Origin of the sequence: Methylobacter sp., assembly GCF_004322395.1 — a bacterium.
GTDB lineage: Bacteria > Pseudomonadota > Gammaproteobacteria > Methylococcales > Methylomonadaceae > Methylobacter_A.
In genome coordinates this window covers 1-49,291 of record NZ_SCTW01000080.1, presented here as the reverse complement: position 1 = coordinate 49,291, position 49,291 = coordinate 1, and the positions used below count along the sequence as shown (strand labels likewise).

40 protein-coding genes are annotated in these 49,291 nt (G+C 48.2%); 14 read left to right on the top strand and 26 right to left on the bottom strand.

Annotated elements, in window-relative coordinates:
• On the top strand, positions 1-234 hold a 234-nt coding region (locus EPO18_RS11770; protein WP_292433566.1), incomplete at its 5' end, for a lmo0937 family membrane protein.
• 169 nt (positions 235-403) lie between these two features.
• Here EPO18_RS11770 and rlmA read toward each other — a convergent pair.
• The 8 genes from rlmA to EPO18_RS11730 all read right to left on the bottom strand — a co-directional run bounded on the left by rlmA (position 404) and on the right by EPO18_RS11730 (position 8,021).
• On the bottom strand, positions 404-1,252 hold the full coding sequence (gene rlmA / locus EPO18_RS11765) for a 23S rRNA (guanine(745)-N(1))-methyltransferase (RefSeq protein WP_292433565.1): 849 nt from the start codon (positions 1,250-1,252) through the stop codon (positions 404-406).
• 122 nt (positions 1,253-1,374) lie between these two features.
• Positions 1,375-1,707 carry a hypothetical protein gene (locus EPO18_RS11760; protein WP_292433564.1) on the bottom strand — a complete coding sequence of 111 codons (333 nt, stop codon included), beginning with the start codon at positions 1,705-1,707 and terminating at the stop codon, positions 1,375-1,377.
• A 455-nt stretch (positions 1,708-2,162) separates the two neighbouring features.
• Positions 2,163-2,570: a ketosteroid isomerase-related protein gene (locus EPO18_RS11755; protein WP_292433563.1), complete on the bottom strand. Its 408-nt coding sequence runs from the start codon at positions 2,568-2,570 to the stop codon at positions 2,163-2,165.
• A gap of 41 nt (positions 2,571-2,611) precedes the next feature.
• Positions 2,612-4,276 (bottom strand): glutamine--tRNA ligase/YqeY domain fusion protein, encoded by a 1,665-nt coding sequence (locus EPO18_RS11750; protein WP_292433562.1) that lies wholly within the window; start codon positions 4,274-4,276, stop codon positions 2,612-2,614.
• Between the two features lie 124 nt (positions 4,277-4,400).
• Positions 4,401-5,246 carry a 23S rRNA (adenine(2030)-N(6))-methyltransferase RlmJ gene (locus EPO18_RS11745; protein ID WP_292433561.1) on the bottom strand — a complete coding sequence of 282 codons (846 nt, stop codon included), beginning with the start codon at positions 5,244-5,246 and terminating at the stop codon, positions 4,401-4,403.
• A gap of 14 nt (positions 5,247-5,260) precedes the next feature.
• A complete protein-coding gene (locus EPO18_RS11740) occupies positions 5,261-6,055 on the bottom strand; it encodes an RMD1 family protein (RefSeq protein WP_292433560.1) in 795 nt (264 codons plus the stop codon).
• Positions 6,056-6,186: 131 nt separating this feature from the next.
• Complete coding sequence (locus tag EPO18_RS11735; protein ID WP_292433559.1) at positions 6,187-6,609, bottom strand: hypothetical protein; 423 nt, start codon at positions 6,607-6,609, stop codon at positions 6,187-6,189.
• A gap of 119 nt (positions 6,610-6,728) precedes the next feature.
• Positions 6,729-8,021, bottom strand: a complete 1,293-nt coding sequence (locus EPO18_RS11730) for a flavohemoglobin expression-modulating QEGLA motif protein (protein WP_292433558.1) — start codon at positions 8,019-8,021, stop codon at positions 6,729-6,731.
• 458 nt (positions 8,022-8,479) lie between these two features.
• Between EPO18_RS11730 and mepK the strand changes: the two genes are divergently transcribed.
• Positions 8,480-9,199 (top strand): peptidoglycan L,D-endopeptidase MepK, encoded by a 720-nt coding sequence (gene mepK / locus EPO18_RS11725; RefSeq protein ID WP_292433557.1) that lies wholly within the window; start codon positions 8,480-8,482, stop codon positions 9,197-9,199.
• Positions 9,200-9,322: 123 nt separating this feature from the next.
• Here the strand turns inward: mepK and EPO18_RS11720 are convergent, their stop codons facing one another.
• Positions 9,323-11,014, bottom strand: coding sequence for a L,D-transpeptidase family protein (locus EPO18_RS11720; RefSeq protein WP_292433556.1), 1,692 nt, complete (start codon positions 11,012-11,014; stop codon positions 9,323-9,325).
• A gap of 469 nt (positions 11,015-11,483) precedes the next feature.
• Between EPO18_RS11720 and EPO18_RS11715 the strand changes: the two genes are divergently transcribed.
• From EPO18_RS11715 to rpiA, 6 genes are all read left to right on the top strand, one after another.
• On the top strand, positions 11,484-12,884 hold the full coding sequence (locus EPO18_RS11715) for an MBL fold metallo-hydrolase RNA specificity domain-containing protein (RefSeq protein WP_292433555.1): 1,401 nt from the start codon (positions 11,484-11,486) through the stop codon (positions 12,882-12,884).
• Positions 12,885-13,031: 147 nt separating this feature from the next.
• A complete protein-coding gene (locus EPO18_RS11710; protein WP_292433554.1) occupies positions 13,032-14,012 on the top strand; it encodes a DUF808 domain-containing protein in 981 nt (326 codons plus the stop codon).
• A gap of 646 nt (positions 14,013-14,658) precedes the next feature.
• Positions 14,659-19,197 carry a G8 domain-containing protein gene (locus tag EPO18_RS11705; protein ID WP_292433553.1) on the top strand — a complete coding sequence of 1,513 codons (4,539 nt, stop codon included), beginning with the start codon at positions 14,659-14,661 and terminating at the stop codon, positions 19,195-19,197.
• Positions 19,198-19,351: 154 nt separating this feature from the next.
• Entirely contained in the window at positions 19,352-20,782 is a 1,431-nt protein-coding gene (locus EPO18_RS11700) for a hypothetical protein (protein ID WP_292433552.1), read from the top strand.
• A gap of 219 nt (positions 20,783-21,001) precedes the next feature.
• The gene (locus EPO18_RS11695) at positions 21,002-21,820 is read left to right on the top strand and encodes a hypothetical protein (RefSeq protein WP_292433551.1); all 819 of its coding nucleotides are present in this window, start codon (positions 21,002-21,004) and stop codon (positions 21,818-21,820) included.
• A 158-nt stretch (positions 21,821-21,978) separates the two neighbouring features.
• Positions 21,979-22,668, top strand: coding sequence for a ribose-5-phosphate isomerase RpiA (rpiA, locus tag EPO18_RS11690; protein ID WP_292433550.1), 690 nt, complete (start codon positions 21,979-21,981; stop codon positions 22,666-22,668).
• Positions 22,669-22,719: 51 nt separating this feature from the next.
• Here rpiA and EPO18_RS11685 read toward each other — a convergent pair whose 3' ends face one another.
• From EPO18_RS11685 to EPO18_RS11655, 7 genes are all read right to left on the bottom strand, one after another.
• Positions 22,720-23,457 (bottom strand): DUF72 domain-containing protein, encoded by a 738-nt coding sequence (locus EPO18_RS11685; RefSeq protein WP_292433549.1) that lies wholly within the window; start codon positions 23,455-23,457, stop codon positions 22,720-22,722.
• A 564-nt stretch (positions 23,458-24,021) separates the two neighbouring features.
• Positions 24,022-24,654 carry a PqiC family protein gene (locus EPO18_RS11680; RefSeq protein ID WP_292433548.1) on the bottom strand — a complete coding sequence of 211 codons (633 nt, stop codon included), beginning with the start codon at positions 24,652-24,654 and terminating at the stop codon, positions 24,022-24,024.
• 12 nt (positions 24,655-24,666) lie between these two features.
• Complete coding sequence (locus tag EPO18_RS11675; protein ID WP_292433547.1) at positions 24,667-25,659, bottom strand: MlaD family protein; 993 nt, start codon at positions 25,657-25,659, stop codon at positions 24,667-24,669.
• A gap of 17 nt (positions 25,660-25,676) precedes the next feature.
• The gene (locus EPO18_RS11670) at positions 25,677-26,444 is read right to left on the bottom strand and encodes an ABC transporter ATP-binding protein (protein ID WP_292433546.1); all 768 of its coding nucleotides are present in this window, start codon (positions 26,442-26,444) and stop codon (positions 25,677-25,679) included.
• Positions 26,445-26,452: 8 nt separating this feature from the next.
• On the bottom strand, positions 26,453-27,598 hold the full coding sequence (locus EPO18_RS11665; protein ID WP_292433545.1) for an MlaE family ABC transporter permease: 1,146 nt from the start codon (positions 27,596-27,598) through the stop codon (positions 26,453-26,455).
• A 307-nt stretch (positions 27,599-27,905) separates the two neighbouring features.
• On the bottom strand, positions 27,906-29,336 hold the full coding sequence (locus EPO18_RS11660) for an RtcB family protein (RefSeq protein WP_292433544.1): 1,431 nt from the start codon (positions 29,334-29,336) through the stop codon (positions 27,906-27,908).
• A gap of 12 nt (positions 29,337-29,348) precedes the next feature.
• On the bottom strand, positions 29,349-29,783 hold the full coding sequence (locus EPO18_RS11655; RefSeq protein WP_292433543.1) for an archease: 435 nt from the start codon (positions 29,781-29,783) through the stop codon (positions 29,349-29,351).
• Positions 29,784-30,066: 283 nt separating this feature from the next.
• Between EPO18_RS11655 and EPO18_RS11650 the strand changes: the two genes are divergently transcribed.
• Positions 30,067-30,570, top strand: coding sequence for a DUF1269 domain-containing protein (locus tag EPO18_RS11650; RefSeq protein WP_292433542.1), 504 nt, complete (start codon positions 30,067-30,069; stop codon positions 30,568-30,570).
• A 122-nt stretch (positions 30,571-30,692) separates the two neighbouring features.
• On the opposite strand, the gene EPO18_RS11645 is transcribed toward EPO18_RS11650, so the two are convergent.
• Together EPO18_RS11645 and EPO18_RS11640 are read right to left on the bottom strand one after the other, a co-directional pair.
• Entirely contained in the window at positions 30,693-35,156 is a 4,464-nt protein-coding gene (locus EPO18_RS11645; RefSeq protein WP_292433541.1) for an EAL domain-containing protein, read from the bottom strand.
• A 175-nt stretch (positions 35,157-35,331) separates the two neighbouring features.
• On the bottom strand, positions 35,332-37,071 hold the full coding sequence (locus EPO18_RS11640; RefSeq protein ID WP_292433540.1) for a multicopper oxidase domain-containing protein: 1,740 nt from the start codon (positions 37,069-37,071) through the stop codon (positions 35,332-35,334).
• 218 nt (positions 37,072-37,289) lie between these two features.
• Here EPO18_RS11640 and EPO18_RS11635 point away from each other — a divergent pair, with 218 nt between their 5' ends.
• The 4 genes from EPO18_RS11635 (at position 37,290) to EPO18_RS11620 (ending at position 40,907) form a co-directional block, all read left to right on the top strand.
• Entirely contained in the window at positions 37,290-38,897 is a 1,608-nt protein-coding gene (locus EPO18_RS11635) for a protein adenylyltransferase SelO (RefSeq protein WP_292433539.1), read from the top strand.
• A gap of 219 nt (positions 38,898-39,116) precedes the next feature.
• Positions 39,117-39,446 (top strand): hypothetical protein, encoded by a 330-nt coding sequence (locus EPO18_RS11630; RefSeq protein ID WP_292433538.1) that lies wholly within the window; start codon positions 39,117-39,119, stop codon positions 39,444-39,446.
• 230 nt (positions 39,447-39,676) lie between these two features.
• Positions 39,677-40,174 carry a low molecular weight protein-tyrosine-phosphatase gene (locus EPO18_RS11625; RefSeq protein WP_292433537.1) on the top strand — a complete coding sequence of 166 codons (498 nt, stop codon included), beginning with the start codon at positions 39,677-39,679 and terminating at the stop codon, positions 40,172-40,174.
• Positions 40,175-40,187: 13 nt separating this feature from the next.
• Positions 40,188-40,907: a dienelactone hydrolase family protein gene (locus tag EPO18_RS11620; RefSeq protein ID WP_292433536.1), complete on the top strand. Its 720-nt coding sequence runs from the start codon at positions 40,188-40,190 to the stop codon at positions 40,905-40,907.
• Positions 40,908-41,175: 268 nt separating this feature from the next.
• On the opposite strand, the gene EPO18_RS11615 is transcribed toward EPO18_RS11620, so the two are convergent.
• From EPO18_RS11615 to EPO18_RS11600, 4 genes are all read right to left on the bottom strand, one after another.
• Positions 41,176-41,979, bottom strand: coding sequence for a penicillin-binding protein activator LpoB (locus tag EPO18_RS11615; RefSeq protein WP_292433535.1), 804 nt, complete (start codon positions 41,977-41,979; stop codon positions 41,176-41,178).
• Between the two features lie 11 nt (positions 41,980-41,990).
• Complete coding sequence (lpoB, locus tag EPO18_RS11610; RefSeq protein WP_292433534.1) at positions 41,991-42,599, bottom strand: penicillin-binding protein activator LpoB; 609 nt, start codon at positions 42,597-42,599, stop codon at positions 41,991-41,993.
• 153 nt (positions 42,600-42,752) lie between these two features.
• Positions 42,753-43,154, bottom strand: a complete 402-nt coding sequence (locus EPO18_RS11605) for a YcfL family putative periplasmic lipoprotein (protein WP_292433533.1) — start codon at positions 43,152-43,154, stop codon at positions 42,753-42,755.
• 3 nt (positions 43,155-43,157) lie between these two features.
• Positions 43,158-44,666, bottom strand: coding sequence for a COG3014 family protein (locus EPO18_RS11600; RefSeq protein ID WP_292433532.1), 1,509 nt, complete (start codon positions 44,664-44,666; stop codon positions 43,158-43,160).
• 294 nt (positions 44,667-44,960) lie between these two features.
• On the opposite strand from EPO18_RS11600, the gene grxD reads away from it, so the two are divergent.
• On the top strand, positions 44,961-45,284 hold the full coding sequence (gene grxD, locus EPO18_RS11595; RefSeq protein ID WP_292433531.1) for a Grx4 family monothiol glutaredoxin: 324 nt from the start codon (positions 44,961-44,963) through the stop codon (positions 45,282-45,284).
• A 141-nt stretch (positions 45,285-45,425) separates the two neighbouring features.
• Here grxD and EPO18_RS11590 read toward each other — a convergent pair whose 3' ends face one another.
• From EPO18_RS11590 to EPO18_RS11575, 4 genes are all read right to left on the bottom strand, one after another.
• Positions 45,426-47,558 carry an adenylate/guanylate cyclase domain-containing protein gene (locus EPO18_RS11590; RefSeq protein ID WP_292433530.1) on the bottom strand — a complete coding sequence of 711 codons (2,133 nt, stop codon included), beginning with the start codon at positions 47,556-47,558 and terminating at the stop codon, positions 45,426-45,428.
• 6 nt (positions 47,559-47,564) lie between these two features.
• Positions 47,565-48,350: a hypothetical protein gene (locus EPO18_RS11585; RefSeq protein ID WP_292433529.1), complete on the bottom strand. Its 786-nt coding sequence runs from the start codon at positions 48,348-48,350 to the stop codon at positions 47,565-47,567.
• A gap of 71 nt (positions 48,351-48,421) precedes the next feature.
• The gene (locus EPO18_RS11580; protein ID WP_292433528.1) at positions 48,422-49,138 is read right to left on the bottom strand and encodes a hypothetical protein; all 717 of its coding nucleotides are present in this window, start codon (positions 49,136-49,138) and stop codon (positions 48,422-48,424) included.
• Positions 49,068-49,291: hypothetical protein (locus EPO18_RS11575; protein ID WP_292433527.1), on the bottom strand; the 224-nt coding region annotated here is incomplete at its 5' end. The genes EPO18_RS11575 and EPO18_RS11580, both read right to left, overlap by 71 nt.

The following is a 49,291-nucleotide window of genomic DNA, read 5'->3' as shown; positions in this document are numbered from 1 at the left end:
TATAGGTTGATTTCGGACATACTTCATCTGTTTGTTTATGGTTTATATCGCCGTCACTTGACGGCCTCTTACGGAGAAGCCCAAATGCTAGAAACTTTTGCAATCCTCCTAATTATTCTTTGGATACTGGGTCTGGTCTCGTCGTACACATTGGGCGGGTTCATTCACATTCTGTTGGTTATTGCGATTATCGTAGTCATATTGCGCATCATTCAAGGACGAAGCGCTGTGTAGCGGCATTGTAATGGTTCTAAACAACAAGAGCATTGGCCAGAGCGATACTCGGTCCAGCCTGCTTTTTAATGTGCCCTCAAAACTCTCTACGGCATAAGCTGTTGGATTCAGCCGCCGCTGCGGAAAACCGTATTGCCGATGTGTGGGAGAAGTAGCGGGCGCAGTCCCGTTACCCTGATCCGATCAAAACCGTTTTTACCGCTAGCGTCAAAATAAAATCGGTTTCTATTTCAAGTTCAGCAACATCTTTAATGGCTTGCTGAGTGCTTTCATTGGCACGCCAAGCAAAAGGCGTCATCTGTAACAACGCGATTCTTTGTTGTGGAGTTGGTGCGATTTTATAGCTGATGCGTTGTATGTCGATACGCTCAAAGCCAAGCGGCAGTTCGCTTTCCAACGCATGTTCTTTTACCTCGGCATAGATAAATTCTTTTAACTGCCATAGATGTTTCGGTCCCGGTGTTACGGTTAGCAAAAGCCCTGACGGTTTTAGCACCCGCCCCAGTTCGTCGTCATTTGACGGGGCAAAGACTCTTAGCACAAAATCAAAATACTGGGCTGCATAAGGCAGCCGGTTTGAGCTGGCGACTATGAAACGTGCATTAGGCTGTTTTTTGGCAGCAGCAGCGACCGCAAATTTAGCAATATCGACGCCGTGCAACATCATCGGGTTGGTGCAAAAGGCTTCAATTGCCCGGCTGTAATAGCCCTCGCCACACCCCAGGTCCAGCAGATGCTTGGGTTGATTTGCATCGATCATCATCGCCACCGCTTTGGCCATCGGTTCATAATAGCCGGCTTCCAAAAACTCGCGTCTGGCCTGCATCATTTGCTTGTTATCACCGGGTTCTGATGAGTGTTTGAATTGCACCGGCAAAAGATTTAAATAGCCTTCCTTTGCAAGATCGAAATGATGGTTGTTATCGCAAACATAGCTTTTAGTTAACGGAATCAGTTGTAGCGAGGCCGAGCAAATAGGGCATAAATAACAGGAGACTGAATGCTGGATTGGGTGCATGTAAACAGGGACTTTTTCTCGGCTAGGCCGCGAAAAGTTTTCGATGGGTAAACGGTCGTTTTAAATGAAAGACAGGATCAACTTAAGTTAACCCCGTCCCAGTTAAAAGTCGGATCTAATGATTAGATTGACTTGTAAATGCTTAATGCTTTGTTTAATTCAGCAATAGCTTTTGGCTCATCTGCGCTTTTACCGATTATTTGCGCTTTAATAAGGCTGTCGAGTCCTTGTTTTACAGTAGCTTCGTTGCCTACGATTTCATCAGAAGCGCTACGTGCTGCTTTTTCATGTATATAAGCGGCATTGAAATCATGTTTGTTGATTTCAGCTATAGCTTCTTCAATATGTGCAATAACTTCATTGGCTTTTGCATCTTCAGCTAAAGCAACGGTGCTTGCACCAAAAGAGATAGCCATAGAGAAAGTGAGTACTGCTTGTTTGATTAAATTCATCATATACCTATGAGGTGTTTTGGTGTGATTTCCAGGCTATGCCTGAAAATAAATGATTGGAAAGACAATTGCTATCCAAACGCTATGATATACGATAAACATTAAATTCTTATGAAAAAGATTCATTCGACAAAGAACTGGAAGGCGATACTGAAACCCTTTACCATACGCACCTCTTGGGGCAGGGTGTCAAAGCGTTGTCCGACTTTATAACTCAACACATTATTGATATGGCCCCGCTTGCAGGATTATGTACTGAAAGGATTAAAACGTGAGCAGCAGCATTATAATTGAACATAACTCTGATGAAGCCCGTTTGAGCGAGCTGGGCGTAGCCGAATGGCCACATGGTCGAAGGAAGTTTCGGTATTTCCATTCGAGTTTGACGATCAGGAAACTGTCGGGTTATAGATTTAAGTAGGTTGGGTCGCATCTTTGCAACCCAACCTGAGGCTTAACTATTCGCTAACCTGGGCAATCCAATCTTGCAAGTTGTAATAATTGGTAATGCGGGCCACTTTGTTGTCGCGGATTTCAAAAAAGGCGCCGGCTGGCAGGCGGTATTTTTGCCCTTGTGCGGCAGGCAAACCTTCGTCGGTTTTAATATATTCACCCAATACTACAAATTCCGCTGCCGCGCGTTTGCCGTCAGCTGTCGCCATGATGACCATGTCGACCAGCTGTTCTTTGTAATTGTTGTTCATGCAGGCCATGAACTGGGTGAATGCGTCCTTGCCGATTTCGCGTCTGCCTTGGTTGATGTCGTGGATGACATCGTCGGTCAGCAAGTTAAGGAAGGTATCCATGTCACCACCGTTGAATGCGGCGTAGTATTGTTCTATCAGGTTGATGCTGTCTTGGTTCATAATGATTTCGTGGTTAATTTAAGTTAAGTAGTAAAATTTGATTAGTCTTTTTCCCAGTTATCCCGTAGCGTCACGGTGCGGTTAAACACCAGCTTGCCATCGACGCTGTCTATCGCATCAAAGCAAAAATAACCGGTGCGTTCGAATTGATAGCGGCTTTCCGGTTGCGGATTAGCCAGACTGGCCTCCACTCGGCAATCGGTCAGGACTTCCAACGAATCGGGATTTATCACATCGAGAAAGTTCTCTTCGTTGTCCGGATTGGGCACAGTGAATAAGCGATTGTACAAGCGCAGTTCGGCCGGGTGCGAGTGCTGTTCGGAAACCCAGTGGATTACGCCTTTGACTTTGCGGCCTTCGGGGTTTTTGCCCAGCGTGTCGGGATCATAGCTGCAACGCAGTTCGGTGATATTGCCGTCAGCATCCTTGATGACTTCGTTGCACTGGATTACGTAGGAACCGCGCAAACGAACTTCCCCGCCTTCTACCAAACGCTTGAATTTTGGCGGCGGTACTTCGGCAAAATCATCCTGTTCGATCAAAATGACTTTGGAAAACGGCACTATGCGTTTGCCAAGCTCAGGTTTTTGCGGATGATTGCTGACTTCCAACTGTTCTGTTTGGCCTTCAGGGTAATTGTCGATGACTACGCGCAACGGCTGTAAAACCGCCATGGCTCGTAGTGCATTTTCGTTTAAATCTTCACGGATGCAGTATTCCAGCACCCCCATTTCTATCCATGAGTTTTGTTTGGTCAGGCCGATGCGCTCGCAAAAGTCGCGTAGCGCTTTAGGTGTAAAGCCTGCGCGGCGCAAACCGGCTATAGTCGGCATCCGCGGATCGTCCCAGCCGTTGACGTGTTTTTCCATGACTAGCTGGTTGAGCTTGCGTTTACTGACGATGGTGTATTCCAACTGCAAGCGCGCAAATTCGATTTGTTGCGGATGACAGGGCGTTTTGAGCTGATCCAGAACCCAGTCGTAAAGCGGGCGGTGGTCTTCAAATTCCAGCGTACACAGTGAATGGGTGATGCCTTCCAACATATCGGAAATACAGTGGGTGTAATCGTACATCGGATAGATGCACCAGTCGTTGCCGGTGCGTTGGTGGTGTACGCGGCGAATCCGGTACAGCGCAGGGTCGCGCATGTTGATGTTCGGTGAGGCCATGTCGATTTTGGCGCGCAACACGTATTGGCCGTCGGCAAATTCGCCGGCGCGCATGCGTTTAAACAAATCGAGGTTTTCTTCTATGGATCGATTCCGGTCCGGACTTTCCTTGCCGGGTTCGGTCAACGTGCCGCGATAGGCCCTGATCTGTTCGGCGGACAAGCTGTCGACATAAGCCTGTCCTTGTTCGATCAGTTGTACGGCGTAATCGTAAAGTTGTTCGAAATAATCCGATGCGTGACGCAATTCCGACCATTCAAAACCCAGCCAGTGTACGTCGCGCTTGATTGATTCCACATATTCGTCGCTTTCTTTTTCGGGATTGGTGTCATCAAAACGCAGATTGCAGCGGCCGTTGTTTTCTGCGGCAATACCGAAATTCAGGCAGATCGATTTTGCATGACCGATATGCAGATAACCGTTAGGTTCGGGAGGAAAGCGGGTGACGACTTTGCCGTTGTTTTTGTTGTCTTTGAGATCAGTGGCAATGATCTGGCGGATAAAGTTTGACGCAGGTTGGTTATCGGTTGTGGACATTGGGTTTGTAAGTGAAGTGAATTTGTGTCAATTATACATTGAATGGCCGCTGTGGAGCTATCCGGCAACTGCTCCTGCATTGCTCTACCTCCCCCGTCCTTGGGGCCATACCTCCCGAGTTCATTCAGTCATCGGAAACCAGTGTCAGTATCCGGTAAAAGCCCTCGCCATTATCGCCCAGAACACCTGCCAACCAAGGCAAAACCAGTTTCATTTCAGCTGCTAAAGTCCACGGCGGATTAATTACGATCACGCCGCTGGCGGTCATGCCGTGTGCATTGCTGTCCGCATTTATACCCAGCTCAAATAGTTGTACATTTTTGATACCGCTTGCTTGAATAGCGTGTTCCAGCTTCTGGTTACGGCTGCGGTCAATTACCGGATACCAAAGCGCATAAGTGCCTATGGCGAAGCGTTTATACATCGCGGCGAGTGTTTCAACAACTTGTTGGTAATCGCTTTTTATTTCATAAGAAGGGTCGATTAGCACCAGCCCACGGCGTTCGGTCGGCGGCAACAGGCCCAACCAGTTTTTTAAGCCGTCGGCATGAAATACTTTGATGCGCTTATCTTTGTCAGCCACAGTTTTTAATATTTCTATTTCAGTGTTATGCAATTCGAATAAATACAAGTGATCTTTGTCGCGCAGCAACTGTTTGGCAATCAACGGTGAGCCCGGGTAACGGATTAACTTGCCGGGGCTGTTAAAGCGTTTGACAAGGCTGACATAGTGGGCAACGCATTCCGGCAAGTCACTGCGTTTTAACAGCTTAGCGATACCGCTGTCGAATTCCCGGTTTTTTAATGCATAGTCACTACTTAGGTCGTATTTCCCGGGGCCTGCATGGGTGTCGATGTAGCTGAAAGGTTTGTCTTTTCGTTTTAAGTATTCAAGGATTTGAATCAGGATAATATGTTTTAGAACGTCGGCAAAATTGCCGGCATGGAAAGAGTGTCGGTAGCTAAGCATGAAGGTTTAATTGTTTAAAGTACTTTGTCGAATATGGTCATGCCTATTTCAAAAGCAATCAGCCAGATAATGATCCATTCGAGTATTGTTGAATGTCTATGTTTTTGCTCATCTGCCAGCATTTCAAATAATTCATGGATGGTTTCCAGCTTTTTTGACAATACGCCTGTTCGTTGGGCTATTTCCAGGTATTTTGCAGTAACCCCGTAAAAAACTTCATATTCAGGATATTCCCAAAAGAAATCAGGCGTATCCAGCAAGTCGTAATTTAAAATAATATCGCTTTTGGTTAGAAATAATTGTCCACGAATTTTTGCGATTTTATTCCGGCTTAATCTGATTGTTCCGTTTTCAGCTAATGATTTTGGGATGTAGCTGGTGTTGTTGATGGTTGTTATTGCGTTGGTTTCAAAAGAGGCCAGCTTAATCGATTGCGCCATGCCTTGGGATAATGCAAAGATCAAGATGGGATCCGAAGACTCGATTTCAATATGATCTTCAATGATCCGTGTGCTTGGGCAATCGAGAGCAAAAGTGAAGTTGTCTTCTTCCGGTGAAGCCAGCGGATTTTCTGCGTGTTCCAATAATAAAAGATGCAGCTTAGACTGTTGTTCTAAATTGACATTCCAATGCACAACAGCTCCATAAGCAAAGACTATCGACCAGGATTGGTTATCCTCAAGCAGTAATGCGCCTTTAATGATCCGTATCAGTGTTGAGGCTGACATTAGTCCGGCCAATGCACTGATATCAAAACTTTGAGCCAAACAATAAGCTACACATTTTTTAATAGACTGATCTTCAGACATAAAGTGCCCTCAAGAGTTAATAGCTGCCATAGCGCTGGAATATTGATGAGCTTTTATTCTACTCCTCACAATTGATGTATCGACAGGGTGCTGTCGGATATGTGCCCGTTACAACTGAAAAAAAACAGCTGCTATTGTTCTGCAATCTTCACCAGCCAGCCATTTTCACCGTTACATCTTGGAATTTTGGCATTAACCTTGATGTTGATTCTCGCGGTTGTGTTAACTAAATCGGCAGGTAATTTTCCTTTTACCACAAAAAAAGACTCCTTATTTTCCGCAGTTACTTCAACAGGAATTGTTTTTACGGTGACTTTAATTTGCTCAGGTTTTTCCACATTAAAAGCATAAAAAGAAAACGCCGATCCCGGTGCAACCGTTGCCAAATTGGCTGGTAAAAATTTGGTTAGCTGCGGTTTCAAACAGGCATTCTCGCCACCGCCGCCACCGCCGCTTGCCATATTATGTCCGCTATGGTGTTCTGTGGCATTGACTAGGCTGGCATTAAAACAAGAAACCATAAAAAGAATGCCGAGTAATCTTGGTGTTTTCATGTATTTACCTTTTGATTATTTTTGTCGTGATCGGTATAAAGCGGACTCCCATTACGCTTTATTAAAGTAGGGTTAAAGCTGGAAAGTCTGCCGGCATTATATTCATAAATAACGTTTCATCATAAAACATTGGCATAATCCTGTTCCAGTTGCCGAAAGTTCATTGTCGACATAAAGCGGCTGAAACTCAGCCAGGAAGAAAGCCCCATCAGGTCTTTGAACTGCGGCGGCAGAAAGCGTGGCGCTATTACGGTGCCTTCTTCAACAAGATCGACTAATACTTTCATATCTTCGATCATGGTTTTACCGCAAAACAGCAATGGGATACGATCAGGCTTACCTTTGTTGACCGCCAAACGCATGAAATTATAAGTCAGTACAAAGCCTTTGATATAGGTTAGGTCTTTGGTGAACGGCATGCCGTCGGAACTGCTGCCCCTAAATACCCGGCTGCTAAGGGTATAGCTTTCTTCCTTATCCAATCCTTTATCCCTAAAGAAATCGAATATGTCCAAGAAATCCGCGCCTTCTTCGGCCAGCGTGATCGCGCGCACCCGGTTGATCAGGCGCATCAGCCTGTTCGGCGTGGAGCTGAAGGTCAATATTTCCATCAAAACCGCCAACCCTTCCTGAGTGACGGTTGCAGACGGCGGCCCTTTGCCGAGAAAAGTGCAATATGGTTGGGCTAAGCCGTTCAGGGTAGTGCCTAGATGCACCCATATCTCGTGAACTTCAAGCACACGCAGATCGCGCATATTGAACAATGCATCGGCGCGCAATTTGATGTAGTCGGTGCCGGCAGCTGCGTCGGCGACGATACCATCGCTGAGCATGGCGCGTAGGCCTTCACCGGGAAGCACGGCTTGAATTTTTTCGTTTAAGATGGCTACAGCATCCTTAGCATTGATGGTTTTAGGTTCTTCGACCAGGAAATCCAGCTTCAGCAGCTGCGATAGGGTTGCTTCCATCATGCTGCCCAAATTGGCAATGGTCGGATCGCCGACATGGAAAACATCCTGGGATGAGCCGTATAACTCCTGGGAAATATTGGCGAAGGTCGGTTTGCCCCTGGCTTCCAGCATACGCACTACATCCAGATACTCCTTGCAAATTCGACGCATGATCACACTGAGCGGGTTGAGCTGGCCTAACTTGCGCATTAAATCCCGCTCAATTTGGTAAAACTCGTGTTTTTTTTCGTTCGGATCAAAGCCTAATGGGCGTTTTTGGTAATAATCCGGCGTGACTATCGGCGGATTTTTGCAGTTGCCCTCAAAAAAAGCCTGCTTAATTTGATCATCCCATTTAATCGCGTCGAGTATGCGGATTGGCTGTTGCGCTTTGACGATCCGATCCGATAATGCTTTGACTTCGGTCAGATAAGCGGAAGGCTTAAGGGCTTTTTTGCGCATATGTGTCGTTTATTAGCGGTACAAGGTTTAAAGGGAAAATCAGTTAGCCGTATCAGCAGCGAAACCACGCCCAGTATAACAACAGATTGACAGGCCCCAAGAAAATCCAATCAGGGCGGGCTCAAAAATATCTATAGCCTTTAACCTGCTAATCTCTCGCCGGTCATCATTATCATCGGCTATCGAAGGCCTGATACTGATAATAAAGTTGTCGATGTTACGCACGAAGAACAATGCGAGTCAAATATCTTAGTCAGCGTGAGTGCCGACCTGTTCATTTTGTCATTGAAGATGGATGAAGTCGGGTTAATTTACAGTCTAGCTGTAAGTAACTAATTAATAATTCACGTATTTACTTATAAAAAAGCATTTTATATGGAATAGTTAAAGTTAATTAAGATTAATTTAAGACTAATTGATGAGAATGACATTAAACTTAATTAATACATTTTTAGAGTATGAACGCGAGTACAACCGACATGAATGAAAGAGACATTATTTCATCGCGACGCAAGTTCTTGAAAAATATAGCTTATGGATCATTGCTGATGGGGGCGGGGATCGGGGTAGCAAATGCTAGAGTCAAACATATAGCTTCGCATACAGTGCTTACACTACACTCGTCTAGCCATAAAACACGTGTCCATGACATGCTGCATCAGCATGTGTCCTCATATAGACCTTCATCCCATTTAAATAATTATAACATATTTGATCGCAACTCACCTTCGCACAAGGTGTTGGCCTTTCATAATACTCATACCGGCGATCAGCTAAAGCTGACTTATTTTGAACAAGGCCGATATATCAAAGACGCACTTCATGAAATTAATCATTTGTTTCGTGACTATCATGATGGTAGCGTCCACCCCATTGATCCCGCATTGCTGGATCAGTTGTATGATTTAAAACATACTCTCGAAGTCAGAAAGCCTTTTCATATCGTTTCCGGTTATCGGTCACCGGCTACCAATGCTGACTTGCGCAAACACAGTGACGGGGTCGCCAAAAACAGTCTGCACATGCAGGGCAGGGCGATTGATATACGCATTGAGGGTTTAGATACCAGAAGGATTAGAAATGCAGCAATGGCCATGCAGCGCGGCGGTGTCGGCTATTACGCGAAATCCGATTTTGTGCATTTGGATACCGGTAGCGTAAGAACCTGGACCGGCTAACTTCACGTCAATTTAAAATATAAAACCTATATCCGTAGTTTCAGCAACTGTTCCATGCGTTGATTCTATCTTTATCCTGTCGTTGGCAGGTCTCTACGGTATTTTGTCAACATTAAATATCAACTATTTAATTAGTGTTTCCGGTGCAGGTGCTGCACTGATACCGACAAAAAGCGACTGATCGGACAGGTCGTCCGGTCTGCTTAGAGCTCCTATTAACACAGCGTCATGACCATAAATATCAGGGTAAAATTCTAAATTATCATTTTGGTCAAAAAAAGCTGTAATGTAAAAAAACAACACCGGTATCGGTTTTTTCAGTATGACTCGCTGTGTTTTTGGCGTGTTCATGGCGAGTTGGATGGTCTCCGGATTCCAGTTGTCCTGATCTTTAAGCGCAAACTCCGCCAATTTTTGAGGGTTTGCAACCCGCACACAGCCATGGCTGAAATCCCTGCGTGATTTGCTAAATAAGGCATTTGCCGGAGTATCATGCAGATACACGTCATTCTTATTGGGGAAAATAAATTTCACTCTACCCAAGGCGTTCTTTCCTCCTGGCCGCTGTCTGATCCTTAACTTGCCTTCTTTAAGCATATTCATTGCTTCGTTGTTAAGCGCTGTAGGTTTTTCTCCGTCGCGAAAAACAGAAACTAATTCCATATTTTCCTTATCAAGATAACCACTATTCTGAATCAACTTAGGCAGTATTTCTTTTTTTATAATGCTGTAAGGCACATTCCAGTAGGGCATGAAATCGATGAAGTGCATTTCCGCCATCAACACCGGGGTTTGGGTTTTCAGCGCATTACCGACAACGACCCTCATATTAATAATATTGGCATCGTCTTGATCGGTTGCATCAGTCGCCCATAATTGGAAAGCGGGAATATTAACGAGAACCGATGGGCCGGTGTTCAGTTCAGGTAGCCAGCGCAGTCTTTCCATCGCCAATTCGATTTGTGTTACCCGCTCGCTTAAAGGTACGTTAAGCGCGGCCACAGAACTTTTTCCGATATGACCGTCAGCAGTAAGCCCATGCCGATTTTGAAACTTTTTAACCCCGGTAACAATAGCGTCAGTATATAGAGGAAACCTTTCCGCGCTGCTAACCGTCTTATCTTCCGGCAGATCGCCTACAGTAATTAAGAATCGGCGTAGCTCGGCAATCTGCGGATGAGATTCACCTGGGCGTAAGGTCTTTTGGATGAGCAGTTTGAAAGGCGGTGCGTTTACAGCCAACTGGCGGTAATTAGCCAATGCTTGTTTTAGCTTTTGATATTGTTTTAACTTGGGCTCAATCGATAGAGGCAATTCAGCCAAAGTGCTTTGCGTCAGACTGTTTTTAACCAGCAAAGGCAAATCGATCAGCTTTTTTTCTCTTAATTTTAAGTTAAAATTTATGCCCTGCGGATTTACCCGGCCATAATGCAAATCATGCACAAAGCGCAGAATCGATATACTGAGCGCCGTATCGTATAGCGCCAATTCTTTGTATGAATCCGGCTTGAGTTTTAATGCAAGCTCAAGTTTTTGCCGTAGTGTTTCAGTATCATAATTTTTAGAATTTAAGCCGTGAACAGCCGCGTTCGACAACAGATCAAGAGCAGCGTTGATATTTTTTGCTGAATTATTGTTGCCTAGCCACAGCAACTGATGGTTCGACATCTTATAGAGAGATTCAAGATCGTCGATCCGGTTTGGAAAATTGGACAGCATCAGGTAAGGATGCTGTTTTGCCGCAATAATGGCGGAAATTTCCTGAGCTGCGCCGGGTTCCTGATTGATGGTTTCTTCTGCGAGCAGAGCCGGCATGGGCAGGCTCAAGAAAAGAAATATCAGGAATCGGGAAACGGAGTGTTTTATATATGTTTTCAATTTATTTCTTCGCAAATGTTCGTAGTATCAAGTGTGGCGGTTGGATGTTATGACAAACCTTATTAATAGGATAATCAGTTTTTTACCGGGCAACTTGGCGATAGGCAATTTTAACATTAACACATCGTTCGAGGAAATTTGGCAACTTCATCCGATGCAGGAATTACGACTCCAAGGATGGGAAGGGTCGGTACCAATGATCGAGATTAAAAGCATGGAGCAATTGCTGATAGCGCTAAAAATTGGTGTTTTTAAGCGAAGCTTCGGTTCCCTCTGTAGGCTGCGCAGGAATTATGGCCGCATGTACTCTTTCATCCTGAATAATGAAATGAAAGAGCACAAATCAAAGTTGGTCATTAGTATGGCGCATCGTATATTAAGCTCTAATTAACTGTAAGGAATTGCAATGACAAGTCTGACTTTTCTAGGCGCAACGGGGCAGGTTACCGGTTCTTGTTATTTATTGGAAACCGGTTCCAGCCGCATACTGCTTGATTGCGGGCTGTTTCAAGGTTCAACGGAAACGGAAAAACAAAATGAAGCCGACTTTCCGTTTGATCCGGCCGGCATTGACGCCGTGGTTTTGTCCCATGCCCATCTCGACCACTGTGGACGCTTGCCGAAGCTGATTAAAGGCGGCTTCAAAGGTTCTGTATTCTTAACTGAGGCCAGTTTTCCGCTATTGGAATTGATGTTGATGGACGCCGCCCATCTTCAGTTAAGGGATACCGAATGGGAAAACAAGCGTCGGGAACGTGCCGGTAAACCGCTGATTGAACCTTTATACACAGAAGCCGATGTAAAGGCGTTACTGGCATTGCGTCAGCCGATAGCCTACGGTGCGGAAACCCAAATACGTCCCGAGCTGAGCGTCTCTTTTCATGAGGCAGGGCATATACTCGGTTCATCCATCGTGCGCTTGCGTATTAAGGACAAAGATAAAACTAAGACATTGGTTTTTTCCGGGGATTTGGGTAACCCGAATTCGCCGTTACTACGCGATCCAGCTGTTTTAACCGAAGCCGATGTAGTATTGCTTGAATCCACTTACGGCGACCGTGACCACAAGCCGCTGGAAAATACCCTGGATGAATTGCGCGAAGCATTGGCGGAAGCCGCACAAAGCGGCGGAAATGTGATCATTCCGGCTTTCGCGGTAGGCAGAACCCAGGATTTGATTTATTGGCTGGGTAAAATTCAGCGCAATGGCGGACTGCCGCAACAGCAGATTTACCTGGACAGCCCGATGGCGATCAGCGCCAGCAACATCTACGCTGAGAATGCGCATTTATTCAATATCGACGATCCCGAATTTACCAAGGTCGCGCCCGACGGCTGGCAAGCCTGGTTACCGGGGCTGATCTATTCAGAGACAGCCGAAGAGTCCATGGCCGTCAACCGTATAAACGGTGGCATCATTATTATTGCCGGCAGCGGCATGTGTACCGGCGGGCGCATCCGTCATCATCTTAAATACAATTTGTGGCGGCGCAATGCACATATCATCATTGCAGGCTTTCAGGCCGAAGGTACATTAGGGCGGGCTATTGTTGAAGGTAAAAAATCGCATTTAAAAATTCTGGGCGCTGAAGTCAATGTCGCCGCCAAAGTGCATACATTGGGTGCATTAAGCGCTCATGCCGATCAAAGCCAATTGCTGCAATGGGTGGGGCATTTTAAAGAACCCAAGCCGAGAGTTTACCTGATTCATGGCGAAAAAACGGCCACGCTATCGTTACAAACCTGTTTAAAGCGGATTGGATGGAGCGCTAATATTCCTCGGGTAGGGGAAAAGATTGTTATTTAATTGTGGTTGAACCTATAAACAAAGCTTTTGAGCCGGATATCTCAGCTCATAATTAAAGGCGTAAAATAAACTAATATTTTAAATCGAGATAACTGAGCCATAAAAATCCGCTATCTCTTCTTCAACCTCTATCCCAAAGAGCCCAATATGGCCGGCACCAGCCTTTTAGTTTTACTTGACGATATCGCCTCAGTCCTGGATGACGTGGCCTTGATGACCAAAATGGCGGCGAAGAAAACAGCCGGCGTTTTGGGCGATGATTTGGCGCTGAATGCCGAGCAGGTGTCCGGTATCAGGGCGGAGCGGGAGCTGCCGGTGGTGTGGGCAGTGGCGAAAGGCTCATTAAAAAATAAACTGATCTTAGTGCCGACAGCGCTGACAATCAGCTGGCTGGCATCTTGGCTGATCACACCGTTGCTGATGCTGGGCGGCGCTTATCTGTGTTTCGAGGGTTTTGAAAAACTGGCGCACCCATGGCTGCATACGCATGCTGAAGATGAAGCCCACCGTGCCGAACTGGCTATGGCAATCGCCAATCCCGAGACCGATCTGGTGGCATTCGAACGAGATAAGATCAAGGGCGCCGTTCGTACCGACTTTGTGCTGTCGGCAGAAATCATCGTCATTACATTAGGAGCTGTCGCAACTTCGGCTTTTGCAACCAAAGTGGCCGTGATTGCCGGCATTGCACTGATTATGACTGCGGGTGTATATGGCCTAGTAGCAGTCATCGTGAAACTGGATGATGCGGGACTTTACCTGTGCCAAAAGCCGGGTCAGGGTCTGTGGACGAAAATCCAGCATCAGGTCGGCCAGGTCTTTTTGCACAGCGCGCCTTACCTAATGAAGATGCTGGCGATTGTCGGCACTGCGGCGATGTTTATGGTGGGCGGCGGGATATTGATGCACGGCATTCCTGTAGCGCACCAGTACATAGAGCACCTTGCACAAAGCGTCAACGTCGCGCCCGGCATCGGCGGCGTGCTGGAAGTGTTGGTTTCCTCATTGCTCAATGCATTGGCAGGCGTCGTTGCCGGGGCGCTTGCGTTAGCTGGTGTGACCATGGCGGGACAAGTTTATAATCGATTCAAATATCAGTATCTCAAGAAGGAAAATGTACCGCATTGACTTTATAAAGGAGCAAACCATGAACGATAAAGAACGGGTTGCCAGGCATCAAGAAAAAATAACGTGAGATATTTGAAGCGCAAAACCTCTTCCAGTCTTTGAGCTTGTTACGAATATTGGCCGGTAGATGTTTGCAATCTTGCCGAAAAGAATTTTCAACGCCTGAAACGATCCTTATCATTCATCGTAAGTCGGTTGTCCGTGTGTTAGTGTGCATTACCGTGCTGTTGCAGCGCGTTTTCCTGGATTGACTGGATTAAGCCGCAGGGTGAATGATTCATCCACGTAGGTATGCATACTAAATGGCTTGCATAACGACGATAAATCGCAGGGCGCGAAAGATTAAAGTAGATTAAAAGAAAGTGTTCTAATGTTAGAATTGCACTGTGCCCGATGACGGCCTCTACAGCCTAGTCTGCCCGGGTTCCTGTGGAGCCTGCGGAAACCAAGAAATACTTTAAGAGTCTTACCTAAGGACGCAAGGACGCGCTGATTAAATCCTTCGACGAGCTTAGAATGAACGGTAACGTATTGATTCCGTTTGTTATGCGCTTGTCAGGCCATCAGCAAAAATGACTTGTTCAGCGCTCCCCTAAAATGACTTAGGCACTCTTACCGGAATAATAATAAAAAAATGGAAATCATCATGCTAACTTCATTACGATCAACCTCGGTTTTCCTGAGCGTCTTGCTGGCTGCTACGGGGCTTCTCGTGCCGGATCGCGAGGCAAGAGCCGCGGCTCCCGTGTCGCTCTCTATGTGCACATTTGACAGCAACCGCAACGTCACCATCGGCGGCTCCGGCGGCTGTGGGCCAGACGTCTACGTCGATCAATCGTACACCGGTACCGGTGGCTTAGGCGTCATCACTATTGCATCAGGAGGCACGCTCGTTTTTGATAACAAGAACGGTAGAAGAAAGCTGGATACTTCGGGAATTGTTGTTAACGGAACGCTCAAAGCCGGTTCTTCCGCGCACCCGATCGCAAGCAATAACGCCGTCACGATTAATTTCACCGATGCGCGCGCGGTAGCAACCGTAACCAAGGGCATCACCGTCAACGCCGGCGGCAGTTTGATGCTTTTTGGCAAGACCGGCGTCGTCCCCGCGCAACCGCCAGTAGGCAGCAATCCCCAGGCGCCAAGCTGGACTTACTTGGCCGCCCCGGCCGGTCCGTCGAAGCTATACGGCACGAATCTTGGCGTCGCCAGTCCCGTGGCGGCAGGTGCAGCGACAACGCTCCAGCTCAGCGATACGGTCGATTGGCAGCCGGGCCAGTGGATTGTCGTCGCGGGTACCGATTTCTCTCCCGATAGCGCCGAGTTCGTCCGCATCTCGACGGTCAATTGCCAGAACCCCACTACGGGTGCCTGCACCGTCACTCTCGACGCCAAGACGCCGCTGGTGACTTACCACTACGGCGGCCCGGCCCCCGATAGCGGCGCTGCGGCCTTCAACGACGGCGTAACCCAGAATTACGGTGTCGACGAGCGGGCCGAGGTGGGGCTGGTGAGCCGCAACATCAAGCTTACCGCAACGATTACCGGCAGCGACACCGCCAACGGCGGCGAAATCAAAATCATGAAGGGCTTCAACGAAGTGTCGATCCAGGGGGTGGAAATCGAGAAGTTCGGCAAGGATAAAGTGGGTAGCTATCCGATACACTTCCACGAGGCCGGTACGGTGACAGCGGGGACGGTGCTGGTCGACAGCAATAGCATCCACCACAGCTACAACAAGTGCGTCACCCTGCATGCGACGAATGGCGTGACGATCTCCAACAACGTCTGCGCCCGTGCTGTCGGGCACCTGTATTTCCTGGAGATGGGCACCGAGACAAACGATGCATTCATCAATAACCTCGGCATCGGCGCGATGAGCAATGCATTCCTTATTCCCCAGATAGGCACCCCTCCAAACCTCGTTCCAAACGCCGCTGCAATCGCCGCGTTTTGGAGCGGCGACTATCTTGCGAATGACAACGGTTACAACGGTTTCAACGTGGCTTTTACCGATACAGAAGGAACCAGCCCGGTGAATGGAGCAGCAAACACGGCATCAGGCTTCTGGATCACCAATCTCGGCGGCAATACCTTTACCGGCAATTCCATCGCCGGATGCCAAGCGGTCGGACGCGGTTTTTGGATACTTCCGGGGAATAATACGCCCGCAGTGACCGCCGCCATTCCGCCCGGCGGCTTTGCCAACAACCGCGCCCACGGTTGCTACACCGGCTTCGATACCGCTTCAGATAACGGAGTAACGGGGGCGCTTAATTACACTCCGCAAGGAGCATGTCTTGCAGGAAGCGGGGCCACGGGTGCAAATTGCGATATAGTGGCCGAATTCGACGGCCTTACCGCCACCCGCAACCGTAACCGCGGCATCTGGGTACGGGCAAGCTGGTATGCCATCAAGCAAGCGCGGCTCGCGACTAACCGCGATAGCGTTTCATTGGTTTCCAGCGGCGGCACCGAAGGTTCTCCTCCGGGCGAGTGGAGCCTGCTCAAAGACGCGATCATCGTGGGGATCAGCGCCAACAACCCGTTACGCTTCGGTCCTTGCCCTTATTCCAACCAGAACAGCTTCGGCGGCAGCGCCGGTTGCTATGAGCCGGTGCAAGGCAACGGTTACCCGGCGCCAAGCTGGAATTTCGCCGGTATGATGTTCTACGATGGGCCTGCACGACTCGAAAACGTTAAATTCGTCAACTTCAACAAGGATATTACTCCTTACCTGACGGCTGCGGATCTCAGTTACCTTAATTATTACTCGTCGTCCGGCAACACAATTCCGGGGCAGCCTAACAAGCCGTTCGTATACGAGGGCGATGCCGCCATGGGTTGGTTCCAATCCAACGTTAATAGCTATCCGCCGACGCAGTACGTCAAGGAACTCAGCTACGTCAACGTCGATCTGCGCCATCAGGTATACACGCAGGATGTCGGGCCAACTGCAGCCCCGTCGGGTACGGGAAGCAACTTCCGCGACGGCGATAAATTCACGGTCATCCTTGACCGCGACCAGAGTCTCACCGGCCTCCAAGTGGTTTCGAGCGGCACAAATCCGTCTTCAGTGCCGGATGCCTATCCGATCTCGCTGAACAATCTCCCGTTCCTGGCCGGGCCGGGTACCGTTGACGAGTGTCTTTCGACCGGGCAGCAGGATCAGGCGCTTGAGGGGCGTCCGACATCGCTGATCAGCCCATACAGCTATGCCACGCTCGAGTTCTCCGCGCTGACGGCGCCTTGCAACGGTGTCGTGACACCCGGACAACCGAACTGTCAGAACAATAACGTCCTGGTTTTCACCAAGGATCAGAAGGACTACGGCGGCAACATTCAGTTCACCGATACTGCGATCGACAGCGGCAACACTATGTATGCGGTGAACTGCGGCGGAACCGCGGGCGCAAGTGACCCCGGCGTTCCCGGGCACGCTTGCGTGGCGCTTTCCGGCCGCAATGGCAATGGCATTTACGAACCCAAGGTGGTAAACGGACTCGGTTACACCGTCGGTGCATCAGCGGGTATACCCAACTTCGTCTCGTTGATGTACACCGATGCGAAGCTGCCAAATGGGATTTCTGCGACGAACCCTTTCCATACACGGGTAGGCATCTGCTATAAGAATGAGAATATGACGGCGACGCCCGATGCATCGGCGTTCAAGGTCTACAAGGGCGGCAAGTCGTTCGCTTCTCCCAACAACAATCTTAGTACTCTGTCAGCCTATTTCTCCAGCGAACTTCAGTGCGCCGGCCTGGACAACGTCATGTGTGGCAGTGGAACAACAGCAACTCCGTTCTGCTACACGACACTCTGTCCATACGCGCCAACTCTCGCGCCAACGCCTGTGCTGCCTCCCCCGCTGCCTAGCGTTTCCACAATCGCCGACCTGGACGATCCGGCGCAATGTCCGAATGGCGAGTGCTATTTCTACGACTCAACCAGCGGCCTGTTGTTTCTCAATGTCGTTCAGGAACAACCTAACGCCGGCGGGCCATATTCGTCCCCGCTTGGGAGCTGCGCCGGGACCAAGGATGCAGACGGAATCTGCGCGGATAAGAGTTTCTATTCCTGCCCTGGTCCAGGTTGCGAGCTCTACACGATCCAAGTGGACAGCAGCTACGCGCCTGGATCCCCGTCGGCATGCACGCCTTATGGCGGTAGCGGCGGTGCGGTTGATTACAAGCAACCCTATCCGAGCGATCTGAACCAATTGGCCTACAGCAATAAAACACCCATCCAGACGGCGCTCCATGGAGCCAATGGAGGTTTTCCGCACAATGAGCTCACTAAAGCACCGAAGGATTTCTGCCCCACCAATGCACCGACGCAGCCGGATTGGCCGCCAGCACCCAAAAATGGGGAAGAGGTGTTCACCTTGGCCCTCCCGGCGAACGTAACAGCCACCATTCAGGGCGTAGCGGTGATCCCAGGAACCTCTTTTGTCCTGTTAACTCCGGGTACAACATATCTGCTGTCCGCAACCAACAGCAATTCGGGCAGTTCATGCAGCCAAAATTTCACGGTTAACCAGGACGGAACAGGCTTCACCAGCACTGGCGCTAATTGGTGTCAGTTGGGGGCGAGTGGTAATACCACCATCAGTCCTGCTGCGGGCCCTTATGACGGGAGTTTTACCTTGAAGCTCCCGTCTAAGGTAACAGCCACCATCCAGGGCGTAACGATGGACTCCAGAACCCAATCGTTCCTGTTGTCTCCGGGACAAACATACACGCTGTCCGCAACCAGTAAAAAAAGCAATCCATCCAGTTCATGCAGCCAGAACTTCACGATTAATCAGGACGGAAACGGCTTTACCAGTGCTGGCAGTAATTTGTGTCAGATGGGTACGAGCGGGAACACCATCCTCAGCCCTGGGCAGGGGCCTTATCAATCCCGTTTTACCTTGAGCCTCCCGGCGAACGTAACGGCTACCATCAAGGGCGTGACGGTGAATCCCAAAACCTCGTATGTCCTGTTATCGCCGGGGCAAACGTACTTGCTGTCCGCAACCAGCACCAATCCGCCGGCCAGCTCATGCAGCCAGAAATTTACAGTCTCTGCAAACGGAATTGGTTTTACCAGCAGCAGTAATAATTGCTGTCAAATGGGGACGAGTTCCCCGACCAACAACATCGGCCCTGGGGCTGGACCCTATAGTTGTGAGGGGCCTTAGCGCCTATCGGTAAAAATAAAAAGGAGGGCAGTCTTGCCGCCCTCCAACTATCGCTTCCGTTAGTAGTTAAGCATTGGGCCGGAACGAGAAACGAGGGGATAAATAAAATCCGGCCCTAATAACTTTTTTAATTACCTTAATTCAGAGAGAAACTATGATAAAGCGTATAGACATAGCACTTTTAACCGGGGCATTATTAGTTTCTGCGGCTGTTTTCGCAGAAGACTCCGAGGCAGACAAGCAGGCCGAAACTACGGGGACGGCTCCTCAGGCGCAAAATACCAAGGAAAGCACTCCGCCCACGCCGCCGCAGATGGACTGTCCGTCAACGGTTACCGTCAGTTCCACGCTTCCCCTTTCTGTAGCGAATACCTTCCCGCAAGGTTATCAGGCATTCAATGTGCAGGATCAGCCTTGCTTCGATATGTTCTCCTGGCAGGTCTTCGCCGCTCTCAATTGGCCTGCGGATAGCAACGGAAATCCCGAATCAGGAGCTAACGTTAACATCGGCACCGATCCCGGCAATTTCCGGGTCTGGGAGTATTTTGACGACACGGCGAATGTCTTCGGTTCCTCCTCAACAGCTAAGAAAGGAAGCGCCACGGCGGAGAAATTTCCCGGCGGCGTGAAGATCATGGGCAAACTCTCGAAGGTGGACGGTTCTCCGGGAAGTCCCCTTTCGGAGTTTATCGAAGCATCGGGGCAGCCGATGGTGGATAACAATCTCAATTATCTGGTGTATGAAGTCCGGCTCAATCCTACCGAAGTCAGCTACATCATGCAGAATGGGCTGAACACCAAGAAAGGCCAGCAGACTGCGCCCGCAGTGTTTTTTCCGACCAGCGTCCTGCCGACACAAACGGCACCGGGCGCCCCCGGTTCCATGGAGATCAAGGCCGCGTGGAAAATTCTTTCGGGAAATGACCAAGTCTCACAGTTTTATACCCGTCAAGCGACGATCAATGTGGATAAAGCCCACAGCGTTTCGGGCAAGGCTTTTAGCATCAAGAACGTCACCGTCGGTCTAGTCGGCATGCACATCCTCTATAAACCCTCCAGCTTCGGCTGGATATGGTCGACCTTCGAGCAGGTAAACAACGCTCCAGACATCAACGACCTGAGCGCTAATACCAACTATGCGGGCAAGAATCTCTATAACCACGATTGCTCCTCGTCGACCTGCTTCCAGAATATCCTCAACAAGCAAAAGACCTATAAATGGTCCGCCACGGCACCGTATGCGGCAACGGCAGCCTTCAACGATGGAAAAGGCAACGCCTTCGGCACTCAGACGGTACGGATGGTTCCGATCCCCGATTATACCCAGGCGATCAACGCACTCTGGCAGTATAACCTCAGCGGAACGGTTTGGGCCAACTACCAGTTGATCGGTAGCCAGTGGCTCGGAGGGACAGAGAACACACCTGCACCGAACTCCACTTTCGGCGTCCCCCACGCGCTTTCCAATATGACCATGGAGACTTACGACCAGGCATCGGCGTCTTGTATCAGTTGTCATAATATGGCTACCACCACCGCCGGTAAACCGGCCGACTTCAGCTTCCTGTTGCAACACGCCAAATAAGCGCATTGCATTAGAAATGCCGGAAGCGCGCAGCCCCTCTTCTGCAAAGGCGGAAGAGGGAAATGCGTCAAGAAAAATGGGGCGGCTCGAATTAACGCGCTGCCGTTCAACCCTCTGTTCCGTCGGGTTAACTTCCGACGGGATAAATCAAGCCTGACCTTAGCTATTTAGAATTTCCAGCATTAGATCAAAAGCTTCAATGAACGGAGAAAATATACAATGAAAAAACAGCTTACAACCCTTCTTGTCCGTCCGGCAGCCCGCGGAGGTAAATACCTTGGCCCCGATGCGGCCAATGCGAGCCATCAGAGTGCGCTGGTGTTTCTGTTGAATCCGGTAACGGAAGAGCTGGTCGCCTATGGGGTTGCCGATGCTTCAAACCCGCTGAGTGCCGGGCCGGCGGATTTAATGAGCCCCGTGAGCCGGAGTGCGCCTTTTGCGACCGATAACAAAACAGTCCAGGTACAATTGAGCGTTGATATTTCAGAGCCGACCGATTTTAGGGTGCTGGTGTTCGGCCCTTTGAGCCATCCCGATCAAGCGCGGATAGCGCAAGCGGATATTACAGTGCTGCCGGGCGTGAACATTGGAGCTAGCCCACAGAACCCCGAAGGCTTGGTGATTGAAGTGCCGGGATTATGCATCAGCAACGTGCAGGCCGATTGGCAAAGCTCTGAGGTAAGCTGTTTTGCCAAAGTGACGATGATGTGCGGCTGCCCTATTCGCAGTGCAGTTACCAACCCCGGCTGGTTTTGGCCGGACACCGATTTTTCCGTGCAATTGGTCACCTACATGCAGAGCAAGGCTGTGTATTACTACACGTTGGATTTTGACAATACCCCCGGTGTCATCAGTTCGTTTACAGGGCAATGGCCTAATCAGGCGGCACCGAACGATAAGGTGGAGCAGGCTTGGATATACGCTTCTGAACCAAAGCTGGGTAATCAGGGCAAATACAGGATTTCCCCTTTATTTCCCCAGTTGCCGCTACGGCTGCCGCCGGATGTACAAAGAGTCATCTTGGAGGCCGGCTATTAGTGTCGACTATGCGATGAGTTTGATCAAGCGCCTTGCATAAATCGCCAACGCGGTGTCTACTTCGGCAGGCGGGAGGCATTGTTTCCGACGCGTGGAAATCGGCATTACAAGGATTGTTGTAGTATTAATTCAGTCCTGTCTACATTAAGGAGCAAACCATGAACGATAAAGAACGGGTTGCCAAACATGCAGCCAACCAAGTGACAGATGGCATGCTGGTCGGCCTGGGTACCGGTTCGACTGCAAATTGCTTTATTGAGGAACTGGCGCAGCGCAGCCGTGAGCAGGGGCTTAAAGTGACTACCGTCGCCAGCTCGGTTGTGAGTGCGATCAAGGCACAACAGCTTGGCTTGCCCGTGCTCGGTTTCGAGCAGGTCAGTCACGTTGATATGTATGTCGATGGCGCTGATGAAGTGTCGCCGGAACTAACCCTGCTTAAAGGGCAGGGGGCCGATCTGGTACGCGAAAAACTGCTGGCAGTCGCCAGCGAGCAATTTTTAGTGTTGGTTGAACCCAGCAAGTTGGTTGAGCAAATCGGTCAGAATTTTGCGATCCCTATTGAAGTGATGCCTTTTGCGTGGCAACTGATTAAAAAGCAGCTGGAAGCAAGCGGTGGGCGTGGCGATTTACGCCAAAATGCCAATAAAAACGGCTTTGCGATGAGCTCTTACGGCAGTTTAATCTTGGATATGAGCTTTGATGAACATATCGATGCTGAAACACTTAACGATATTTTAAATAGCATCCCCGGCATTGTTGAGCATGGTATTTTTTATGGGCTGGCAACGACGGTTTTGATTGGGGTTAATGGTCAGGTGCAAGAGCGGCGGGCAGGAGGTTTTCAATAATCGGTGGGCAATTACGGCACTAAGGAAGGCGGCAATCGCTCCTGAAAAGCCTTATCTTCCGTAATCTTCTACCAGAGCTTGCAAAGTATAGGCATTAAAAGGTGCGGCGCATTCGGCGGTATTGTCGAAATAAACATGTACTTCTTTGCCTTGTTGAGTCCATTGAGCAATGCGCTCGGCCCAATAGGCCAGTTCGGGTTTACTGTAGGGAGAGACATAAGTTTGTGTATGTCCATGCAAACGAATATAAACTAGGTTTGTGGTAGTACGATCCCACATCGGCCAAGCCTCTGCGTCCGACAGGCAAACAGCAATATTAGCCTCAGTCATACAATCCGCCGTTTCATCGTCAAACCAGGAATTGTGCCTGAATTCTATGCTGTGGCGCGCTTCAGGCCATTGTTGTAAGGCATCTATAAAATTTTTTAACCGGTTCAAGTCTTTTTTCAATAAGCCGGGCAGTTGCCACAATACCAAGGCCAGCTTTTCTCCGAGCGCACCGGCATGATTTTTCTCGATAAGTACCGACGGCAAGGGATCAAGTAGTTTTTTATTATGCGTTAAGTAGCGATTGCCTTTTAATGCGAATCTGAATGTGGCCGGGGTTTCGTCGAACCATTTTTTAAAAGTGTCGGGACTTTGCAAACGATAAAAAGTGCCGTTGATTTCTACCGCAGAAAAACGCTCGGCGTAGAATTTCAGCCAGCCTTTTCTGGTGACGCCGGTGTAAAAGCAGTCTTGCCAGTCTGGATAACTCCAGCCGCTAGTGCCTATGTATAGTGATTGCATATAAAGTTCATTTTAAATCTCTTCTCTTAAACCCTTTTGGCAATTGCTTATGCATTCCCCATGTCCATCCTCGTCGTTATGCACAAGTATTTAAAAGCACGTCATTCCGGCAGGGATTGCCGGAATCCAGAGCACAGGATGTGAATGCCTGATTAACTAAGCAATTCCGCGTCGCAAGGCTTGTGCCTGCTTCGGTATTGCCATCCATGGCTTCTCGGCAATTGCTCCATGCATTGCTCTACCTCCTGCATCCTTGCAGTCGTGGATTCTGGCAATCCCTGCCGGGATGACGAAAACCGTCGTGCTTCCCAGACACTTGTGTATAACGATGATACGTCCATCTGGGTTATGCAGGAGCAGTTGCCGAGAATCATCATTAAAAAGGTGAATGGCTATATAATAAAACATACTGATTTTTTTCGTGACTTCGTGCTTTTCGTGGACTGACTGCGGTTTTTAGATTGATACAAATCACCGGCTGCACAGTCGGGTAGGAATGAAAAATAAGCCCTTGGCGGAGGTAAGAGAAACAGACATCAAAATTCTCGCTTGGGAATATCCTTATTAAAATCGGCGGTCGGCTTTGTTTATGGCGGATTTGTCATCTGCCAATCTCCGTACTTCATCGGCCAAGTCGCGGCTCAAACGATTGAGACAATCGTTGAGCGCTTCCACGATAATACGGTAGTCGGAGGTCGAAGCCGGCGCACGGTACGATACTTGCCGATTCACTAATGCTCCGTCGCTGCGGGTTATCTGCCATTGTGCAGTCAAACCGGCCTGTCCTTGCGGGTCTGCATGAAACTCGAGAATATTGACGGATACCCGGAAGTTCGCCCGTTCTGCCGTAGTTGAAGTACTGGAAAACCCTACCTCCGCCGGCACCATAATCGTAAGATTTTGAGCCAACACGCGGCCGATATTGTGATCCAATGCCTCGGCCCAGCGATTGAGCTCGTTCAGTTGATAGGCGTTTTTACCGTTCGCGGTCACGATCTGGGGTCTGTCCACATAGTGTGGAATGCGGACCGGCGAAAGGATAATAACCGGTTTTTGGGTGATTCCGGTTGGGCTTTTGTGCTCAATGCCAGTGATCGGCTCCAGCATATAGAATTGTGATGAAGATGTTGTACAGGCCGCCAAAGACAGCAGCAAAACAGACAGCAGCGGAATAAAAACGAGCCGGATTATATACATGGTCAATCTCCTCTAGTTATCTTTTCCAGTAAGCACTGCTTCCGGATGGCGTTCCAGATAATCGGTCAGATTTCTGATCGAGCGAGCCGTATCTTTGAGCGCTTCCAGGGTCTCGGTTAAATCCGATTCAGGCCCGACTGCGCCGTCCAGTTTCGCCATCGAATCCCGCGATCTGTCAAGAGCAGCGGTTGCGGCTGTCAATGTCTTGTCAGTGTTGGCGACGATAGGCTTAAAATCCTTGATCAAGGCATTGGTGCTAACCATTGTATTGTTCGTATGGACCAGTAACGGTTCCAGATTATGATTGAGCGTCTTTACCGTTTTCTCCATTTCCTCAAGGGTTTTGGCTAAGGCAACTTTGGACTTTTTGACGTCTTCGGAAGCCAAAAAATTATTAATTTCGCGCAAGCTGGCCGATAAGTTCTGGACGATGTCTTCCAGCGGCAATTCGTTTATTTTTTTTACCACTTGTTCGACCGTATTGCGGATTTCGTCGACGGTTGTCGGAATGGCGGGCAGTTCAAGCAATCCCTGATATTCAAGGCCGGTAAACACCGGCGGTTTATCACGGTGCACATCGAAATCTATGTAAAGCAAACCCGTCAACAGGCTTTGCATCTCGAGGCGGGCACGGAAACCTGCGGCAACGAGACCGTCCCGGTTTGCCTCCCGCTCTTTGCGCGTCATCGCTCTGGGAAAAGGTGTGCCTTCTGAAGTGGTTAAAGTTTTGCGGTCGATCTCTATCACTACCGGTTTGTATATTTTGCTGGTTTTCGGGTCAAGCTGTAGAACGATTTTCGTGACTTCACCGACCTTGACGCCCTGCATTTTTACCGGCGCACCTATATCAAGCCCATTGAGCGAGGAATCAAAAAAGATCACGAAGCGGACTTTATCGGCACGCAAAAACTGTCCGCCGCCGAATATGAACGCCGCAACCAGCAAAAGCGCCAAGGCGCCGACCGTAAAACCGCCGATAGCGACAGGACTGATAGGTTTACTCATGGCAACATTACTCCTTTCTAAGCAGACTTATTGGCATTGCTTTCGCCTCGGGTCAGAAATTGAATGATCTTGGCATCGCTGGATTCGGCCAGCAGTTTTTTGGGCGAACCGGTCGCCAGCATGGTTTTAGTATCGGGATCGAGAAAAACCGAATTGGTGCCGATCGCGAAGATGCTCGCCAATTCGTGGGTGACGACAACAATGGTCGTGCCCAATGTGTCGCGCAGGCTGACAATCAGATCATCCAACAGCCTGGCGCTGACCGGGTCGAGCCCGGCCGACGGCTCGTCGAAGAACAGAATCTCGGGATCGAGCGCCATGGCCCTGGCCAGGCCGGCGCGTTTTTGCATGCCGCCGCTGATTTCGGATGGGTAATAATCCTCGAACCCCGCCAGACCGACCAGGGCGAGCTTGTAGGACACGATGTCGCCGATTTCACGGCCGTTCATATGGGTGAACTCGCCCAGCGGCAGGGCGATATTTTCGGCCAGCGTCAGGGAACTGAACAAAGCGCCGCTCTGGTACAGAACCCCGATGCGCCGGATGATGCGGACACGCTCCTCGTCGCTGGCATGCCAGAAGTCTTGCTGGTCGTAAAACACATCGCCTTGGGCAGGGCGCTGCAGGCCGATCAAATGCCTGAGCAACGTGCTTTTGCCGCAGCCGCTGCCGCCCATGATGATGAAGATGTCGCCATGATCGATGGTGAAATTCAAATCCCGCTGAATCAGGAAATCGCCGTAAGCCATGGTCAGGTTTGTTACGGTGATATGCGGCGTATTCATGGCGGAAGTCATATACCGAGCCGATCGCAAATTAACGTAATCACCGAGTCGGCGACCACGATGTAGACGATGCTGTTTACCACGGCTGCCGTTGCGGCATCGCCGACAGCGGAGGCACTGCGTCCGCACTGCATGCCGCGCATGCAACCCGCTGTCGCGATCAGCGCCGCAAACACCAGGCTTTTGAACAGTCCGATACCGAAATCGGTCAGGTCTACGGCTTTTTGGGTTTCATTGTAGTACTGGATCAAGGACACATCGAAGGCGCTGACTGTGACCATCGCCCCGCCCAGCATGCCCATCAAGTCGGCATAAAGACAGAGTAGCGGCATCATCAGGATCAACGCCAGCATGCGCGGCAGCACCAGGAACTGCATCGGCGATATGCCCATGGTCTTGAGCGCGTCTATCTCGCTGTTGACATTCATGGTGCCGAGTTGTGCGGCATAGGCGGCCCCGGTGCGTCCCGACATGATCACGGCTGTCATCAGCGCGCCCATCTCGCGGACTGTGCCTAGGCCGACCAGATCGGCGATATAGATTTGAGCACCGAACATGGCCAGCTGCACGGCGCCGACAAAAGCCAGAATCAATCCCACCAGCAAGCTGATCAGCGTCACGATCGGCAGGGCCGCGGGGCCTGCGTCTTGTATGCATAAAAATATATCGATGGTTCGAAAGCGCGCTTTGGCTTGAATCAACGCGATGAAAGCCAGCAAGGTTTCGCCGATAAAAGCGAGCAGCCCCTTCGCGTCCTTAAGGCCGTTCAGGACCGCCTTGCCAATTTCGGCCAGCGTGGATTTTTGTTGCGCCGTGCGGCGCGCACCGGCCCGTTCGGGCACTGCGCGCGCCAGTTTGAGCAATGCCTGTGCGCCTTCGGGCAGCCCGGACATATCGACTTCGATATGCTGGGTCTGGCAATAATTGAATATCTTGAGCAGATAAGCCGGCAACCGGCTGTCCCATCCTGCAAGATCTTGCGCTCGTAACAAAACCAACTTCAGGTTTTTAAAGGCGCTCAAATCCTCTAGCACCTGTTCGACCGGTTTGATTGAAGCTTCATTACTCCAACTGCCGGTCAACTGCATAGCCACAGTCGAACCGTCGACAGGTATGAAGCTGACTTGGCCCGATACTGTTTCGGCAACGCTCATGGCTTTTTCCTGCAAGCCTTGTTGCCAAGGTTTACAGATACGGAACACTGGATTTGTGTAATTCCTGTCTTAAACATAAACCGTTCCTCTTTAATAACAGTCCAAAAAATCTTTTTGTAAATGTTATGCCATCGAACCGATAGTCATGCGGAAGCGGCCCAACGCAAGCACGAAGACGCCGATCGTAAACTGATCGAAGAACTACGGCCGGACGAAGACGTTCGACGCCATTGCCGGAGAATCACCACAACCAGCGAATTGGTCTGTTTCCACGATACAAGTCAGTATCGTGTACCGGTCTACGGCTTTAGCCTTTGATACAAATCACCGGTTCCAGTTTGGCGACTTTTCGGGCTAATCCGGCCCGGTCTGCAACATCCACCACTATACTGACATCTTTATAAGCTTCGGGCGCTTCTTCGGCCACGCCGCGCATCGACGGGCTGCGAATGATAATGCCTCGAGCCGCCAACTGATCGACCAGCGTTCTGCCTTGCCAATGCTTAGACGCTTGAGTGCGGCTCATTGCCCGCCCCGCGCCGTGACAGGCCGAGCTGAACGAGCGTTGCTCGCTTTCTTTGGTGCCGCACAGCACATAAGAGCTGGTACCCATGGAGCCGCCGATCAGCACCGGTTGTCCGACTTCTTTGAATGCGGGCGGCAAATCGGGATGGCCGGGGCCGAAAGCGCGGGTTGCGCCTTTGCGATGCACATATAGCTCTTTTTTATGGCCATCGATCGTATGCTGTTCCACCTTGCAGGTGTTGTGCGAGACATCATAGAGCAGGCCGAGATGGATACCGGGAAATACCGTTGCAACAGCTTGCCGGGCTATATGAGTGATAATTTGCCGGTTCGCTAATGCGCAGTTAATAGCGGCCCGCATCGCTCCCAAATATTTTTTGCCTAAAGGCGAATTCAATGGCGCGCAAGCCAGTTCGCGATCCGGCAAAACGATATTATATTGAGCCGCCGACATCGCCATTTCTTTCAAAAACTCGGTGCCGATTTGATGTCCCAAGCCTCTGGAACCGCAGTGAATGGTGATCACCACATCATCAACGCGTAAGCCGAAAGTTTTGGCGGCATCCCGGTCGAAAATCTCTGCGACCCGCTGCACTTCAAGGTAATGATTGCCGGAACCCAGAGTGCCCATTTCATCTTTTTGCCGCTCACGGGCTTTAGCAGAAACGTAGTGGGGCTCAGCACCGGCCATGCAGCCGTGTTCTTCAATACGTTCCATATCCTGTTCTTCGCCAAATCCCTGTTCAAGCGCCCATTTTGCGCCCCCTATCAGCATGCCGTGCATGTTTTCATGATTCAAGTGTATTCGGCCTTTGCTGCCGACACCGGCTGGAACTGTGCGGTATAACACATCGGCAAGCGCCTGTTTATGCGGCTGCAATTGATCCATAGTAAGACCGGTATGCAAGGTGCGCACACCGCAGGAGATATCGAAACCTACACCGCCGGCCGATACAACGCCGCCTTGATCAGGATCGAAAGCAGCGACGCCGCCGATCGGAAAACCGTAGCCCCAATGTGCATCGGGCATTGCATAGGCGGCTTCAACAATACCCGGCAAGGTCGCGACATTGGTAAGCTGCTCGTAAACTTTCTGGTCCATAGCCTCCAGTAATTGCGCGTCGGCATAAATCACTGCTGGAACACGCATAGGGCCTTTAGGTTGAATTTCCCAGCACGTTTCGTCTCGTTGTATAAATTGACGGGTATCCATTGAATACCTCCTCTAAACATCGATAACACATTGGGCAACCCACGTGTCATCAGCTTGCTGATAGACACGCAGTTCGGTAAAAGTGGCGCCTTTGATTTCTACGGCAGGATGGTGTTTTTGCCGATCAACGGCTTCGCCATAGGCCATCGCCGATAACGTGTCGTCATCGATAACGACCTCAAAACGATTGAACAGCACGCCCTGCGCAGACATTTCATAAATCAATTCATTAAGCCAGCTGACCAGCAGCAGTTCAGTATCGGGCGCTTCACAATAGATGGAGATGACTTTCGATGTCGAAACCGAGTCAAGATGGGTGACTGTTGCGGTCATCGCGATAGCGGCTTGCTCGAACGCTTGCTCAAGCGTAGGTGCAATGCCGCGTATGCCGATGTCCGCTTCATGTTCAAAATGTTCCCAGCGGGGTGTTATCGATTTATTTTTCAATGGGCCTGCCTCACTTTTATTGGTGCAATAATAATATTTTGCAGAGTAACGATTCCTTATGTTGGGCAAAAATTGCGCAGACGGAAAAAGTGCTTATGTCGGAGATGTAGCTGAATAATGAGACTATACTATCAGCGGACCCAGATAAATACGTAGTTCAACTTATTGAAATATAATGAAATAGCTTTATGATGCTGTATTGATTTGTTTTTTCTGACAACCTGTAAATAACCTTTCTTTGGACTTTATCGTCAATCCGAATATCGCTAAAAAGGAGAACGCCATGAGTAGAATCTATTTTTTAGTTCCCAATATTGCTATGACCCATAAAATTGTCGACGAACTCCGATCTGAAGGAATAGAAGAAAACGATATTCATGTTCTGGCGAAAAGAGACACGCCGCTTGAAGGTCTACCTGAAGCCGGGGTAAGCATAAAAACCGATTTTATTCCCGCACTTGAGCGAGGAGTCGCATTAGGCGGCACCACCGGATTATTGGCCGGATTAGTCGGTTTGCGCCTTGCGGGATTTGCAATTGCGGGAGGGCCGCTTTTAGGGATTATTATGGCAGGCGCAACCATCGGATCCATGATGAACGGTTTAATGGGTATGAATTCAGGCAATACAAGATTAAAGCAGTTTGAAGAGGCCATCGAACAAGGCGAACTTTTGGTCCTGGTTGATATCCCTACGGAGCGTATAGAAACTATTAAGCAACTTGTAATAAAACATCATCCCGAGGCAGAGTTTGAAGGCGTCGAACCGATTTTGCCGCCCCCCTTATAATGGATTGCAGTTGCTTTCGCTTTTTTCCTGGCTCTTATTTTTCAACAGAGCATAGCTTAAACTGCTGTCCGGATTCCGGGATTCACTTTAGTTAACCGATTTTTAGGATCAACGGCTAATATTTAGACTTGCTCGCGCAGTAATCGGACAAATTCTTCGGCCGGCAGGGGTTTACTTTTAATAAAACCCTGATAAGTGTCGCAGCCTTTTTCCCGCAAAAATGCCAATTGTTCAAGCGTTTCTACGCCTTCGGCTAGCACTTTGAATCCTAAAATATGTCCCATTGCAACAATCGTCGCGGTAATTTCCATATCGTCTTGCAGCGAAGGAATATCATCAATGAAGCTCTTATCTATTTTCAGCACATCTAAAGGGAAACGCTTGAGATTGGCTAGCGACGAATAACCGGTGCCGAAGTCGTCAATAGCAAGACGGACGCCTTGAGCACGAAGATTATTGAGTACTTCGACAGTTTTTTCTTCGTTTTCCATTAAGCCGCTTTCAGTTAATTCCAGCTCTAATAGCTCAGCAGGGAAGCCGGTTTCGTGCAACACCTCGGCTACGAGAGCACTGATGTCGCTTCGACGGAACTGATGAGGAGAAACGTTGACCGCTAAAGTTAGTGGCGGCAAACCGGCATCTATCCAGCGTCGGCCTTGTAGGCAAGTCTCGCGTAGCACCCAGGCGCCAATTTCTACAATAAGGCCGGTTTCTTCGGCAATGGGGATAAAGCTGCTTGGCGAAATCAGTCCTTCGGAGGGATCTTTCCAGCGTACCAACGCTTCGGCGCCGATTATCCGGTCACTGTCGATGTCAATTTGCGCCTGGTAATAAACGCATAATTCCTGTTGTTCAGTGGCGCGCCGTAGACGGGCTTCCATTGCGATACGCTCACGAGCAATAAGGGTAAATTCCTCGGAAAAATAGGCAAAACAGCCGCGCCCTTCGTCTTTAGCCCGATAGAGCGCAATGTCAGCGTTATCCATCAGTGTTTCAGGGCTGTCGCCATGTTGCGGAAACAAGCTAATGCCTATACTGGCTCCAATTCTCACCTTTCGGCTTAATTCAGGATGAGCATTGTTGCTTTGCAGTAATTGAAAAGGCTTACTTAAGTCGGAAACAATAGCTTCTGCGACGCGCGCCGCGTCTTCCGGATGAGCGATATCTTCCAACAGCACAACAAACTCATCGCCTCCTAAACGAGCGACCATGTCAACTTCACGCAATTTTGTTTTGATACGGGCGGCAACTTGTTGAAGCAACTCGTCACCGGCCAAATGTCCCATACTGTCGTTAACTATTTTGAAACGGTCCAGGTCAAGCATCAGCAACGCCAGGTGTTTGCTGTCACGCCGCTCTAGTTCAATGCCATGTTTCAATCGCTCCCATAGTAAGCGACGATTGGGGAGTGAGGTGAGCGGGTCGTAATAAGCCAAGTTATGAATGGTTTCTTCAGCTTCCTTGTCCTTGGTAATGTCGGCAAAAGAGGCAACGTAGTTAGTAATCCGGTTATTCGAATCGGTAACCGTGGTAATGCTAAGCCATGCGGGATAGACGTCCCCGTTTTTGCGCCGGTTCCATATTTCGCCCTCCCAGTAGCCATTCTGTTTTAGGCTATGCTGCAATGCTTGGTAGAAATAGACGTTCTGCCGCCCCGACTTAAGCACAGCGTGAGTTTGTCCAATGACATCCTCCGGACTATAGCCGGTGATGCGTATGAATGCCTTGTTGACTTTCAGAATTACCTGATTGGCATCGGAGATGGACATGGCTTCCTGCGATTCGAAAGCGGTTGCGGCGATGCGAAGCTCTGCCTCGGCCAGTTTTTGCTCAGTAACGTTGCGAAAGCTCCAAACTCTACCTACTACTTTATTATTAATCATTTGTGGGATGGAATTCCGCTCAACGATTCTTCCATCCTTAAACTCAATAACATCGAAAGATTGAGCTTCCGGGGTTGCATACAATTCCTTGACTTTGCTGGAGAAAGCTTCAGCATCTTTAAGTTGATTTTTAATGTAGCTGGACTCGTACGGCAGTTTTTCAGTGCCTATTTCGTTAGCGGCGGTTTCATTAGGAATTTGCCATAAATCAAGAAACTTTTGGTTATGCAACAGCCAATTGTTGTTCATATCCACAGACAGAATGGCTTCATCGGCGGATTCTAAGGTGGCTTTCAGTATTGATAAAGATTCCGCTATTTGTATCATTGACTGATTTCGTTCAATAGCCAGTTGCGCTAGATTGGTATAGTGGTCAATCAAGCTGATTTCGGCATCCGTTGGTTGTGCCGGCTGTCGATGATAGATGGCGAAAGTCCCGAGTACGCGGCCTTGATTATTTTTAATCGGCCGCGACCAGCAGGCTTGCAGATTGGCTTGTCTGGCGAGATCGCGAAACGGTTCCCAATAAGGATGAGCTTGCACATCTTCAATGATGACACTTTCACCGAGATACGCTGCCGTGCCGCAAGATCCGACGCCATTGCCAATTGCCAGGCCATCAATGGCTTGATTGTAAAAATCGGGTAAGCTGGGAGCTGCGCCATGGCGCAGATGCTTATTGTCTTCATCCAACAATAAAATTGAGCACAACATGTTGGGATGCAGCACTTCAATTTGATGTGTTAACTCATTCAGTACGTTGGTTAGGTCGGCCCCTTGATTAATTTGTTGAAGAATTTGATTCTGTAGCGCCAGTTCATCGGTGCGGCTACGTAATTTATTTTCGACGACTTTGCGCTCGGTAATGTCTCGCCAACAGACATGGATAATAAGCTCGCCATGCACTGTCATAGGTGTTAGAGATACCTCGACAGGAAGCAGTGAGCCATTGGCCCTGACATGTAGCCATTCGAACCTGTGGTAGCCCACCCGAAGGGCAGTGGCTATCATTTCAGCCTCTTTCTCTACTGAGTTTCGTCCATCGGGTTGATGGTCAGGCGATATTTCAGCGGGTCTGCAATTGATTAGTTCCGATTTTGAGTGATAGCCGAGTTGGGTTAATGCGGCTACATTGCAATCAATGAACACACCTTGTTTGAGGAGTAAAATGGGGTCGCTGGAATCTTCAAACAGGTGTCGAAATGCGTCCTCGCTTTCACGTAGCGCAGCTTCGGCTTGTTTGCGCTCAGTAATATCCTGAATGGTACCCACTAGTTGTACGGGATTGCCGGTTTTGTCGTATTCGATATCGCCATAATCGATTACCCAGCGTATTTTGCCGTCGCTTGGACGAATAACCGCATACTCCATCGTGAAGCGTTCGCGGTTATTGATTATTTCCCGATAGTGATCAAGCACATGCTGACGGTATTCAGGATCAATCAATTTTTTCCAATTCTGAATGTTCCGTTCATAGTGAGCATCGATACCGAAAATCTGATCAAGAAGAGGTGAGCTTTCCCACTGACCGGTCGCTAAGTCGGTCACGTAGTAACCTATACCTGCCGCCTCATGCGCCAAACGTAAAAGCTTTTCGTTACGGGCGGCTATTTTATTTTTTCGTTTTAGCGACCTATAGGCAGCTAATAGAATTAAGGCAATAACGCTGGTTAATAGGGTAATAACGGCGGCAATTTTGATATATTGGCGCAGCTTGTCTTGGTCGGCTTTGGGGTTGGGATCATAGCTGAAATCTTGTAGAAGCTTATCGTTTTCAACCATACCTGCCTTGACGAACGTTTCAGCCATGTGCCGCCAGCGCCAGGGATTCATGTGCCCCAGATCGATGACATCCGGTATTATCAATGAACGGATTGCATCGGCTTCAAATTCAAGATGGTCTCTGGATTTGTTGACTTTATATTTATTGAGCAGCAGATCGATAATTTCCTGCGGATGATCCATTGCGTAATACCATCCTTCAAGACTGGCCTGACGAAACGCTTTCACGCGTTCGGGATGCTGTTTTAGTTCTTCTTCCGTGGTAAACAGAATATCGCTGTAGAAGTCGACACCATAATTGCGGGGGTTGAGCACGGTGAACTCAACGCCTTGCTGCTTTAGAAAATAAGGTTCGTTGCTTAGGTAAGAATTAAATGCGTCGACTTTGCCGTCAACTAAATCGCGAATTTCATAACTACTGGGGATGACATGAAGGCGGCTTATGTCTATGCCCTCATTATTGAACATCGCGACGAAATCAGCATCGACGGTTTTATCCAGCAACATGATTTTTTTTCCGACTAAACCGTCAGGCGAAAAAATTCCGGCATCTTTTCGGGCGATTAACACCGAAGGAGAATGCTGATATACCGCAGCCAAGGCGACGAGTGGTGCGCCGCGTAGCCGTTCCAGTAATAATTCGCTATTGGCTTCACCGTATTGGGCATGTCCTTGAAGAACTTCCTGTAGCGGCTTTTTTGCCGGACTTCCTTCGTGGATAATTACGTCGAGTCCCGCAGCTTTATAATAACCTTTTTCCAGTGCGGCATAATATCCGGCAAATTGAAACTGATGATGCCAGCGTAACTGTAAGTGGATAGGTTCCGCCAATGCCAAAAAGCATGGACATAGCAATGCCATAAAAAGCGTGGCACGGATTTGCATCATGTTTGGAGTAATCCACTTTTTACGCTTAATCATTTTTTTTGCGCAACGCATAGGCAAAATCCGGTGGCCTCTGCCTGAATGTTCGTGGATTAAGATTGGAAATAAATGTAGAAATTGCAATGCGAAGCTTTGGGATTGCTCCTGCATTTTTGCTCACTGGCCTTGCTTACATTCATGTAAGCAAGGCCTCTATTTGCGACGAGTTAAGTTATTTATTAAGCAGTTTCAGTATACGGTCATAAATCATCTGCCGGTTAATTATCAGCACATAGCTTAATAAGCCCAGTATGAAGCCGAATAATAATTTTCCAAAAGCAGAACTTTCCTGATCGGCTGCTGGCTGAGTTGTTGCCGGCGTCCATTGAGGTTGTACGTTTTGTACCGCAACTTTAGACGGTTGGTATTCCGCTTTCAGGTCAGGCAGACCTAAACTGCGCCACTCATCATAATCCTGCCAGATAGGATAATTGCGTTTCCAGAGTCCTTTGGTGAAATAGGGCGCAAGGCTCATGCCGTGTGCTTTGGGAATGCCTTTTTCATCAAGGAAGCCGTCATAGACGACCAGACTGATGTCGCCGCCTTCACCAACGCCGTTTGTGGTAAACGATTTTTCAACATGATCATGGAACATCCAGATACCTTGACCAAAGCTATGCAAGCCATCATCGACACCGCTTAATTCGAGGTCCATACGTTGTGCAGGCACCATGCCGTGTACATCACGGGTGATATAAGAGCTGGGACCGTTATCGACACCGTCATAATGAGTTATAGTCGGCTTGTGGCCATGGATATGCACAGCCATGGCTTCCGTGTGACCGTTCAGGACACGCAGTTTAACTTTTTCATCCTGCTTCATTTCAATCAACGATTCCCTTAGGGTATAAGGGAAAGAGCGACCATTCAGCATGAAATAATCGTCGGTGGCATCGGTCGTGTCGTATTCCATGTTCATATGCTTGGCAATCAGACGAGGATCATTAGCTGACCTGGCCACAAGCTCATGTAATTCTTTATCGGCCGATTGATAATGCAGGTCATATTCCCGTGCATATTTTTCAAGCACTGCCACCGATGGATGGCGTACTTGACCAGCGCCCACATTCAGAGTTTGCACCCAGTTGTTGGGGCGGTTTTCCTCAACAATAAAAATACCCTGTAAGCCCATTGGGATATGAGTGTGTGGCTGAACATGGCAATGGTAATACATAGTGCCCGGTTGACGAGGCTTAATCACATAAGTCTTGCTTTGGCCCGGCATCGTATCCATGTTGCTGGTTTGCCCAACGCCGTCATTACCGCCACCGCTATGATCCATGTACGGATGATCGATACCATGCAAATGTATCGAATGCGGCAAATAATGGGTGTTTTCCAGAACCAGCCAGACCACGTCATCCTGTTCGACGCGAATTACAGGTGACGGTAAGCGCAGCAGTGGATTAGCTATCGGCTCATAAATACTCAGCGTAGACATATCACGCGTTTTTGGCGCAAAGACCCAAAAAGTCGGCTGGATGCCCGGCGCTATATCGAAAGTGGTGGTGGGGTCTTTCATGTCCGGCGAATGACCATTGAGTTCCGCAACTTCAAGTTTGATAATAATTTTATCCGGATCGCCGTCGCCGTCGACATCGTCGGACATGGTAACGGCGTCCGCGGCAAGCTGGGTTTCCATCAGCGTTTTCATTGAGATGCCGTTAGTACCTTTCACAAAGGCGGCGACATCAGCCGGATTGTCGGGATTACATAGTCGTGAAGCCTGTATTTTTACACCATCAACAACTTGTTCTTTGCGCCATTCGGGAGAAGTGAAATCGGAACAAACTTCTTCAACCGGCCCCATATCTACCTTGGACGTAGGGGGTAAATCGCTGGCCGCTTGACTCCAAGAATGTACAAGGAGCAGAGTGGCGCCGCACATGAAGGTAAGAAAATTTTTATGCATACAACGACCTCAAAAAAATACAACTAAATAAAAACGCACAACGCCAAACCAAAGCGGAGGTTCTTTAACTTGGCTATTTTAACTGAATATCAAGGAAAATTCATTTTTAACGCTAGATTAAGCTTAAAATGTCATTTAAAGATTTTATGACTATGCGGAAGGATCATCATCAACCCAAAACAGTCAGTAATTACTTGCAAATGAAAAGAGCAGAACAGATGAATTCCCAAACAAAAATTTCCGGACTTAACAAGTTGATCTTCGATAACCGTTTTATTCGCGAGTTACCAGCCGATCCACAAACCGTCAATAGTCGTCGCCAAGTATTCGGAGCTTGTTATTCGCGAGTAATGCCGACTAAAGTTGCCAATCCGCAAATGGTCGCTTATTCCAGAGAAGTTGCTGAGCTTTTGGATTTGAGCGCCGAAGATTGTGAATCGGATTACTTTACTCAGGTATTTGTCGGCAATCGTCTGTTATCCGGCATGGATCCTTATGCAACTTGTTACGGCGGCCACCAGTTCGGTAATTGGGCGGGACAGCTTGGTGACGGTCGAGCTATTAATCTGGGCGAAGTACTCAATCGTCTAGGCGAGCATTGGACATTACAGCTGAAAGGCGCAGGCGAAACACCTTACTCAAGGACTGCTGACGGTTTGGCGGTATTGCGCTCCTCGGTGCGCGAATTTTTATGCAGCGAAGCCATGTATCATCTGGGTGTGCCGACTACGCGAGCATTGAGCCTGATACTGACCGGCGAGGAAGTTATCAGGGATATGTTTTACAATGGCAATCCCAGACCCGAGCCGGGCGCAGTGGTGTGCCGGGTTGCGCCATCGTTTACCCGTTTTGGCAATTTCCAGATCTTCACCGCCAGGGGAGAGCTTGAGCTGCTGAAAAAACTGCTGGACTACACCATTCGCACCGACTTTCCGCATTTGGGCGAGCCGTCGCTGGACGTTTATCTTAAATGGTTTGAAGAAGTCTGCCGCAGAACAGCGGAGATGATCGTGCACTGGCAGCGTGTCGGCTTTGTTCATGGAGTAATGAATACCGATAATATGTCGATACTCGGCCTTACTATAGATTACGGCCCTTACGGCTGGCTGGAAAATTACGATCCCAACTGGACGCCCAACACTACCGATGCGGCTGAGCGTCGGTATCGTTTCGGCCACCAGCCCCAAATCGCTTTTTGGAATCTGGGACAATTAGCCAATGCCATTTATCCGCTGATTGAACAGGTTGAACCTTTGCAACAAGCGATCGACGCCTACAAGGAAACTTTTGAGCGAGGCTGGCAAATTATGGTCGCCGGTAAGCTGGGACTGAGTGCTTATGATCCGTCCATTGATAACGAACTAAATACCGAGCTGTTGATCCTGTTGCAATCGGTTGAAACGGACATGACCATATTTTATCGCAAGCTTGCTAAGCTGGTTATGGACGTTGAGCTCAGCAATGAGGCTTTGATGACGCCGCTGATGGATGCTTATTATGTAACGGAGCAATTAACCGATGACTACAAAGCACGTCTTGGCAACTGGCTCAGGCTTTACATAAAGCGAGTTCAAAATTCCGGCATCACCGATGCTGAGCGGCAAAAAAGCATGAACGCTTCCAATCCCAAATACGTGCTGAGGAACTACATGGCTCAACTTGCGATAGACAAAGCAGAGCAGGGTGATTTTTCGATGGTTAATGAGTTACTGGAAGTATTGCGCCATCCTTATGATGAACAACCCGGCAAGGAAGAATTTGCCTTAAAACGTCCCGATTGGGCAAGGCAACGGCCGGGGTGTTCAATGCTATCATGTAGTTCTTGAGAGAAGACGCTGTTTAGAAACAACAAGCTTCATATGGGCTAAGCGGCTTGAGGTCGTATTTCCAAACCAATAGAAAATAAGTTTGTCTTAACACAGGGTTACACTAGAATTTTAATATTTATAACGATCTGCTTTATATGGTCAACCGTTGCCCAGCGTGCTTAATTTAATAAGTGATACAGCTACTCCATAACAATAATTAATAATTTAAGGAATAATATGAATAAGAAAACCTCAATGTTTTTAGTGGCTATATGCATCGGCTTATCAGCATGTAGTGGGGAGAAAGGTAATGGACGCAGTGTTAAATCAGCTTTCATTAACAACTGCATAAAACAGGAAAGTTCCACACGCTCAACGGAACAAGCCCAAACTTACTGTAACTGCGCAGCCGATTCGGTTTTTAGCAATAGCAGTATTTCCGATGAAACCAAAAATCTCATGCCCACCATGAGCGATAAGGACAGTAAACTATACAAACAAAATGATATAGCAAAGGTTAAGGGCTTGCTTATGTCTTGCTACACTACTAACTTTTATAAAAAATAAGCTTGATGCAGCACAGCCGGTAGAGCAATTGGCGAACGATCCGCCTCGAAAAACTCAAGCATCCATAATATGCGACACAATATCAAAGCGATTAATGATGTTACGCCGGAGATATGATTTCAGCGATCATGAAATACTTTATTCCCCAAAATAAAATCATAAGTATATGATATTAAGTGAGTTTAAAAATAAAAAAACAGGTCAAAAATTTTCAATTTAAATGGCACAAGATGTTAAAAAATAAAGATAAAATTAAGGTTCTTTTCGTTTGTATGGGCAATATTTGCCGTTCACCTACGGCTGAAGGCGTTTTTACTAAATTAGTCAAGGATCATAACCTGGAAGCGCATTTTGCGATCGATTCAGCCGGTACTCATGCCTATCATGTCGGCAATGGACCTGACTTGCGTTCACAATCGGCCGCCCGTGAACGGGGCATTGATTTATCTAATTTGCGAGCCCGGCAAGTCATTAATGGAGATTTTGAAGACTTCGATTTTTTGCTGGCGATGGATGATGAAAATTATTCGATACTAATCAATGCCTGTCCCGAGCAATACAGGTCCAAAATCAAATATTTTCTCGATTATGCGCCGCATCTCAATGAGCGTGAGGTTCCTGATCCTTATTACGGCGGCCAATACGGTTTTGAGCGGGTGCTGGATATGGTAGAAGAAGCCTCCGCCGGTTTTTTAAAAAAGCTACAAGAATCGGGCAAGATAAAATAATAAGGAGAATATTATGGCGATTGTATCTAATACCGTAACTTATCTGGATGGCGATGTATTACTGGAAGCTTTTTTTGCTTTCGATGACGAGTTTTCAGGTCGCAGGCCTGCGGTTTTAATCAACCATACCTGGGTTGGCCGGGATGACTTTGTTGCCGAAAAAGCCAAAAAACTTGCTGCCTTAGGTTATGTCGGTTTTGCAGTTGATATGTATGGCAAAGGTATTTTAGGCTCAAATCCTGAAGAAAACATGAAGCTCATGCAGCCTTTTATGGCTGATCGGGCCATGCTGCAAAAACGCATGAAAGCGGCTTTGGCGGCAGTGAAATTGATGCCTTGGGTTGACGACGGTAAAATCGCCGCGATTGGTTTTTGTTTTGGCGGCTTGTGTTCGCTTGACTTGGCCAGAACCGGCGTCGACATTAAAGGCGTGGTCAGCTTTCATGGCTTGTTGGCTGCGCCTGATAATACGCAGGGTAACACCATCAAAGCAAAAATCCTGGCTTTGCATGGACGGGATGATCCGATGGTTCCGGTTGAGCAAATGCTGGCTTTTGAGCAGGAAATGACCGAAGCGGGCGCCGATTGGCAGTTGCACACTTACGGCAATACCATGCATGCGTTCACCAATCCAGTCGCCAATGATCCGACATTCGGCACCGTCTATCAGCCCGATGCAGATCGGCGATCATGGATAGCGATGCAAAATTTTTTGACGGAAATATTCGGTTAACAATCACTTAATTTTAAAAAACGCAGTTAGTCCACGAAAAGCACAAAAAGCACGAAAAAATTCAAATAGATACCCAATTGAAGGTAGTCACCTAAAGAGTGAATAACTAAATCAATGGAACATATTGATTTCTTTCGTGTCGCCTAGAGGCGCCTACTTTTGGCTTTCGTGCTTTTCGTGGACGAACTGCGTTTTTTAGGATTAACAGGCTTAATGCTTTCGCCGTCTCTGGAATTCAGAACCTGCACAATAGGCGCAAACCGGTTTCTTACTGGCTAAAATGTATGACTTCTCCTTCCTGCATGCTACTGCCGGTTGAGGGGTCGGCATTTCGATAACTGCCGCCGCCCAGTTGTTCACTAATTTGCCTTGCTACATCTATTCCCAAGCTTTTAGACACTTCCGAAACAACTTTGCCGCGGCTCGGCACGACACGGCTTCCGCCGGTAACAACGCGCACATCTTGCCCTTCACCGGTTGCACTAAATGCGGCTTTTACTTCGTAAGTGCGTGTGTTGATCAGGCTGAATTCGGCCACCAACATCAGACTGAAGGTGTTGGACAGCGTGTCGGTGCCGATAATGGGATTAACCTCATCGCGAAAATCAAGCTCGCTGACCGTGCCGAACAGCACATAATCTGCCCCTGGATAAGCGCCTTTTTTGATGCGGCTGATTATGTCGTAGACTTTTTCGCTGCCTTTGGCGGTATAAGGTTTGGCCTGCGTTACCTGAAAGTCACCGGATCTAAGGATTTCCCCCTTAATATCGCCGACAAATTTACGCAACTCTCCATATTCGATATAGCTGTAACTGCTTTCGACTTCGGTGTAATCAGTCTTTGAGTTTTCGCTATACGATGAACGGCTCGATGCCGAAGAGCTTTCAAAACTATCACGTTCACGGTCGCTCTGGCTGCCGCGCGCCGATGACTTATTGTGATAATCAACCAGATGAAAATAACCGCTGACCCGCTCGGCATAAGCCAGGTCGGTTACCGCAATTTTGGCTGCTTGGGCAGCGAATGCCCCAAGCAACAACGACACAAGAAATAACAAACGTAATAGTTTCATTTTATTTCCTGCTAGAACATAGATCTATTAGATGTTTTGCGGATTTCTTTTTCATCCGCCCATTCCATAGTGCCGGATTCAATATCCACCAGTTGTAAGCTGAATTTGTAATACACGTCTTTAACATCGTCCGCTCGTTTTACGATGGAAGTGATAGTGCCTTCGATGCGGAAATCCGCTCCCTCCATGTTGCCCATTTTTTTAGATTTGCTTTTCTTGTACAGGCCGGTTTGGTTTTGCCGGGTCAATTCATCGACTTGGGTTTGCATCGCGCTGGTGTCTACCGCAAAGCGAACCATGCCGCTTTTTACAATTTTAGAGCGTATTGAATCGGTGATTGATTTGGTGTCTATATATTCGCTGGTTCTGTTTTTTACTTCCGCAACGGTCACTAAAGGACGCGATTTTGCAAACAGGGCAGGGGATTGCAACAGCGAGTTGGCCATCGATTCCGCTATGGTTTGCAGGTCGGTAGAACCAAACTCGTTAGTTAACGTTTCAACGGCTTTACTGTCGCCGTACTCAACATTGCCCGAACTGAGCGTTGGCGATTGCGTTGCGCAGCCGCTTAAAAGTAGCGCTACCGTCGCAGCTTTGAGGGCATTATTTGATTTATACATGGGTTTATCTCTCTTTAAGTAAATTAATGGACGACTTCAAGCCGTCTCTACAGAAAATTATTGTTTTTAGCTATCTCGGAGTGCGGGCTTCGTCTGCAAGCGCAAGCAAAGCTTGCACTCCTGTTAGTAAAATAGCCTTTTGGGGAAATCATCTTAAGGTAGTTGACCCGTGTTATCCGGGCTTTGCACAACAAGCCTGAAATCCGTAACTTGAGGCGACGGCGCAACAGCTGTTATCGTTTGTTTCTGGTAAGCATAAACAAGTACCGGCTTCCAGGCCTCTTCGTTTCCGACCACAAAACCATTGGTATCCATCCACTTAAAACGATAGTAAAGTTGTCGGTTATCCGAGTCGGGATTATTGATCTCAGCCTGTACAGTCAAAAGATGATTGCGTTTTAAGGCACGCAGGTCAGTCACCTGTAGATACGACATTTCACTCAGTTGCTCTACCTTGGCATTGATGCTGCCGGGTCGCGGTGGCGGCTTGTGGCTGGCGCAGGCGCTGAGCAGCAATAAAGCGATAGCTAACGGTATACTTTTAAAGGAAGGCATGGTTTATCCTTTTGCTTGTTGAATAGGTTTTTTGGCTTTTTTCTTTTTCGATTTTGCCGAGGCTTTCTTCTCAGGTTCGGTTATTGCCGTGTTTTCAGTATTGTGAGAGGGTTCAATCACAGCGGGGGCGGCATAAACCGGCATTTGCGGCCCATAAGCAGGTTGCGACCAATAAACCTGGTTACCCAGCAGCCGGGTAAGCACTATAGCGTGAGATCCTTGAATATCGATGGGTTGCTTGCTGCCGCCAATAGCGATGTCATGTTTGCCGGAAGGCAATGTCATACGGGCAATGCTGATGGTAGCAGGCAAGGTGCGCCAAGTGCGCTCATCCGCAGATTCAGTAACGACATTGGCGACATTTAATGCAATGCCTGCAATCGCCGCACCGCCGCCTTGATCCATCAGGGCTTTTTGAGACATGGTTTTTGCAGCGGCGCGAAGAATACCCCGAACAATAATCCCCGGCATATCATCCTTTAATGCACGCTTGGACATCGTATCAAGACTGGTGATTCCGGCTAACGGCAGCGTGTCCTTACCGTCAATGCTGATGGTGCTGGGCTGCAGAGTGCGGCTTGGGTCTGAATGCAGCACCGGAAACGAAATAGGGATAACCCCTAAATTGCTGACGATAACCGGAACTGGAATGGTGACAGAGCTTAGTGCAGGCGCAACGCCGGATTCGACTACAAATAACACATCGGTTTCCGATGGTTTACGAAGGTTGGGACGCGCTTCTAATGCAGCTAAGCCGTCTTCCAGGATTTTTATATTCGGCTGTAGTTCAATCGCTTGCCGATAACCTGGAGAGGCAAGCCCCTGTTCATTTAGGGCTTCGTATACAAAACCGGCCAAATAATGACTGAAAGCGCTTTGGTAACCATTTTTTAGCGTAGTGACTTCGGCCGAGTTTAGCGTTTCGACCGGATAACCGTTCAGGTCTTTAAAGGTCGTGGTGATGCCTTTTTCTTTACTCTCCTGTTCCAGCGCCTCGGTATCTTTCGCATTAATCTCCGCGATAATGGCTTCCCGCTCGTGAGTTTTCTTAATCTCGGTTCTGGCGGCGTTCCAGTCTCCGGACAATAAGTGATCAAGTGCCAGTCGGGTAGACAGCATGACTTTTTCATAATCATGACCATCGTAGCGGCGGGTTTTATCATTTAAAACCACCGCGCCTGCGTTTTCCAAAATGGCGCCGGCTCTGATTTTAGCTTCATTTTCCCATTCATTGACCTTTTGATCAGCCAAAAGCCATGCGCCTGCGCTGTCTTTGTATTGGCTTTTCAAACGTAATAATTCGCCTTTTTCCAGGTAGTAAAGCAAATCATAATCGCCGCCGGTATTGTTGGATTCGTGTTGAGTTATAGCTTGGTCCAGCTGGCCTTGCCCGGCCAGATCGATGGTTTGTTTGAGTTCATCATCGTAGCTGCGCATTACGGAGCAGCCGGACAGGGTTATGGTTAATACAAAAGGCAGTGCAAGGCTGCTGGGACGGATAAATAGGGACATGATAATTCCTTGTTTTATTATTTTTATTATTTAGTTATATCCGGCGGCTTAGGCATCATCCGTAACCAAGCAACCGATATAGGAAAAAGTATAAATGTTTTTTATAGCTAATGGTTTGTTATTTTGGGGGGATTAGAAGGAGATAAAAATAATGTTATTGATCTAACCGGATGTATTTAAATGATGCATGTAGGGCAGCAACTTACATTCTCGACCTTAGATTGCAAGATTTTCTTTTTTAATAAATATAAAGTTGATAAAATTACTTGGTTTTTTATTATTGGGTGAACCGTCATGAGCGTTATCGAAAGAATTAAAGACCAGATTGAAAATAATCAGGTTGTTTTGTATATGAAAGGATCGCCGGATTTTCCTCAATGTGGCTTTTCCGGAAAAACGGTACAGATATTGGATGCCTGTCATGCCGAATATGCGCACGTTAATATTCTTGAGGATCCTGAACTTCGTGAAGCACTTAAAGAATACTCGAACTGGCCGACTTATCCCCAGCTTTATATCGGCGGTGAGTTAGTTGGCGGTTGCGATATCGTTATTGATCTGTATGAGAAAGGCGAGCTGGCAAAGATGCTGGCTATGGTTGGCGGTGTAGAGGACTAAATAATAGCGATAAGAATGACACCGATTACTATAAATCGGTGTCATTCTTGTCTTCAACAGCCCTTTAATTCCAGCCGCTTCCAGCGCTTGACTATCATGCAAAAATTGGAAGCGGGTAAAATCAGCGAAAGCAAAAATCTCTTACTTTTCCTGTAAGTGCCATATACCTTGCTCGGTCAGCAATCCTCGTTTAAGCCAATTTTTTAGGGTTATCATGTCCTTATTATATATATCCGGGCAAGGCAAAGTGGTTTCCTGATGATTCTGCTCAACCGCAGAAAGCCAATTTTCCCAAACATTAATATTTTCGGCAGTAAAACGCTCATCCTCGCGATTGCCTAAAGCATATAGCATTGCCGGGATGTTTCGGCCTTTAACGCAGATAAAGCCTAAACGCCTGACTGGGATATCCATTTTTTTTGCGGTTTCCACAAGTTCCCCCGTGACGATAATCTGGGTGTTGAACATTCGCGTTAATCCTTCTACTCTTGAAACTAGGTTCAAAGGATCGCCGAGTATTCCGAATTTTCTTACTCCACGCTTGGGTCCCAAATCGCCCATTGCCACAAGACCGGGTGTCAGGGCGATGCCGGCATTAATGGTTTTACCTATTTCTTCAAGGACTTTCGGATCAAATTTATCGGCATACCGCAAAGGTACAGAGGCGAAAAAGTTTTGCTGTAAAATAGCCAGCTCTAATGCCGCCTGTAGGGCGTTCCGATAAGCCTGTTCCTTTTCGCTTTCGAGAAAAGGCCAGTGATAGCAGACCATATCGGCGACGTATGCTTCGAGCCAGCCGTGATATTTGTCCTGTAACATTAATGACGTTTCATTAAGATAATCGTTCATTAGATCGAGAAGACTTTCAGGTTCCTTCAAGATGCCGGTTATAGTGGTGTAGCCTTCGAGATCACTCATTAGCACCACAGTTTGGCAATTGGTGTTCTTAAAGCCTTCATTAGTTTTCAATTTTAGCAGCATGTTATGGACTGGCCGGGGCAGATATTGACTAGCCAGTTTTCCTTCTCGAAGACCTATTAACAGGTGCACGCCTGTCGTCAGCAATGCTCCTGCTGTATATGTCGCCATGATTGCGGTGACCGGCCAGAGCTGTAATACCGGATTAATAAAACATAACCCAATCATAATGGTAAGGATCAATCCACCCACAACCCATAGCATCGACTGACTTAGATAGGCACCAGTCAGAACACTGATGATTGCTATGCCAATGAGCATGATTATGTTGATAACCTTGTTGGGTCTGCGCGGATAATCATGATTTAATAAAGTTTCCACGGCATCTGCAATATACTGCGCTCCAGGCGTTAACAGCTTGGGGCCGACAAGAGCCGTAGTCATCGGCGTGATAATCGTATCGGTCGTCTCTGTGGGGGCTGTCACTTGAAATATGATGGCTTTATTTTTAACAAGAGCTGCGGTTTTGATTGCCGTATCCTGATCGCAGGATGCCAATGCGCTTAAAGGAAGGAACAGCCGTTCATTGTTGTTTTGCACGTCGTAGAGCGGTTTACTCAAACGAATGCGTTTACAGGGTAAGCCTTTATCGCAAATTTCGTTTTGGCTTTTATCATCCAGAGACGACCGCAACAGATTAGGATCGACTGATTCCGCAAGCCTCAAAACGGCGTGATTGTCGCTTAAATCGATCCAGCGTGCGACGGAGCTGCTGCGTGTCAACAAGTGATCCAATGCTTCAACAGATTGTCCGGAAATAAGCGCAGCAGCATCAAAATCAAACAGCAAAAAATCAGGTAAATCCCTTTGTTCGGTAGGAAAAGGAGCTATGCTGAATTGCGATATCGCCCGCTCTGTCATCCTTAATGGTGCATTGCCCGCTTCACTGCTCAATACTTGACACTGATTGGCGGACGTTACCGTACATTGAGGCATGGACCAGCGGGTTTCCCCATTCTTCTCTATACAGGACGCGTAAGGCATACGTCCTTCCAATTGTTTAGATACACGAGCATCCAGAAAAATGCCTTTGGTGCCCGCAGCAACCAGACGCTCTGTAGCCAAGGCAAAAAGAGGAAGTGCCTGGATACGCGACACATCCATCGGTATTTTTTCATCCAAGACAACGACCGCAACGTATTTCCATTGACTGCGAGCTTTGTTGACAACGGCCGAATCATGAATCCAATAATCAATACTGTTATCGAATGTAAAATCCAGGCTTATGCCGATCAAAGCGGCTACCCATATAAAATTCAGTAGCAGCTTGACATTAATGAGAGGCGATTTGAACATCACTCTCTAGAATTGATTCGATAGCCAAACAGCCTGGGATGATTGAGGATAGGAGAAATCCTTAATAACAGCCGTAAAGCAATCAATAACCAGTTTATCGGCATCGTTTTGCTCATCGTATTCATCGGCAGCAGGAATGACCGTATTCACATGACCATTCGTATCTACCAGCCAAGTGAGTTTAATATGCGTATCGGTCTCATTAAGGGCTCTGCATAAGCTAATGTCCGGTTGCATTGCTGAAATGACTTTTTCCTTGTCGGCTTCTGCATTGCTCTGCGAGGGCTCGTCTTTATTAGGGTCGCCTTGTATCTGCAGTGAACGCATTCTGACTGAAGTGGTTCTTTGTTCGAGTCCTTTGGGATGCGGATCGGAATTTAGAGTCGTAATGACGCAACTGAGCGCATTTAGGCCATCTTTACCATCGTCGCAATTCATCTTGTTATTCGTCCATGGACTGCAATTAGCCAAATCGCTGGGTTTTATCCAGGGCGGCTGGTCGCTGTTAACACTAATCCGAATGGGGTTTGGCGAACGATTTTGACAAATTCCCTGAGTATCGGCACTTCTCTGTGACTTGAACCATAATCGCGCACCGGGCATTAAGTTAAACTCGCTGCCCAAGGCAATATCGTCAGCAGTTTTGCAGGTGTTGCCCGATATTGTTATACCATTACTTTTGTTCACCAGATAACGTAAAACACCGCATTCATCGGCATGCAAAATACTCGTATATCCCAGAAAAAAAAGAGTGCTTATTAAAAGCGGATTTGTTTTAAATTTTAATAGCATATGCACACCTGGTTTTTTATTTACTAAAGTTTTAGAGTTTATTTTAGCCCATTTGATAGCGCTGTCATGCTTCATTGAAACACTTTCTCACTGCCTAGCTTGGTTCTCAAAATATCCGGCCATATGTCAAGCCAGCAGCAGACATGATCGTATTCCGGTAGCGGTAAATATATCGCATTTTTCTGCATTCGACTGAACGATTCGATAATTTTGGCCGGTACATTGTCATCTTTGAGACCAGTCAGGTGAATTTGCCGGACGCTTACCGGTATGTGCGCATCTTTTGCTGGGTTTAAAGAGGCGGCCGGCGCCGAATATCCATGGTGACGGCTCCAGGCTTCAATATCCAGATTAGCGGCAATGGTTATCACAACGGATGTTTTTTTCAGGCCCGAAGCCAACAAGGTCGCCAAAGCTCCACCACCGCTGTAGCCGATCAAAACCAAATTCTTAACTTTTTTTGACGACATCCATTGTTGAATCGCTGCATTCATGCTGACGACCACTTCGGCGGCGTAACGATGCGAAGTCCATAGGGATTCATTACACAAGGTCGACATATTCAGTCCATAATAACAAGGTCTGCCGAGTAACACCGCGGCTGCCGGGTCTTTCGTCATCATTTCCAGGATCAAGGGATTTCTAGGAGTGGGGTCGTCTGCTATTTTCCTGCTCGTTGTCCATGGTGTACCGTCACCGTCCAGATAGACGTGCAACTCATCGATAACATCCGAACGGCTTGCCCGAGAGTTGATAAACAGCCGGTGTTGATAGGGGGAGCCAGCCACCCATTGATTGCTTAAACCTAGTTTCGTTGCTGTGCCGATAAATTTTTCCGAGGGCGTGGCGCATCCCTGGATAAGAAAAAGCAAGCATAAAATCAATGAAAATGGCAAGTTTATCATTATGAAAATTAGGTTTGTTTTGCAAAAAAAGAAAAC

Excerpts from the sequence above, each read along its gene's own strand:
- rlmA (WP_292433565.1), bottom strand. The coding sequence starts at position 1,252 with ATGCACCCAATCCAGCATTCAGTCTCCTGTTATTTATGCCCTATTTGC.
- EPO18_RS11760 (WP_292433564.1), bottom strand. The coding sequence starts at position 1,707 with ATGATGAATTTAATCAAACAAGCAGTACTCACTTTCTCTATGGCTATC.
- EPO18_RS11755 (WP_292433563.1), bottom strand. The coding sequence starts at position 2,570 with ATGAACCAAGACAGCATCAACCTGATAGAACAATACTACGCCGCATTC.
- EPO18_RS11750 (WP_292433562.1), bottom strand. The coding sequence starts at position 4,276 with ATGTCCACAACCGATAACCAACCTGCGTCAAACTTTATCCGCCAGATC.
- EPO18_RS11745 (WP_292433561.1), bottom strand. The coding sequence starts at position 5,246 with ATGCTTAGCTACCGACACTCTTTCCATGCCGGCAATTTTGCCGACGTT.
- EPO18_RS11740 (WP_292433560.1), bottom strand. The coding sequence starts at position 6,055 with ATGTCTGAAGATCAGTCTATTAAAAAATGTGTAGCTTATTGTTTGGCT.
- EPO18_RS11735 (WP_292433559.1), bottom strand. The coding sequence starts at position 6,609 with ATGAAAACACCAAGATTACTCGGCATTCTTTTTATGGTTTCTTGTTTT.
- EPO18_RS11730 (WP_292433558.1), bottom strand. The coding sequence starts at position 8,021 with ATGCGCAAAAAAGCCCTTAAGCCTTCCGCTTATCTGACCGAAGTCAAA.
- mepK (WP_292433557.1), top strand. The coding sequence starts at position 8,480 with ATGAACGCGAGTACAACCGACATGAATGAAAGAGACATTATTTCATCG.
- EPO18_RS11720 (WP_292433556.1), bottom strand. The coding sequence starts at position 11,014 with ATGCCGGCTCTGCTCGCAGAAGAAACCATCAATCAGGAACCCGGCGCA.
- EPO18_RS11715 (WP_292433555.1), top strand. The coding sequence starts at position 11,484 with ATGACAAGTCTGACTTTTCTAGGCGCAACGGGGCAGGTTACCGGTTCT.
- EPO18_RS11710 (WP_292433554.1), top strand. The coding sequence starts at position 13,032 with ATGGCCGGCACCAGCCTTTTAGTTTTACTTGACGATATCGCCTCAGTC.
- EPO18_RS11705 (WP_292433553.1), top strand. The coding sequence starts at position 14,659 with ATGCTAACTTCATTACGATCAACCTCGGTTTTCCTGAGCGTCTTGCTG.
- EPO18_RS11700 (WP_292433552.1), top strand. The coding sequence starts at position 19,352 with ATGATAAAGCGTATAGACATAGCACTTTTAACCGGGGCATTATTAGTT.
- EPO18_RS11695 (WP_292433551.1), top strand. The coding sequence starts at position 21,002 with ATGAAAAAACAGCTTACAACCCTTCTTGTCCGTCCGGCAGCCCGCGGA.
- rpiA (WP_292433550.1), top strand. The coding sequence starts at position 21,979 with ATGAACGATAAAGAACGGGTTGCCAAACATGCAGCCAACCAAGTGACA.
- EPO18_RS11685 (WP_292433549.1), bottom strand. The coding sequence starts at position 23,457 with ATGCAATCACTATACATAGGCACTAGCGGCTGGAGTTATCCAGACTGG.
- EPO18_RS11680 (WP_292433548.1), bottom strand. The coding sequence starts at position 24,654 with ATGTATATAATCCGGCTCGTTTTTATTCCGCTGCTGTCTGTTTTGCTG.
- EPO18_RS11675 (WP_292433547.1), bottom strand. The coding sequence starts at position 25,659 with ATGAGTAAACCTATCAGTCCTGTCGCTATCGGCGGTTTTACGGTCGGC.
- EPO18_RS11670 (WP_292433546.1), bottom strand. The coding sequence starts at position 26,444 with ATGAATACGCCGCATATCACCGTAACAAACCTGACCATGGCTTACGGC.
- EPO18_RS11665 (WP_292433545.1), bottom strand. The coding sequence starts at position 27,598 with ATGAGCGTTGCCGAAACAGTATCGGGCCAAGTCAGCTTCATACCTGTC.
- EPO18_RS11660 (WP_292433544.1), bottom strand. The coding sequence starts at position 29,336 with ATGGATACCCGTCAATTTATACAACGAGACGAAACGTGCTGGGAAATT.
- EPO18_RS11650 (WP_292433542.1), top strand. The coding sequence starts at position 30,067 with ATGAGTAGAATCTATTTTTTAGTTCCCAATATTGCTATGACCCATAAA.
- EPO18_RS11645 (WP_292433541.1), bottom strand. The coding sequence starts at position 35,156 with ATGATTAAGCGTAAAAAGTGGATTACTCCAAACATGATGCAAATCCGT.
- EPO18_RS11640 (WP_292433540.1), bottom strand. The coding sequence starts at position 37,071 with ATGCATAAAAATTTTCTTACCTTCATGTGCGGCGCCACTCTGCTCCTT.
- EPO18_RS11635 (WP_292433539.1), top strand. The coding sequence starts at position 37,290 with ATGAATTCCCAAACAAAAATTTCCGGACTTAACAAGTTGATCTTCGAT.
- EPO18_RS11630 (WP_292433538.1), top strand. The coding sequence starts at position 39,117 with ATGAATAAGAAAACCTCAATGTTTTTAGTGGCTATATGCATCGGCTTA.
- EPO18_RS11625 (WP_292433537.1), top strand. The coding sequence starts at position 39,677 with ATGTTAAAAAATAAAGATAAAATTAAGGTTCTTTTCGTTTGTATGGGC.
- EPO18_RS11620 (WP_292433536.1), top strand. The coding sequence starts at position 40,188 with ATGGCGATTGTATCTAATACCGTAACTTATCTGGATGGCGATGTATTA.
- EPO18_RS11615 (WP_292433535.1), bottom strand. The coding sequence starts at position 41,979 with ATGAAACTATTACGTTTGTTATTTCTTGTGTCGTTGTTGCTTGGGGCA.
- lpoB (WP_292433534.1), bottom strand. The coding sequence starts at position 42,599 with ATGTATAAATCAAATAATGCCCTCAAAGCTGCGACGGTAGCGCTACTT.
- EPO18_RS11605 (WP_292433533.1), bottom strand. The coding sequence starts at position 43,154 with ATGCCTTCCTTTAAAAGTATACCGTTAGCTATCGCTTTATTGCTGCTC.
- EPO18_RS11600 (WP_292433532.1), bottom strand. The coding sequence starts at position 44,666 with ATGTCCCTATTTATCCGTCCCAGCAGCCTTGCACTGCCTTTTGTATTA.
- grxD (WP_292433531.1), top strand. The coding sequence starts at position 44,961 with ATGAGCGTTATCGAAAGAATTAAAGACCAGATTGAAAATAATCAGGTT.
- EPO18_RS11590 (WP_292433530.1), bottom strand. The coding sequence starts at position 47,558 with ATGTTCAAATCGCCTCTCATTAATGTCAAGCTGCTACTGAATTTTATA.
- EPO18_RS11585 (WP_292433529.1), bottom strand. The coding sequence starts at position 48,350 with ATGCTATTAAAATTTAAAACAAATCCGCTTTTAATAAGCACTCTTTTT.